We start from the raw sequence: 57671 nt of genomic DNA, 5'->3' as shown, positions 1-57671 counted from the left end.
TATTTTTACCTTGTGCTATGGGTATGATCATATATATTGGAATCATGATGATAACAGGTGGAATAACGCGAGAAGATGTATCTAAAATTCCCTATTTTAATCGCTTTGCACATTACTTAAACTAAAAAATGGTAAACATCTATAGATGTTTACCATTTTTCATTACTTAATATATCCTAAAATTGTACAAAATGCATCATACGGGCTATATACAATCGGCTCTTTAGAAAGCCCCTGTAAATATTCTTTTGATACATATTTTTTATCAATAATAATTTCATATACATACTCCGTAAACCATTCATCGGACATAGAAAAAATACCTTTTTTACCATTTCCCTCTCCCCACGAATTTTCTACCTTCCACTGAAATGGTTTACCCTCTTTAACCTTGACACCTGTAATATTCATCGCATGTGTAGCTACAGATTGTCTTGAATCTAACCGATCGGCTTTAGAAAAATCACCTACCGGCGTAAGTGTTTCTTCGTAATTAAATATACGCGGATCTAATATTCCCGCTTTACGATCACTCATTTTCCCTACATCACAAGCAAACCATGCCGTTTTCCCATCTTGCAAAGACCGTTGCATCGCTTGTTTCATCTCTTCAATAGGTACATTTAATCCCCGCAAACCATCCATTTCCACAATATTTTTAATTTCCTGATTCACAAACACCCGTCCATACGGATTACGTTCGCGCGGATCATGAATCAGTCGGATGGTCTGATCGTAAAAGCCTGCCAAATATTTTTGATAAAATGATTGCGGCGTCATATCCCGTTCTACATGATATTTTTTATCCTTATCAATATATTCAAAATCAAAGGAAGTAACTGGGTTTCCTATACATTTCACAAAAATACTATATACCTTTTCCAAGCATGCTTCTTGTAACGCATCCATCTCTACATCAGATACACTTCGACGAATATCCATCGCATATTTTTTGATAATCTCTTCAACCCGTTCGAACATATCTTTAGAATTTTCCGTATTAAAGCTTTCTCCCATGACACTTTTCGGTACAATGCCATATTTTTCAATCAATGCTTTAAAGTATTCAAAATAACCGCCATCTTCCGTTTTAAACGTAAGTGCATGTATCACTTCTCGACTATTAATATCCAAGTTTTTTGTTTGCCGAATCATATTTAAAAATACATTCGTTTTTTCCATATTATCAAAAAAATAAAGATATGATTGTGATAATTCAAAAGATTCTAACTTCAATTCTTTTATCAATTTAGGTCGTGCCATATTCAATGCGGCAAATAACCAGCAACGACCCGATTGCTTTTGATCGGTAATATTTTTATGTTCAATCTCTTCACTAAATATAAAGTTATGTTGCTGAATCATGCGTTTATTTTTACTAGCCTCTACTATACCTACATTAGAAATAGCACTTTCTATCAATTTATTACGTCCATCTTGCTCATATGCATCATGCCATTTTTGATATAATTCATTCGTTAATGTTTTCATATGTACTCCTTATTCTAATTTTCTTTATTCACAACTATTATACATATATGACGATAATACATTTTGCTCTTTCTTAACATAAAAAAACGGTGAACAAAATAGCTCCCCATGACATATCAACACCATATATATACTATTGTTAATTTATTATACTACGGTATCTTCATATCATTCAACGCCTTTTGATAGATATTTTTAATATAAATAAAAAGGTATATGCTAGCATACGTAAAGCAATAAAAACACCTGTATTTCTCTCATTCCCTAACACCAAACTTACCAAGCCAGCACTAAAAAAGCACGGAATGCAACCTGCAATTCCGTGCGTTAACACTACTATCCCCTATTTATTTATAACATACCAATCACATGTTGTACAATCAAACTTACACTTGCTACACCAAACCAACAAAGTAAACCCAATACAATAGGACGCAATCCATTCCTAATGAGTCCCAATAAATGCGTATGTAACCCAATAGCTGTCATCGCTACAACGATGAAAAACTTTCCCGCTTCGCCTAGAAAATGCAACAAACTATGGGGAATTACCGTATTCCCTACCGTACTAATGATAGATGCAATAATAAAGTATAAAATAAAATTAGGAAATACTTTACGTAAAGAAAAAGCATTGTCCCCTTTTTGGCGCTTGGCCATGATAGTTGCAATAATAATGCATACAGGTACGATCATTAATGCTCGTGTTAATTTTGTAATTGTAGCCAATCCACCCGCAACTGCACTATACGAGTAACCCGCAGCAACAACAGAAGACGTATCATTAATTGCAGTACCTGCCCACATCCCAAAACCGCTATCTGACATATGCATCATATGCCCCAAAAAGGGAAATAAAAAGACAGCAATAATGTTAAATAAGAAAATCGTTGAAATAGAATAAGCTACATCCTTTTCATTCGCTTTAATAATAGGTGCTACAGCAGCAATTGCAGAACCACCACAAATAGCGGTGCCTACACCAACTAATGTAGTTGTGTTAAATGGTAATTTCAACAATTTACCAAATACAAACGCCACAATAAAAGCCGTAGCCAAAGTAAATACCATGACTGAAAAAGAACGAGCTCCCGTGTGAACAACATGCATTAAATTCATTTCAAAACCTAGCAAAACAATAGAATATTGCAATATTTGTTTTCCTGTATACGTAATTCCTGGTTCAAATGTAGGTGGTCGTTTTATCCCCGCAAAAATCATTCCTAATAAAATACCAAATACAGGACCACCAATAAGCGGAAATTTCCACCCTAATAATGCAGCTGGAATAGCAAAAATTAAGGTAAAGAGCATCCCTTTAATATGTATCCTAGACATTTCCCCAACAACTCCTCATTATAGAACTATATGCTATTCATATACATATAAAATATGTATATCTTGTTAGCAACTGTAAAACAGTGTATCATATAAAAAAGCATATGTAAAATTATATTATTTTATATATTTAATAGGTAGGAGGCTATATGAAGAAATCTATTACATTACGACACTTTTTCATATTTATTTGTGTTTGTGAAGAAAATAATATGACCCGTGCCGCAAAGCGCTTACACATGACCCAGCCATCAGTCAGCCAAGCAATCCAAGAAATAGAAACTCGCTATGATACAAAACTATTTGAACGACTAAACAAACATTTATACATCACCTCCGCAGGAAAGTGTTTATTACAATATGCTTATCAAATTTTTTCCCTTACCAAACAAATCGACACCTCCATGACATCATTTCAGAAAACAAATCCCCTCCGCATTGGTGCTAGTGTAACGATTGGCGAACTTTGTTTAATTGAATATATTCATTATCTAAAACAAACACATCATATCAAAATTGTTTCAGAAATTCATAATACAACCGAACTAGAAGCCATGTTGTTATCTGATAAACTAGATTTTGCCCTAGTTGAAGGAAATATCCATTCAGAATATTTATTAGCTCAACCATTTATGTCGGATGAACTAGTTGTCGCCCTTCCCCTTACCCATCCCTTACTCACCAAACAACACATCGACCTAATTGATTTACAAGACATCTCTCTATTCTTACGCGAAGAAGGTAGTGGTACACGAGATATGTTTATTCATCTAATGAAAGAACAGCATGTTGCTTTTAGCATCGATGGTAGTTATAATAACACAGAATCTTTAAAAAAAGCGGTCATAGCCGGTTTAGGTGGTACTATTCTTTCGTATCATTTAGTAGAAAAAGAAGTACGTGCTGGACTACTAGGCATTTGTTATGTAAAGAATAATATATTTAAACGAAATTTCAAAATAACTTATCATAAAAACAAATTTTTATTCCCCGAATTAAAAAAAGCCTTTTCCCTTTGTTATGACTATACTAAATGGTTTCCCTCCCCACACATTAATTCCCTACCCTAATATGGCTTGACCATCTATTCATATTTATGCTATGTTACTATAAATGAACCAACAAGGAGAATAACTCATGAAAACCCATAACGATAACAATTTTTTTATCGGAAAAAATACATCCATTGAACAAAACAGCAAACTTAGCAAAAAATCACGCCAAAGTATTTATATTGCCCGAGCTGAACATACTATCACAGCATATCGATCCGATTGGAATGATTTTTGTGATTGGTGCTCCTATCACCACGTCAGCTCTTTTCCAGCTGAACCAGAAACCATCGTAAATTATATGAATGATTTAGCAGACCATGCTAAGGCCAATACAGTGGCTCGCCGCATTAGTGCATTAACCGAAAATTTCGATGCCGCTGGATTACTAGAAAATCCTTGTCGAATGCCCTTAGTAAAAAACGCCTTACGCGGTATTAAACGCATGAAAGGAACAATTCAACAGGGGAAATTACCTATTCTATTTGATGACATTAAAGAAATGCTCACTTATATAGAAGGGAATCCTTTGCAACGAGCACGCGATAAAGCAATTCTACTTACGGGATTTTATGGAGCCATGCGACGTTCTGAAATCACAAATTTAGATGTCGAAGACATTCGCTTTACTCGACTTGGTATGCTTATTACCTTACGCAAATCAAAAACAGATCCTTTTGATAAAGGGCAAATGATTGCCATCCCCTACGTTCAAGATAGTCAAATATGTGCAGTATGTGCAGTAAAAAACTGGCTCTCCCTAAGTAACATCACAACTGGTCCTGTTTTTCGCGGATTCACAAAGGGACACAAAATTCGTTCAACACGTATTTCTGATAAAACAATTGCTCTCTTAGTTAAACATTATGTAGGTTTAATGGGTATGGATCCAAAAGACTATGGTGCACACAGTCTACGGCATGGTTTTGCCACCTCAGCGGCACAACACCATGTAGAAGAACGACAAATTATGCGCCAAACGCGACATAAATCACAATCTGTTGTACGGAGATATATCGATGAAGCCGATCGATTAATCGATAATCCTATCTTCAAAATTACCAATTCCAAAGAATAACCTTATTTCTTATAATTAAAAATCCCGTATATGTATACAAACATATACGGATTTTTTTCTAACTAATGCTAATTTACTATAATGACTTTTTTATCTTACCGTAAAATTTTACAAAGTTTTTATAGCTACTTTTATCAAAAAAACTAGAGGTTCAACATTGAACTTCTAGTTTTTTATATAATAGTCCATCAATTTATCTGCCCATCATTGTAATACAGCTCCCGTATTAGCAGATGTTACCAAACGAGCATACCGGGATAAGTATCCCGTTTTAACCTTCGGCTCAGGTTGTTTCCATGCTGCTTTTCGACGTGCTAACTCTTCATCGTCAACTTGCAGAACTAACTTACGTTGTGGTATGTCTACTACAATAACATCCCCATCTTCTATTAAGGCAATCGGTCCTCCTTCCATCGCTTCTGGTGATATATGACCAACGCAAGCTCCACGACTAGCCCCACTAAATCTCCCATCCGTTAACAAGGCGACTTTTAGTCCCATGCCCGTAATCACGGCGGTAGGATTCAACATTTCTCGCATACCTGGACCACCTTTTGGGCCTTCATAGCGAATAACGACTACATGCCCTTCCTTAATTTCTCCGCCTAAGATAGCTTTTATCGCTGCTTCTTCCGAATCATAACACTTCGCTGTCCCTGTATATGTTAATAAAGCTGGTTCTACTGCACTTTCCTTAATGACCGATCCTAAGGGAGCTAAATTACCTTTTAAAATAGCAATCCCTCCTTTATGCATATACGCATTTTCTATATGATGTAATACTTCCGGTCTTTCATTTACAGCATGTGCAATCCGATCTTTAATAGTGCCTGTTACTGTTTGAGCATCTGTATGAATCAAATTTAATGCAGTTAACTCTTTCATTACTGCATTCATGCCCCCAGCTTCGTTTAAATCTTGCATATGGTACGTACCACCTGGACTCATTTTACAAATATAGACTGCTTTGCGACTAATTTCATCAAAAACATCCAACGGCAATTCTACCCCTGCTTCATGTGCAATAGCGGGTAAATGCAACACCGTATTCGTTGAACCACCAATAGCCATATCTACGGCAATAGCATTTTCAAAAGCTTCTCGTGTCATGATATCCCGTGGCTTTATATCTTTCCTCACTAAATCCATAATCACATGCCCTGCCTGTTTTGCCAACATACGTCTTGCACCAGTATAAGCAGCAGGAATAGTGCCATTCCCAGGTAATCCCATACCTAATACTTCCGTCATACAATTCATCGTATTCGCCGTAAATAATCCCGAACAAGATCCACACCCGGGACATGCTTGCGATTCCATTTCTTGTAACTCTTCCTTCGTCATATGACCACTTTCTACCTTTCCAGCCGCTTCAAACATAGTACTCACACTAATATCTTTAACCTTGTGTCTTCCTGCTAGCATTGGTCCGCCACTAACTACCACGGCTGGTATATTTAATCGTCCTGCTGCCATTAACATCCCTGGAACAATTTTATCGCAATTAGGGATAAGCACCAACCCATCAAAAGCATGCCCATTAGCAACCGCTTCAATAGAATCACAAATAAGTTCTCGACTCGCTAATGGATACTTCATTCCTGCATGTCCCATAGCAATACCATCACAAATACCAATAGCTGGAAATTCAATCGGCGTTCCACCCGCAGCGGCTATCCCCAATTTCACGGCCTGTGCAATATCTCGTAAATGAATATGTCCTGGAATAATTTCATTAAATGCATTTACGACACCAATTAACGGTTTCTGCAATTCCTCATCTGTATATCCCATAGCATGAAATAACGTTCTATGAGCGGTTCTTGTAATTCCTTTTTTTACTACATCACTACGCATATTAGTCACACTTCTTTCTTTACATATTTTTTACGGGTACATCACCTCGAGATAATGAAATTTGACCCGTGCGAGCAATCTCTAATATTTCATATTCATTTAACATACGCAACAATGCCTCAATTCGATCTTCCTTGCCTGCGACTTGCAAAATAAGTGAATTTAACTGTACATCTACTACTTTTGCATGAAATAATGCCGCCATATTTGCCAGCTCTTCTCGTTGAGATGTATGCGTATACTTAACTTTAATCATCGCCAATTCACACCCAATAAAAGGCCGATCGTCTAAATTTATTACCTTTATCACATCAATCAATCGAGCTAACTGATTAACCGCTTGATCTAATGCTTCACGATTTTCGACAGTTACAATAATATTAATACGTGTCACGTCTGGTTCTTCTGTATATCCTGCATTGATACATTCTATATTAATTGCTCTTCGACTAATAAGTCCTGCTACATGGGTCAAAACACCAGGTTTATTATCGGTTAAAATAGCTAAATGTTGTCTCATTATACCGTTTTTCCCTCCCACACCATTTGATCTAATCGCTTACCCCCAGGCACCATAGGGTATACATTTTCATCTTCTGGAATCCGTACGTTTAAGACTCCAGATCCTTCCGCTATCAAAAATTCCTCTAAAGTAGGGATCAATTCTTCCGGTTCACTCACCTTCCATCCTGATACGCCCATAGATGCAGAAACCTTGGTTATATCTGGATTATCCGCTAATATTGAGGCCGAATAATGCCCCTTATAAAACATTCGTTGCCACTGATTGACCATACCAAGAACATTATTATGTAAAACAATAACTTTTATATCAATACCATATTTTGTCAAGGTCATAAATTCTTGACAATTCATCATGATACTACCATCACCCGTAAAAAGTACAACCATTTGGCGAGGACAACCAATTTTCGCTCCCATGGCGGCTGGCAAGCCATACCCCATGGTTCCCAATCCGCCCGATGATAAAAACGTGCGTGGAATAGACAAATTAAAAAATTGGGCAGTCCACATTTGATGTTGTCCCACATCAGTAACAGCAATCGTATCGTCTGGAACCCTTTTACGCACTTCTTCAAATAATTTTTGTGGTGATATCGTATGAGGTACTTGTCGAGTTTGAAATGGATGTTGAATATGTCGCTGTGTTACATGCTCTCGCCATGTTGCAAACTGATTGACAAAAGGAACTGCTGACGCCGTAATTTTTTTCAACAACAAAGGTAATGACCATCGCAAATCTCCATTTACACTAATATGTGCATGTATAATTTTATTAATTTCTACCTTATCTATATCTAAATGAATAATCTGTGCTTGCGGAGCAAAATTCGCAACAACCCCTGTCACGCGATCATCAAATCGCGCCCCCAAAGCTACCAATAAATCACATTCCGTAACAGCCATATTCGCAGCGTACGATCCATGCATGCCTACCATACCTAAATGATACGGATACAAGTCATCGACAGCACCTTTTCCCATTAATGTCGTAATAACTGGCACTTGTAACACATCAACAATCTGCCGTAGCAACGGAGATACATTAGCAGCAATGACCCCACCACCTGTTAAAAAAAGAGGACGCCGTGCTTCTTCTAGTGCGGCAACAGCTTTATCCAAATCAAAAACCTGTCCTTCATAATGCCCTGTATATCCACGCAATTGAACCTCTTCTGGATACGTATAAAAAAATTCTGTATCAAATACATCTTTGGCAATATCCACTAATACTGGTCCAGGACGTCCCGTCTTAGCTATAAAGAATGCTTCTTTTAACACGCGGGGCAATTCTTTGACATCTTTTATTAAATAATTGTGTTTTGTAATAGGCGTAGTAATACCAGAAATATCAGCTTCTTGAAATGAATCTCTACCAATAAGTGCAGTAGCAACTTGCCCACTAATAATGACTAAGGGAATCGAATCCATATTTGCCGTAGCAATACCTGTAACCATATTACATACACCCGGTCCAGACGTAGCAAAACAGACACCAACTTTTCCCGTTGCACGTGCATATCCATCAGCCGCATGTACAGCACCTTGCTCATGTCCTGTTAAAATATGGGGAAACTTAGCTTTATACAATTCATCATATAATGTTAATACAGCCCCTCCCGGATAGCCAAAAACAACATCCACATGTTCTCTTTTCAGACATTCAAGCAGGGCTTGTGCTCCGGTCATTTTCATTATCTTCACCTCATACTATTTAAAAAACGGGCATCTTTCTATATCCATATAAAAAAGATGTCCGTTCTTTTTTTGATAGTTTACCAACCCTTAATCTTTTTTATCATCATTATGCAGCCATGGCATCATTTTACGCAGTGTTTCCCCAACAACCTCTACTGGATGTTCAGCATGTTGCCGTCGCATAGCTAAGAAATGAGCTCGTCCACCTGCATTATTTTCCAATAACCACTCTTTAGCAAAGGTACCGTCTTGAATATCTGCCAACACCTGTTTCATCGCTTTTTTCGTTTCTTCTGTAACCACTTTTTTACCAGCCGTATAATCACCATATTCAGCAGTATCACTGATAGATTGACGCATTTTTGCCATTCCGCCTTCATACATCAAATCAACGATCAACTTCATTTCATGAAATGTTTCAAAATATGCAATTTCCGGTTGATATCCAGCTTCACATAATGTTTCAAATCCATTAGTGATAAGTTGGCAAATACCACCACAAAGCACGGCCTGTTCACCAAACAAATCAGTTTCTGTTTCTTCTCTAAATGTAGTTTGCAATACTCCTGCCCGAGTTCCGCCAATACCACCAGCATAAGCTAATGCTAAATCAAAACAATTTCCTGTCGCATCTTGTTCCACCGCAAAAACATCAGGAACACCGCCACCTTCTACAAAGGTTCGCCGCACTAAATGTCCTGGTCCCTTAGGTGCAACCATAAAAACATCCACATTTTCTGGCGGTACAATCTGTTTAAAATGTATATTAAACCCATGAGCAAATGCCAACGCACTATATGGTTTTAAATTAGGAGCAATTTCTTTTTTATATACGGTCGCTTGTTTTTCATCTGGAATTAAAACCATCGTTACATCTGCTTCTGCCACCGCTTGTGCTACCGGTTTTACCTCTAATCCCGCCGCTTTAGCTCGTGCTACCGACTTACTTCCCTCATATAAACCAACTACAACGTCTACACCACTTTCTTTTAAGTTCAAAGCATGTGCATGTCCTTGACTACCATACCCAATAACGGCCACCTTCTTATTCTTCAACACATCCCAATTTACATCTTTGTCATAATACACTTTTGCCATACTACATCTCTCCTCCATTAGGTAATAAATTATTCCTGTTGGAATGTAGAGAACGTCAGTGCCGTTTGCGATATAAAAAAACTCCGTCCCTCTTCTGAGGGACGGAGTATATTCCGCGTTACCACCCTGATTCCCGTTACATTACTGTTATTACGGGCTCTCTACAACGTACCAACATACGCGTTTCCTATAACGTGGAAAAATCGTGAGTGCTTAATAATATATTCAGCACTTCTCTTCAGGGATGATTTTCCTTTATCTTCCATTACCGATTCACACCACCCATCGGCTCTCTGAAAATTTCACTATAAAGTACTCTTTCCCGTCATCAGATTTTTACAATATTCTGCTTCAAGAACATCTTGTCCGTAAGCATGTATTTATTGTACAAAAGGAAAATATCTTTGTCAATATGTTTTTATAATTTTTTTAATATTTTTCCATTTTATCATTATACATATTAGTGTAATCTCTTTTGAATTAAAATTCGCAAAAAGATATTTTACTTGTATTTCTTATTTTTTATTGCTTTTACGCCAAATTCCTTGAACTTCAGCAGATTGAATCAATTCCTCTCGAAAATCAGGATGAGCAATAGAAATTAACGCTTCAGCTCGTTGCCATGTAGTCAATCCAGATAAATGAGCTACACCATATTCTGTAACCAAATAAGGTGCCTGTGTACGTGGAGTAGTGATAATATCCCCAGCGGTAAACCGGGGTACAACATGAGAATGCTTACACCCATGTTTATCAACATGCATAGACGCCATAGTTAAAAAAGCCTTCCCTTCCGTTGCCATATATGCGCCTGTAACAAAATCTAATTGACCACCCGTTCCACTGATATGTCGTATTCCCGATGATTCCGAGGAAACTTGTCCATACAAATCAACCGCAATACAACCATTTATAGAGACAAAATTATCCAATTGGCGAATAACTTCCGGATTATTCACATAACTCATCGGTGCCGATAAAATATCTTGATTGTAATGCAAAAATTTATATAATTCAGTAGACCCTAAACAAATAGAAAATACGCCCTTATGTCGTTGTAAATTCTTACGTTTATTCGTGATTTTCCCAGCTTTATATAACTCCAAATAACCATCACTCATCAACTCTGTATGCATGCCCAAATCTTTCAAATCCGATGCCGCGATCAATTCACCTAATGCATTGGGAATACCACCAATACCTAGTTGTAAATTCATCCCATCATATAAATAGGGAAAAATATTTTCTGCAATCTTACGATCTAACTCAGTCGCTGATCTTCCTGGTGCCGTGCATAAAGAAACATTGCTCTCTACCACATACTCAACATCGGAGATATGAATATGATCATTTGCCATTCCATAAATAACGGGCATATTAGGATTTACTTCTAAAATAATATGATCTGCTGCATCAAGTACTTCTTGTTGGCAACAATTCGTTAAACCATACGAAAAATTACCTTGCTTATCCATGGATGCCACCGTTATCATAGCTACATTAACAGGTGCCATTCCCCGACTATAATAGGAACCACAATTTCTAAACGCCATAGGCGAATGAAAAGCACGATTTGTATCTAAATAAACTCGATCTAATGAAGAGCAATGCCATAAATTATAGGTAAAAGACTGTTGTGCGTTATCTTGTTCTACCACTTGCACGGGACAGCAAGAAATAGCATTACGAATTTTTACATCCTCTAACTCTCCACCGCGTTCTGCTAAGGCGCGATCAAGTGCTTGAGGAAACGAACAGACCTGACTATAGTCAATCCAATCTCCATTTTTTACGATGCGTACCGCTTCTTGTGGCATACGCAACTTTTGCTTATATAGTTCCTGTACATTCATATCATCACCAAACCTTTTTTCATACTTTTTTATATACATCTTACCACAACGATATAATTGGAGAAATAAGTAATATAAGGCCCATAAAAATAACCGGAATCAACTTCCAGTCTTTATATTTTTTTAAATAATCTAACTTCCATACCAAACAAGCTGGTAAGAAACAAGCAATAATACCAATAAGACAGCCTAATATCGGTGTAAATTTCAAAATCGGTGCATTGACTAAAATGATTCCCCAGCATAACAAAACACAAAATACACTAATGCCATACTTTAATACCCGACGATTTAAATTTTCTTCCGATGTAATCCGCTTAAGCACGTTCATCACAATACCCGTACAGGCATCTCTAAAGCTCAAGAACATAGCAAAATAAGCCGTAACCACCGCAAAAATATTTAAAATCAAATTCAATTCTATGAACATCAATTTAAAAAAACTACATCAAGATATGGATACCCTTCTCATTCAAGATCTACTTCAACAAGGATTTACAAAAACGCAAATAGCCAGTATATTAAATATTAGCAGACAAACTTTATTTAACAAAGAACAAAAAAAATAATAATTTTTCCACTTTATTTTTAAGATTACGTAACAACTTATCAATCTATACTTTTTGCATTATTGTTCCAATCCACGCACCCATAAAGGGTAAACTAAATTAACCAATCATCTTATATAAATAATTAAGTAGCAATAAAAAAAAGAAAGGACCGTAGTTTTTTTCTACTGTCCTTTCTTTTTTATCATCTCTACATATAGATCGTATTAATTATTCTATGTTCTGAGGAAATTCAATTCCCATCGCATCTGCTTCTTGTGCTGCTAAATCATAAAAATTAATAGATTTCAGTTTCATTGCCAAATCACGTTGAATATCTGCAAATGCAGTATAAATAGAACACATGCCACTACATGCACGCGTACAGGATCCAAGATCTTGTAGACATCGTTGTAATTCCGTTTGTCCTTCTACCGCTTCGATTACATCAAACAACGTAATCTCTTTCGCACTTCTGTTTAATGCAAAGCCACCCTCTACTCCTCGATATGATTTCATAATCCCTGCCGCAGTTAAACTACGCATTATTTTTAATAAAAAGCGTTCTGGAATATTTTGCTTCTCTGCTAACGATGCACCGGTTATTTTAGCACCTTCTGGAAGTGATGCTAAATATAGAACCATTCGAAAAGCATAATCCGTTGCCTGATTTAATTTCATGCAGTTTCAGCTCCTCTCTATATAATAAATTATACAATAAGATACAATAAAAGTATAGTTTTCATGATTTTTCTTTTTGTTATTTTTAATTTATTATTTTTTATTTTTATAACATTCACTGAATTACTACCTTCTTTATCTGTCCCTCCTGATACACTGCAATAGCTAAAATAGGCAGCAATCATTTTAATTGCTGCCTATTTATATCAAATAAGTGAAAGAAGCCAATAAATACCTGCCGATATAGCTGCACTAATAGGAATAGTTACAACCCATGCAATTAACATACTACGAGCAACACCCCAATGCACAGCACGCACTCGTTTGGCTGATCCTACACCCATAATAGACCCTGACACAACATGAGTCGTACTAACGGGCAAATGTAAAAAAGTAGCACCAAAAATAACTAATGCTGAATTAAGGTCTGCTGCGAAGCCATTAATCGATTCCATTTTAAAAATTTTGGTTCCCATCGTAGAAATAATCCGCCAACCACCAACGGAAGTTCCCAATGCCATTGATGTAGCACAAGCCAGTTTTACCCAAATAGGAATTTCCATAGCCTCTAAATAACCACCCGTAACTAAAGCTAAAGCAATGATTCCCATAGCTTTTTGTGCATCGTTGGCACCATGCGAAAAAGCCATTAAGCTGGCTGATAATAACTGCATTTTACGAAATTGCCGATTCAACAGTAATGGTGAACGATTGCGAACAATCCACAAAATAGCAATCATTACTAAGTAACCAATTGCCAATGCTATCACTGGTGATAACACTAACGATAAAATAATTTTACCAATACCATCACTATCGAGTGCTGCTGGTCCTACGCTAATGCATACAGCACCAATTACACCGCCGATAAGAGAATGGGAAGAACTACTAGGAATGCAAAAATACCATGTCGCAATATTCCAAACGATCGCTCCGATTAACGCCGCTACAATAACTTCTAAGCTGATTTCAGATGGTTGTGATACTAAATCCCCACCAATGGTTTTAGCTACACCCGTACTAACCATTGCTCCCGTAAAATTCAATATCGCCGCCATAAAAATAGCATTTCTGGGTGATATAGCTCGTGTCGATACACTCGTTGCAATCGCATTGGCCGTATCATGAAATCCATTAATATAATCAAACAATATTGCTAATAATACGATTAACCAAATCAACCAATGTTCAGGCATATTTTAAAACAACCTTTCTAAATGTAATAACTAAATCTTCACAATCATCGGTAACATCTTCAATCGACTGCAATATTTCTTTCCATTTAATGATTTCAATAGGATCCTTGCATTCTGTAAATAGATATGCCATTTCTTGATGATATAAATCATCACATTGTTGTTCTAATTTTAATACTTTTTTACTTCTCGCTTCTACTTTTAAATAGTTTTTTTTCAAATCTTTCATATATCCCATGGACTTTCTGATTTCTTTCATTGCTTTCGAAGTGATAAGTGTCATTCGTTTAGCACCTTCCGTAGCCGTCCCTACATTATAAATACACATTTTATCCATGATATCGCTAATACTATCAATGGCCATATCCAATTGATCGATCAACTGTTGAATATCTTCACGATCCATAGGCGTGATAAATGTTTTTTGTAACCGCTTCATCGTTTCCATAACTAAAATATCTGCTTCTTTTTCTAATGCTTCAATTTTCTTTAGTGCTACATCTTTCGCGATCTCTTCATGCATGGCTTGACACAATAAATCTGCAGCCTCATAACCTAATGTTGCATGCTGATCTAATAAGGAAAAAAACTTTTCTTCTTTCGGCTTTAAATGAAATGCCATCGTATTCGCGTCTCCTCACAAAAATATAATCACAATATTAATCATTAAGATTATATCATACACCACTTTATTATTCTATATTACCGCCGAATAAAACACAAAAACTAAACTACGAAAAATAAATTACCTTACGCAAACATTTTCAATAACTTATGGTACTTGTTTAATAATAGCTAAAAAATCTTCAGCACGTAAACTTGCCCCCCCAATCAAACCCCCATCAATGTCAGGTTGCTTGAGAAGTTGTGAAACATTAGTAGCATTCATACTACCTCCATATAAAATAGAAACTTCTTCAGACTGTTCCTTTGTATACATTGCTACGATTAATGAGCGAATAAATGCACACACTTCCTGTGCTTGTTCAGGTGTAGCTGTTTTTCCAGTACCAATTGCCCAAACTGGTTCATACGCAATAACACATTGTTTTATTTCGTTTTCCCTAACACCCGACAAAGCACACTGTATTTGTGTCGATATTACAGACTCCATCTGTCCCTTTTCTCGCTCTTCTAGCGTTTCACCACAACAAATAATAGGGGTCAATTGATGTGCAAGTGCAGCTTGTACTTTTTTATGTACCGTTTCATTCGTTTCATTACTATACATACGCCGTTCTGAATGCCCTAAAATAACATGAGTAACATTCACATCAGCTAGCATCGTCGGCGACACTTCACCTGTAAAAGCACCTTTTTCTTCCCAATGCATCGTTTGTGCCGCAATATGAATCGGCGATTCTTTAGTAAGCTGAATTGCCTGCGTAATATATAAAAATGAAGGAGCAACAATAATCTCTGCCTGTACCGCTGGCAACTGTTGTAGTAACGATTGTAATTCCGCATGTACCATAGAACTGGTTTGATTCATTTTCCAATTGCCAGCTAATATTGTTTTTCTCATATCCTCGTTCCTTTCTTTACTCAATCTTGCAAAGCGATAATCCCGGGCAAAGCTTTTCCTTCTAAATATTCCAATGAAGCCCCACCACCTGTTGAAATATGAGTAATCGCATCAGCTAGTCCCATTTGATTAATAGCAGCCAAAGAATCGCCGCCGCCGACAATAGAAACCGCAGATGCATCTGCTACTGCCTTAGCTACCGCTTGTGTTCCTAAAGCAAAATGAGGCATTTCAAAAACACCCATAGGACCATTCCAAATAATAGTCTTCATATCTTTCAAAGCTTCTGCAAAAATAGCCTGCGAACGTGTCCCAATATCTAAAATCATACCCGTTTGAGGAATATCGTTAAGATTTGTCACCACATACTCACTGTCATTAGCAAAATTAAACGCAACGGTCACATCTACAGGGAGTAAAAAATGAACATTCTTTTGTTTGGCTTTTTGTAAAAGTTTTTTTGCCAATTCAATCTTATCCATTTCAACCAATGATTTTCCCACAGCATAGCCTTGTGCAAGTAAAAATGTATTTGCCATGCCACCACCAATAATCATGACGTCTACTTTATCTAATAAATGATCGATAACATTTATTTTATCTGAAATTTTTGCACCACCAATAATTGCTGCAAAGGGATGTTCTGGATTAGTTACGGTTTCTCCCAAAAATTGAATTTCCTTTGCTAATAACAGCCCCGCTACCATCGGTAAAAAAGCCGCTATACCCGAAACCGATGCATGTGCCCGATGACAACAGCCAAACGCATCATTTACTCCTATATCTCCTAGTGCCGCTAATTGTTTTGCAAAATCCGGATCATTTTTCTCTTCTTCCGCATGAAAACGCAAATTTTCTAACAAAACAATGTCGCCTGGTTTCATTTTACTAACCAGTTCCTTTGTCGCCTCACCAATACAATCAGGTGCCATGGTAACCGGCTGTTGTAATAATTCAGATAACCGTTCTGCAACAGGTTGTAAAGAAAATTCTTTCAGCCGTTTTCCTTTGGGACGTCCTAAATGACTAGCTAAAATAACAGCCCCCCCTTGTTCTAATACATATCGAATCGTAGGTAATGTTTTTTGTATTCTCGTATCATCGATAATATGCCTTTGTTCATCCAAAGGTACATTAAAATCGACCCGCATAAACACTTTTTTATTAACAACAGATAGTTGCCGAATTGTTTTTTTCATACCATTCTCCTTTGTATCGAGATTACGTAAAACTCATAATCCCTTTTTGACGATAAATTCAATCAAATCAATTACACGGCGAGCATAACCCCATTCATTATCATACCATGCAATAATCTTTACCAATCCCGAATCCATGACCATATTCAACGGTAAATCAATCGTAGTTGTATTTTCATTTCCGCGATAGTCAACAGAAACCAATTCATCTTGATTTGTCCCAATAATTCCCTTATATTTTCCTTGCGATGCTTGTACGAAAGTTTCATTTAATTCATCAAGAGTAATATTGTTTTTCTGCAATTCAAGAACAATATCAATTATCGAAACATCAGGTGTTGGTACGCGTACGGCATGACAAGTTAGCTTGCCTTGAAAACGAGGCAAAACTTTCGTAATAGCTTCAGCTGCACCAGTAGTAGTAGGAATAATCGACATACCTGCAGCACGTGCACGACGTAAATCTCGATGGGAAACATCTAAAATTTTTTGATCCGTTGTATACGAATGAACAGACGTAGTCATACCCCGTTTTACACCAAATGTTTCATCCATTAAATGTAAAATTGCCGCTAACCCGCATGTAGTACACGAAGCACCGGAAATAATATGATGTCGCTGTGGCTGATATGCTTCTTCATTTGCACCTAACACAATAGTTATATCATCAATTGTCGAAGGAGATGTAATGATAACTTTTTTTACCGTTCCGCCTAAAGGCAACCGTTCTTGCGAAGATGGCTGAACTCGACCTGAATATTGCCCTGAAGATTCAATAAGTATATCTACTCCTAGGGCTTGCCAATCCACGTTCTTACAATCCTTTTCTTGAAATAAAGGATACGCTTCATCATCTACTATAATATGCCGATCATCATAGGTTACGTTATGTGGAAAAACCCCATAAATGCTATCATATTTTAATAAATGTGCCATTTGTTTCGCTGTACCTATATCATTAATTGCCACAATCGTAATCGTATCTCTGTATCGTTGTGCCAATTTAAACACACTTCGTCCAATACGCCCAAAACCATTAATGCCTATTTTTATCATCTTTTCCATCCTTTCCACTCATTACTTTCCATATCTGCATAGCCGCTCCTTCATCTGTAACAAAAATACCCGTACGGCACGCACTTAATACAGCCATAATCGCCGCACTTTTTTGCGTACCGCCCGCAACGGCAATAATATAAGCATGTTTTTTTATATTAAGTAATGAAACGCCAAATTTATTATTAGCTACTATAATACGACCTGTTTGTGTACAATATGTGCCTAATGCTTCGCCGCACGCCCGCTGTTGCTGCAACCACTGCTGTTTTTCCTTAGAAAGCCCTCTTTTTTTTGCCATCAAATCGGCCCGTCCAATTCCAAAAATAACGGCTTGTGCAGACTGTGCTAAAGTAACATTTTGCTGTAATTGCACATCTTCTTTTAACATTAACTGCAAAGCGGCTTCACTAATTTCTTCTGGTAAATGAATCATACGATAAGACCCTTGTATTTTTTTAGCAATACCAGCAGCAATCGTATTTGCTTGTAACTCAACTATATTGCCCATACTACCTCTGGCTGGCAATATCATCGTATGACTACGACTCAATGGTAAACAATCTGCTACTAACGCCATCGTAGATCCACCACTAACAACCGCACACTTTACTTTACCCAAGATATCGCTCACCAAGATAGCTGCTTGTCGAGCCATTTCTTCTTTTACCAGCGGATTTATATCACTATCACCAGGAACAATAATTACCTCTTTTAAGCCAAAATATTGACAAATCGCTTGTCGCATTTCAACTAAACGATAATCTTGCAAAAAATAGTTAACTATATCAGGAAGAATACGTTTTCCCTGTACTTCCATCATAATCCCTCGGGTCGTACAATGAACCATACCACTACGCCGTAAGACATCCACATGAGCTCGCACAACTCGTTCTGACAATCCAGACATAGTTGCTAACGCACGCCTACCTATAGGTTCAGATTCGGAAATATATCGCAAAAGCATGTAACGTTCTCGTATAATTCCCATTACATCAGGCACTATTTTTTCCAGCATATACACGGTATCCATCTTGTCCTCACGGAGTAACATCTTTATGCAAGACCACGCGACGCGATATACGATGCTAAATCATTTACCCGCAATGAATATCCCCATTCGTTATCATACCATGCGACCACTTTAACCATCGTCCCTTCTACCACATCCGTATCCAATGCATCGACAATAGCACTATGAGAATCACTAATATAATCTGAAGAAACGGTAGGATCCATCGTATAAGCTAAAATTCCTTGTAACGGCCCTTCTGCCCATTTTTTTAGCACTCCATTGACTTCTTCAACGGTAACTGGACGCTCTAAAATAGCCACTAAATCGGTCATAGAAACATTAGGTGTAGGAACACGCATTGCCATGCCGCTGAACTTACCTTTTAATTCGGGCAATACTAATGCAACCGCTTTAGCCGCACCTGTTGATGTAGGAATAATTGATTGAGTTGCACAACGAGCACGTCGCAAATCTTTATGTACACCATCTACTAAGTGTTGATCGTTCGTATAAGAATGAACCGTCGTCATCATTCCTCGAACAATACCAAATTCACGAGATAAGACCTTCGCAATAGGTGCCAGGCAATTAGTAGTACACGAGGCATTAGAAATAACATGATGTGTTGCCGGATCATACATTTCTTCATTAACTCCCATGACTAATGTCGCATCTACATTTTTTCCAGGTGCCGTAATAATGACTTTTTTTGCACCACCTTGTAGATGTTTTCCCGCCATTTCTTTATCTCTAAATTTACCAGTGGACTCTACAACAACCTCTACCCCATGATCTTGCCATGGAATATTTGCTGGGTCCGTAGCATTGGTAACGGGAATATATCGTCCATCAACGACTAATGCTTGTTTTTCTCCGTCAAATGATACATCATGATCCCATGTGCCATGTACTGTATCAAATTTCAATAAATCGGCCATAATAGGTCCAATAGAACGATTATTCACTGCAACTATTTCTACTTCTGGATGTAATAAAGAAGTACGAAAGGTGCATCTCCCAATACGACCAAAACCACTAATACCAATTTTTACTGCCATTATACATCCTCCTTATACGAGAAAAAAGTTTTTCTCCTTATTTTTCTCGTCCTTATAAGTAATATAGTAAAACCTATATCACTTAAATATGATTACATGATACTATAATAGATATCTCTATCATACACTGTTTATGTATACAAAATCAATGATATATACGCTATACTATTTCTTGAAAATAAATATATGTAAGTTTAACAAAACAAAATAACTACGTATAAAAAAAGAGATTTCCCTTGAGAAAATCTCTTTTTTTATCACACCCATCATTCATTTCACAATTACACATAATAACAAAATATGATGCATAGATTATATTGTTAACTCTTTTAAAATAGGCCTTGCTATTCCTACAGCAAGTAAACATTTTACAATATCCAACGGAATAAAAGGCAATACACCAATGTACAAAACATGGCGCCATGGCATATGTGTTATTACTTGCAGTTGTATCGCTCCACACACATAAATAACAGGAATCCCCACAAGAATGCTAACTAAGGCAAATCTTTTCCACTGATAAGTATTTCCTTTCAAGATAGAAATAATAGTTGCTGCAAGTAAAAATCCCCAAATATATCCACCCGTAGGACCAAACATTTTTCCAAAACCAGACATACCGCCTGTAAAAACAGGTGCTCCTGCTAAACCCAATAAAATATATACCCCCATTACAATAAAAGCTTGCTTTGGTCGTAATAAAAAGCCTACTATATTGACAACTAATGTTTGTAGTGCCAATGGTGATTCCGTAAAAGGCAACGGAATAATTAAATATGCTGAAATACAATTCAGGGCCACCAATAAAGCCATACAAGTCAATTCCCGCACACGCAATGAAGACTTGCCCATCAAAACACCCCCTATATAAAATATATCATATTGCGGTTAAATTATATCAAACCTTATACTTTTTAACAACATATCATTTTATTTTTTGTTGACAATGAAAAATACATTGATCACTCCATATTGCTAACCTTTACTATACAAAAAAAAGGATGACCTAAAAGTCATCCTTTTTTTATAGGAGAAAATCGCTTATGCAATACCTTTATGTTTCTTTACAGCCGCTGTAATCAACGGTAATACTTCATGCGCATCTCCGATGATACCAAGATCGCATACCTTGAAAATAGGAGCATCTTCATCTTTATTAATAGCGATAATGCAATCCGATCCAAGAATACCTGCTAAATGCTGAATAGCACCAGAAATGCCTGCAGCAACGTATAATTTTGGGCTAACCGTTTTACCAGTTTGTCCAATTTGGAACAACGGATTAATCCATCCTTGGTCCGTTACTGCACGAGAAGCTGCTACGGCTCCACCTAAAACAGCTGCTAATTCAGTTAAGCAACCACCTTCTTTGAAGTCTTCTTCTTTCATGCCACGACCACCAGCAACAACAAAATCTGCTTCTTCTACTTTGATGCCATCGCCACCAACGCGAATTAATTCAACAAATTTTGTTAAGAAATCTTTATCTGTTAATTCAGCTTTTTCGGAAATAACTTCGCCAGTTGCATTTTCGTTTGGTTCCGGCTTTTTAAATACATTCGGACGAACCGTACCCATCTGAGGACGACGATCAGGGCAAATAATTTCAGCCATGATATTGCCACCTAAAGCTGGACGAGTCCAAATAATTGTTTTTGCATCTTTATCTACACCAAGTTCTGTGCAATCTGCAGTTAAACCAGTTTTTAATTCATTAGCAACACGAGGACCTAAATCGCGACCCGTATTTGTTGCACCAATCAAGAAAACATTTGGTTTATGCTTTTCTGTAAAATCTTGGAGAACCTTTGTATAAGCAGTAGTATTGTAATCTTTTAATGATTCATCATCATAAACGAATACTTTTTTTGCTCCATACTTAATCAGTTCTTGGGCCAATGGAGTTACTCCATAGCCAATCAAAACAGCGCCAACTTCTTCGCCAAGACCTTCAGCTAATCTTGTAGCTTGTCCCAACAGTTCGAAGGAAACGTTACGTAATGTACCTTCAAATTGTTCAGCTATTACATATACGCCTTTGAATTCTGCTAAATCCATCTTCACTATACCTCCTCAATTAAATAACTTTCTGTGCAATTAATTTTTCCATCAACTGATCCACATTAGCCTGTGCATCTTCTGCTGAAAAGATTTCGCCTTGTGTTCTTTGAGGCGGAGTGAAAATTTTATGAACCTTTGTCGGTGAACCGCTTAACCCAATACGCACTTCATCAATACCAATATCCGCTGCACTCAGCGTTGGAATTTCACGACGTTTCGCTTTCATCGTACCACGAATAGTCGGGAAACGAGGTTCATTTAAATCTTTTGAAGCGGTAATTAAAACAGGGAATGCTGCTGCAGTTACAATATAACCTTCTTCATGCTGTTGTTCAACACGAACGGATGTACCACCTTCAATGGTTAATTTAGCTGCTTTCGTAATTTGTGCAATACCTAATTCACTAGCAATCTGAGGACCAACTTGTGCTGTATCCCCATCAATAGCCTGTTGTCCGCATAAAATCAAATCGAACATATCAATACCTTTATCCGCAGCTAATTTTTTAATAGCCGTAGCCAAGGCATAGCCTGTTGCTAATGTATCAGAACCACCTAATTTGCGATCTGAAACCAAAAATGCATCATCAGCTCCCATTGCCAAGCCTTCACGTAATACGTCTTTAGCTTGTTCTGGTCCCATTGACAATACAGTAATTTTTACGCTATCATCAGCATCTTTTAATTGCAATGCTGCTTCTAACGCATTTTGGTCAAAGGGATTGAAAATGTTCGGTACACCGGCACGAATGACCGTATGTTTTTCTGGATCAATTTTTACTTCTGCTGTATCCGGAACTTGTTTCACACACACCAATATTTCCATTTACGTTTTCCTCCTAAAATAACTTTATTTCAATGGGCATAATTTTATCCCAAAACTATGCCCATTTGATCCGTTATTACCGTAATAATGCTCCTGAAGTTACCATCAACATAACTTCATTGGTACCTTCATAAATTTGTGTAATCTTCGCATCACGCAAATGACGAGCTGCTGGATATTCTTCACTATAACCATATCCACCAAAGATTTGAACAGCTTCTACAGCAACTTCCATTGCCACATCTGATGCAAACCGTTTTGCAATTGCTGCATCTACGGTAAAAGATTGTTCTTCGTGTTTTTTGAAAGCTGCTTTATATACCAAATTGCGTGCCGCTTCTATTTTCATCTTCATGTCGGCTAATTTAAATGCAATAGATTGGAATTTGCAAAGCGGTTTACCAAATTGAACACGCTGTTTCGAATATTCTACTGCATCCTGTAATGCTGATTCAGCAATACCAAGAGCTTGTGCAGCAACTCCAATACGACCACCATCTAACGTCATCATTGCAATTTTAAATCCTTCGCCTTCTTTACCTAAGAGGTTTTCTGCAGGAATTCTTGCATCTTGGAATACTAACTCCATAGTTTGCGATGTATGAATACCCATTTTGTGTTCTAATTTACCAAAGGTAAAGCCTTCTGTTCCTTTTTCAACAATAAATGCACTAATCCCCTTCGTGCCTTTTGTTTTATCCGTCATGGCAAATACGATATAAATATCAGCAAATCCAGCATTAGTAATAAACACTTTCGAGCCATTTAAAATATACGAATCGCCATCTTTCACAGCAATTGTTTGTTGTCCTGATGCATCCGTACCTGCATTCGGTTCCGTTAAACCAAAAGCGCCCAATTTTTCCCCTTCAACGAGAGGTGTTAAAAATTTTTCTTTCTGTGCTTCTGTACCAAATTGCCAAATCGGATTAGCACATAAAGACACCGTAGCCGACAAGGTAATGGACATTCCTGCATCATATTTAGCTAATTCTTCTACCGCTAAAATATAACTAAGTACGTCACATTCTGCACCGCCATATTTTTCTTCAAAATATGCACCAGTCAATCCTAAAGCAAGCATTTCTCGTACTAGCTCTTCATTGAATTCCCCTTTGTGATCACGTTCCATAATAGTTGGTAATAATTTTTTTTCACCAAAATCTTTTGCCAATTTTTGAAAATCTTGTTGCACGTCTGTTAAGTTGAAATTCATGATGGTCACTCTCCTTAATATCATCAATATATGGTATTAGTAGTAAACTAAATTTACATTCAGCCAGTTCCGGATTCTGACACACTTGACTTTAGCCATGACTTACGTTAAATGATTGCATTTTTTTCTGTTTAGACATAGCCAAAATACTTATACATGAATTGTACAACTTTTCACATTGTAAATCAATAGCACAAGAATAAAATCATCATACTTATTATTCTCTTTTTTCATACTTATAAAAGTTGTAGACCTTTAAGGTCTAGCTAACCATCACAATAGTTATTTTCAATATTAGTTTTCATCCTTCCTGCCAGCCTTTCCTCTAGACATCACCCTTTTATTGAATTTATACATTCATCTGTCCAGTAACGCCTAGAAAACATTACGTAAACCGAATTATAGTGATTGCAAATATTAAGGTTAGCTTACTATGTAATTATAGCACGACTCACCATAAAGTTGTCAAGAATATAAGCCGTTATTCCCCATATTTTATATTCTTTATATGTAAAAATCTTCACATAATACGATGTTCGCGGCTGCCATTCATCAGGCAACTGTAATATCTCCTGTGCCTGTTGATCCGGTTTTCCTTGCAAATAAAAAGTCGCTACTTGAGGTGGATTTTGCATAAGTACTGATATAGGAACCACTAGAATTTCTTCTACTTCTTCCTTATTAGGTTGCCATACCAAGGTATCCACATGTGCTACAAATGGATATACCGTAACCCCTATAGGTGATTCCACATAGTCTAAAGGTCTCTCAATATGTATATGCTCTAATGATATCCCTAATTCCTCTGAAGTTTCTCGTACTGCGGCCGCTTCTGGAGATGTATCCAGCGATTCAATCTTTCCTCCAGGAAAGCAAATATCGTGAGGTTGCCAAGTCAATTGCTTACTACGTACTTCTAATAAAATACATTCTTCCCCATCTTTCCAAACAAGCGGCACTAATACGGCACACGGAATAGTTTGCAAAATAGAGATAGAACATACCGGTCTATTCTTCCCAGATGTATTACGTTTCATACGTCCTCCTAAAAACAGCAGGAGATAACTCTCCTGCTGTTTTTTATTTAATGACAATATTAATAATCTTTTTAGGTATAATAATACATTTCACTATCTTTTTATCACCAATCAGCTCTTGCACATGTGCTTGCTGCATAACCATCTCTTGAATATTTTCTACTGTGCTATCAACAGATACGGTAATACGATCGCGAACTTTACCATTAATCTGAATAGGAAGTTCCATTTCTTCTACCCGTAACGCTTCTTTATCAACAATCGGCCATGACTGCTGATGTACACTGCCCTCAAATCCAGCTTGATGCCACAATTCTTCGGCAATATGAGGTGTAAATGGTGCTAATAACTTAAGTAAATTACTCATAGCTTCGCTTGCCACTGCTTGATGTATCTTATTTTCTTTTCCTGCATAAGCATACAAAGCATTTACGTATTCCATAATAGCACTAATAGCAGTATTAAATCCATACCGACCATCTTTTCCCTGGATATCGTTACCAACCTTATCTATGGTCATAAATTCTTGATAACGCAATTCTTTTTCCGCTTCACTATACAACGCTTCACTTGATTCATCCTTAGGCAATTGTAAATACTGTTCAACAATACGCCATACACGATTCAAGAAACGATAAGATCCTTCAACTCCTTGTTCCGACCATTCCAAATCTCGTTCAGGCGGAGCGGCAAACAAAATAAATAGCCTTCCTGTATCTGCACCATATTGTTCAATTATATCTTCTGGTGACACCACATTTCCCTTTGATTTCGACATCTTGCTGCCATCCATCAATACCATACCTTGTGTCAATAGCCGTTTAAACGGTTCTCTTTCTGACACTAATCCAGCATCATGGAAAACTTTCATACAAAAACGAGAGTACATCAAATGCAAAATAGCATGTTCAATTCCCCCGATGTATTGATCAACGCCTAACCAATGATCCGCTTTTTCTTTATCCCATGCGGCCGTTTTATTTCGTGCATCTGTGTACCGCAAATAATACCAAGAAGAACATACAAACGTATCCATCGTATCGGTTTCTCGCATAGCTGGTCCCCCACAAGTTGGGCAAGTACAATGTAAGAAATCATCACTTGTTGCCAACGGCGAAACCGCACCTGCTATAAAATTCACATCCTCAGGCAACCGTACTGGTAGATCTGATGTTGGCACTAATTGTTCGCCACAGGTAGGACAATATATAATAGGAATGGGTGCACCCCAATAGCGTTGTCGCGAAATTAACCAATCTCGTAATTTATAATTAACTGTGCCATGACCTAATTTTCGTTCTTCCAACCATGCTGTAATCGCCTTACGAGCTTCCTTATCTTGTAATCCATCAAATGTTCCTGATTGAACTAGCACCCCCGCATCAGTATACGGTTCACTCATAGTATCGACAGTAAGCGTTTTCCCTTCATTTTGTATCACAATATGGATAGGCAAATCAAATTTATGTGCAAATTCCCAATCGCGCTGATCATGGGCTGGAACACCCATTACCGCACCAGTGCCATAATCAGGCAAAACATAATTAGCTATCCAAATAGGTACTTCCTGTCTCGTACAAGGATTAACGGCATAAGAACCTGTAAACATCCCTTCTTTTTCGGCTTCTGTCGATGTACGTTCTATGTCACTCATATTTCTCATACGATCAATAAAAGAACGCAACGCAGCTTCTTCTGCTTTGCCTCTAATAAGCGATTCCACTAACGGATGTTCCGGTGCTAACACAATATACGAAACACCAAATATGGTATCAGGACGCGTTGTAAATAGATTTACACTTTTCTGTATAGTAGGAATAGCAAAGGTGATTTCCGTCCCCTCACTACGTCCAATCCAGTTTTTCTGCATCGTTTTAACGCGTTCAGGCCAACCTGATAATAATTCCAAATCATCCAATAAAACTTCTGCATAATCAGTAATTTTAAAGAACCACTGTTTTAAATTCTTTTTTACAACAGGCTGATCACAACGCCAACACGTTCCGTCAATAACCTGTTCATTTGCAAGCACGGTATGACAGTTTTCACACCAATTTACCTTTGCTTCTTTACGATATACCAATCCTTTTTTATAAAATAATTCAAAAATCCACTGTGTCCATTTATAATAGTCTTCATGACACGTGGCAACTTCTCTATCCCAATCATAAGATAATCCCAACGCCTGTTGCTGACGCGTCATATTTTGAATATTTTTAAATGTCCATTCCGATGGCGGAATGTGATTCTGTATAGCCGCATTTTCCGCAGGCATACCAAAGGCATCATATCCCATAGGATGTAATACATTATATCCTAACATTCGTCGATACCGTGCAATTACATCACCAATAGTGTAATTGCGTACATGACCCATATGTAAGTTTCCCGAAGGATAAGGAAACATCTCTAATACATAATATGGAGGTTTTTGCGAATCCCCTTCACAACGATCGCATTTTTCGTCTAACCATTTTTTTTGCCACTTTTTTTCAATATCTTTGGGTATATATTTTTCCAATAGTATGACCTCCTTCATATAGCTAAATTCTGCTTATTAAATCAATATATATGTTAATTATTATAGTGTTCTCCTTCTTTGAAGTCAATTAAAGAACATTAAAATTTTTAAAAAATTCTGTTGGTTCAAATCCACTTCGCCAAAACGCACCTGCACTTAACTGATATTTTTTAATTAATCCCATTTTAGCTTGCAACGATTTCTCTTCTTCAAACCAAATTTGTACTCGACCAGTCTGTAAAGGCAAATCCATATAATACAATTGATGTATTTTATCCCAATGAATATATTCCTTATATTTTTGACGAATTACAAAACTATCCGCTAAGCTCAACGTGTGCACAAACAATTTTTTACTTCCAGGCTGTGTATTTTGGGTCGTATTACTATCCATATCTGAAAGTTCTTTCAATAAAAGCGTAACCGTTTCGGAAAAACCGGCTGCTAGTCCATTATTCATAGGATTATCTGTTTTTTCAACGAATGCAGCTCTTTCAATTGGCGGCCATTCTTCTACTTTTTTAGGTAAATCCCTGCCATCGTATGAACTATACCATATACGCATGTATAAAGGCATACCCAAAATAACTTTCTCTGCAGGAACTTCTTTAAGTAACGCCTGAATTGCTTTTTCTACCCATGGATAAGTCGCAACAGGACCAGGTTTTGAGCTATTTTTTCCCACCTGATCATATCCCATAAGAACCACATAATCCACTACATTACCTAATGCTTTCCTATCATATACTTTCGACCACCGTAAACTCGGCGAATGCGGAGTGATATCCATAGAAATGACAATGCCATAAGCATGACACCGTGCGACTAACTGTGAAACAAATGCGGTCAATCGCTCTTTATCACTATAATTAATATTTTCAAAATCTAAATTATACCCACGAAAATGATACACCAAGGCATAACCAATCAATTGTTCTATAATTTTTTCTTGTACTTCTGAGGAATGCAAAATTGCACTAGTAACTTGAGGTGAAAAGCCATTATCAACAAGAGGCCACATAGTATATCCTTTTTTTTCATATTGCTCTGCCAATTGATCCAAATTAGAATTACGTAAACTAAGTCCCTTCGCAGTTACTCGAAAAGCCGTAGGCGATACTATTACCTTTCCATTAACGGGCGATAACTTTTCCCCTAGAAACAAAGGGTCCCACAGTAGTACACTCCCTTTAATAGAAACTGGTGGTCCTGGTGGAAAAATAGTTAAAGAAGCTGGTTTCTTCATCCCAATATGAGTGCTAAAAAGAACTTGTTCTTTTCCACTATTTCTCATATACATCCCCAATACTGGAGCCGCTCTTTTAACATTAATCCACCATTTTCCTTGTACTTTATGACGTGGCAAAGTAATATCTGCGAATGTATATGGAGGTTCCCCACTATGTAAGGCAATCCAAGGTATACGAAAACGATATGTAGGACTACCGCCGATAGAATATATCCCAAGCTGGGACAAGGCCTCAGGAGAAACTAACCATTGCCCCTTATATTCATAGACTTTTACAGGCGATGTTATCCCTAGATCTTCTACCTGATGAACTAAAGGCCGTGCTAATTTATCAGCCGGTGCCGTAGCCCCTACGGAAAAAAGACTGGCCCAACAATACATAGCAATACATATGGAATATACTTTCATGACAATACCTCCTACGCAAGACTAGAAATTGTCTTCTTATGCGGTATAATAAAGACACAAATAGTTATCCTAATTATATCATATTCAAGGAGGTATTATCTTGCATCAGTATTTATTCTTTATCGGTTCATTCCCTATTCGGTCATACGGACTACTTTTTTTATTAGGGATTATTTGTGCAGCCCTTGTGGGCTATGCGTTAACCAAAAAAGAAGGGCATGGCTGGCATATACACATATTTGATTTTGCCACATGTTGTGGTCTCGCTGGAATTATTGGTGGTCGCCTTTGGGATGTCTTTTTCTTTGATTGGGCATACTATCAACATCATTTACTAGAAATCCCCTTTATCTGGCAAGGCGGAATGGCTATTCAAGGCGGCATTATAGCTGGAACATTAGCTGGTATTTGGTACACAAAAAAACATCATATCCCTACCTGGGCCTTTGCCGATACGCTAGCTCCTGCTATTATTTTAGGACAAGCAGTAGGACGCATGGCAAATTTGATGAATGGCGATGCCTTTGGTCATCCCACTGGTGGTTCTTTTGGCATATTGTATCCAGAAACCACTTTAGCCTACCAAACGTATGGTCATCAACCCCTTTGGCCTGCTGAAATATGGGAAAGTCAGTGTGATGTGCTGCTTTTTGTCATCCTGTTATTTTATAGTTCTTTTCCCCATAAAAGAGGGCAAGTATTTTGTTTGTATGTTTTTTTGTATTGTATCGAACGATTTTTCTTGGAATTTCTGCGAGGAGATTATTTTACCATTGTGAGCGGATTAAAATCAGCTCAACTGACCGCTCTTATTGCAGGTATAATAGCAATTATCATTTTTTTCATCTTGCAATATAAGGGTATGCCTTCTTTCCAAAATAAATAACTATCTACTTACTTTCCTTATATCTACTTTATACTGTATATGTATATCAAATTTATAGCAAAAATTCATGTATATTATTCAATTAAAATATATTTTAATTGAATATGTATTGACTAAATCACTCTTATTTATTATAATAATTATCAGTAAGGAGTATTTCTTTTTTGATCATCTCCTACACAGTATAGAAAATTTATATATGTAGTATGACATATGTCTTTATAAAAAGGAGGTTGTAACCAATGAAATTAACCGATGAAATGAAAGATTTAATCAAAGTACAATTAGCTTACATCGCTACTGTTGACGAACAAGGAAATCCTAATATTGGACCAAAACGGACCATGCGAGTTTTAGATGACACCCATTTGATTTTTTGTGAAAACACAAATGGACAACATCATGCCAATATCAAGGCAAACGGTAAAATTTCTGTAGCATTTGTAGATCGCGAAGCTAATAAAGGATTCCGTTTTACCGGTAAAGCAACCAGTTATACCGATCAAGCAAAAATGGATTTAGCAAAAGAATTAGTCGGTACTGCACCTAAAGCGGCTGCTGTTATTATTGATATCGAAAAAATGTATACCTTAGATTCTGGCCCGCTAGCTGGTAAATTAATTGAAGAATAAGAATAACTTTATTGTATTCTCTAGAGCATTATAAAAAAGCGTACTCTCTAAAATTTCGAGTACGCTTTTTTGGTATACTTTTTTATATACTTTTCTCTACACCAATTTATTTTTCTGTAAGAAAAATAAATACCTTACCTAAAAAGCATTTACACCCTTCCTTACACTATATATTACCATAATACGCACAAAAAAATCGACATAATCCGTATCCCTGCGGCTTATGTCGATAATTATATATCCTATAAAACATATTTTATCTACTTCTTTGACGAAAATAATTTCTTACTTTTTCTTCATCTTGTTTCATACAAGCAACTAATTCTTCTACCGAATGAAATCGTTCTTCTCCGCGCAACCGCTTTAAAAAATGTAATTCCATATCCTGTCCATATATATCACCATGCCAATCTAAAATATACGTTTCAATACGTCTATATTGGTTAGCAAAAGTTGGGTTTTCACCTACATTCGTCATCGCTGGTAGCAAAATTCCCTGATGTTTTACTTCAGAAACATATACCCCATCAGCTGGTACAGCCATATTTTTTTCAATATGCATATTAGCCGTAGGAAAACCAATTGTCCGTCCACGCTTATCGCCCGTTACTACTGTACCAACAATAGAAAAAGGTCTCCCTAATAAATGCGTTGTTTCTTCTAATTTTCCATCTTGAATTAACTGGCGAATGATGGTACTGCTAACAGGCATATTATTTTTATCAAATGAAACTAACGGCAAAACATATACAGGCACCTGTACTAATTCCATGAATGCTCGTAACGTATCCGTATTACCATCTGCACCAGCACCATATGTAAAATTGGTTCCTACCACAATAGCAGATGGAAGAAAAGTCTTATACAATTGTTGACAAAATGACTGAGGCGTTTCATTCAGTAACGTCCAACTAAGGGGAAGTATAACCAAAACATCTATCCCTACATCTTGAATATACTGAATTTTTTGTGCCATCGTAGCTAAACGAACCGGTTCCTTATCTGGCTGAAGGACAGATAAAGGATGTCCAGAAAATGTAACAACTACCGATTTATATCCTTTCATGTCAGCTTCTTCAATTGCCTTTTGCATCACTTTTTGATGCCCCATGTGAACCCCATCAAACGTTCCTAAGGCCACCACTGCATGCTGACACCCTTTTACTTCTTGAAATGAATGAAATATTTCCATATACCTTACCTCGTCATACTTGTATAAACATTTTATGTGGTCTTATCAACTGATATGCTTGATCAAATGTTCCAATTCCCATTAATCGTTTGGTTGGATCGTATATCCGTATTACCATATTCTGTGTCAACTCGTTCCCCTCAAAGGATACGGCTCGACCACATACAAGGTCTTTACATTGAGCTGCGGATAAATCCAATCTGTATAAATGCTGAATTGCCGTGTCTAAAGGCAATACATATTTCTCTGGCTGCATAGACAATGCTTCCAACGTAATCGCATCCTCAATATGAAATACCCCCGCTTCCGTACGAACTAAATAAGTCATACATGCACAAGTTCCTAGTGCCTTACCTAAATCACGAATTAAGGATCGGATATACGTTCCTTTTGAACAACGCACAATCATTCGTCCTCTCTGATTGCAATAAGTCAACATTTGTATATCATAAATCTGAATCGGCCGAGAAGAGAGAATAAAATCTTGTTGTTGCCGAGCTAATTTATAAGCTTTAACGCCATTTACATGTATTGATGAATACCGTGATGGTTGCTGCATACATTGGCCTAAAAAAGTATTGCATGCATATTGAATCTCATCCATCGTTAACAAGGGAACTTCTTTTTGTTCAACAATCTGACCCGTTCCATCTTCTGTATCCGTTGCAATTCCTAAAATAAATTCTGCATGATATGTCTTGATATCACTATCGCCATATTCAATTAAACGTGTCGCATTGCCTAGATAAATAGGTAAAACGCCTGCCGCCAGTGGATCTAACGTTCCCGCATGGCCCACTTTTTTAATCCCATATATACGCCGTAACTGACTGACAACATCATGACTAGACATTCCCGTAGGCTTTATAACATTTACTATTCCCTGTATCATAATACTTTTGCAATTTCCTTTAATAATTCTAATTTTGTATTTTCTAAAGAGAATTTAGCCGTAGCACCAGCCGCTCTTATATGACCACCGCCACCAAAAACAGCCGCTATTTTATTAACATCTACATTTTTAGAACGCAAACTAATACGCGTTTCTTCAGGTGCCACATATTTTATAGTAAAAGCAATCTCAACGCCTTGAATAATCCGTACATAATCAATATACTCACCCGTATGCTCACCTGTATGAGCTAATAATTCTGGTGTAAACATAAGTCCCGCAACACGACCTTCTTGATATACTTCAATCTGTTGTAACACCTCCGCAAGTACTTTTATTTTCTCAATGCATTTTGCATCCAACGCCACCGAAATAATATTGGGCTGTGCTCCTGCATCTACTAACTGTGCAGCCATGTTCAACGTATGTCCCGTCGTATTACCAAACTTAAAAAATCCACAATCCGTAGCAATCGCCATATATAAAGCATTGGCCATTTCTTGTGTAATTTCTGTGTGCCAATGTATAAATAATTCAGTTAATACTTCGCCAGCCGCAGCATATGTAGGTACTACGTATTCCCAATCTGCTAAATGCCGATTGGATATATGATGATCAATATTTAATACCTTACCATGCATCAATTCTTCTACAGTCCCTGTACGCATAGGATCAGTTGCATCTAAAATAACCGTAAGCCACGTGCTATCAGTAACTACATCAGCGGGTTTTCTAATTGCTTTTACAGATGGTAAAAAATCATATCGTTCATCAATATCATCATCAATTACCATCACCGTATTTTTTCCCCATTGACGCAAACAACCATATAAGCCAATCATACTACCAATGGCATCTCCATCAGGACTAACATGAGCTGTTAATAAAATATGTTCATATTGCTGCAAAATATCTTTTATTTCTTCTGGAGTTACCTTCATGAGCTCACTCCTTCTTATCAACATCACGAAGCAACTGATCTATCTTCATGCCATAATCCAATGATGTGTCTTCTGCAAATGTAATCGACGGAGTATAACGAATACCTAAACGCTTACCTACTTCACTACGAAAGTATCCCGCTGAACGCTGTAACACTTGTAATGTTTCTTTTTTTTGCGTTTCCTTGCCAAATAAACTAACATATATTGTCGCTTCCCGTAAATCACCGGTAATCTTCGCGTCCGTTACCGTAACAAATCCCAAACGCGGATCTTTTATGTCATGTAAAATTATATCCGATACTTCTTGCTTTATAAATTCTTGAACTTTCCTGATGCGTAATTCTCCCATCGTATACACCTCCTTTATTCCGGAGCGATTTCTACCATTTCATACGCTTCAATTTCATCGCCTTCTTTGATATCGCGATATTTATCCAATGTAATGCCGCATTCATATCCTGCCGCAACTTCCTTTACATCATCTTTAAATCGACGCAAACCATCGATTTCCCCTTCATATGCTACGATGCCATTCCGTATTAAGCGAACCTTTGATGAATTGGTAATTTTTCCTTCTTTTACATAAGAACCACCAACAATAACTTTCGGTGTAGAAATAACTTTTCTTACTTCTGCCCGTCCCACAATATGTTCTTCATATTTCTTTTCAAGCATCCCTTTAATAGCTGATTCAACATCATTTAACGCATCATAAATGACACGATACATCCGCATATCTACATTTTCATGTTCTGCTGCCTTCCGAGCTGCTGCATCAGGACGCACATTAAAGCCAATTACTAAAGCGTTAGATGCGGATGCTAACATAATATCAGATTCAGAAATAGCACCCACTCCTGCATGTACAATAGCAATACGTACTTCATCACTCTTAATCCCTAATAACGACTGACTAAGTGCTTCCACCGATCCTTGTACATCGCCTTTAATAATAATAGGCAATTCCTTTAATTCCCCTTGCTGAATTTGATTGAATAAATCATCTAAAGTCACTTTGGCATTCGCCCGCAATGCAGAGGTGCGTTTCTTTTCCATTCGTTTTTCTGCAACCGAACGTGCTGTTTTTTCATCCGTTACATTTAAAATATCGCCTGCTTCAGGCACATCATTCAAGCCTAATATTTCAACAGGAATAGATGGCTCCGCTTTTTTTACACGTTCTCCACGTTCACTATTCATCGCCCGAACCTTACCAAAACAAGGTCCTACAATAATCGTATCCCCTACATGTAACGTCCCTTTTTGTACTAAAACAGATGCAACTGGACCTCTGCCTTTATCTAACTTCGCTTCAATAACGACACCCTGTGCTGGACGATTCGGATTAGCCTTTAATTCAGATACTTCCGCTAAAACAAGAATATTTTCTAATAATTCATCTAACCCCATCTTTTTATGTGCCGATACGGGTACCATAATCGTATCGCCACCCCAAGCTTCACTAACTAACCCATATTCCGTCAATTGCTGCATAACATGGTCGGGATTAGCCCCTTCTTTATCCATTTTATTAATGGCAACAATAATAGGCACACCAGCAGATTTAGCATGATTGATTGATTCAATTGTTTGTGGCATAACACCATCATCCGCTGCAACAACTAAAACTGCAATATCCGTTACTTGGGCTCCCCGTGCACGCATAGCGGTAAACGCTTCATGCCCCGGTGTATCCATAAAAACAATTTTTTTACCATTATACCGCACCTGATAAGCCCCTATATGCTGCGTAATCCCACCGGCTTCATGACTAGTTACATTCGATTGTCTAATCGCATCTAACAAACTGGTCTTACCATGGTCAACATGTCCCATTATCGTAACAACAGGCGGTCTAATCTGTAATGTTTCTGGAGCATCTTCAATTTCTTCAATTTCAGTAGGATCAGCTGGTGCTTCTTCCGCAGTAACCGTAACGCCAAATTCATCCGCAATAAGCGATGCCGTTTCAAAATCAATTTCTTGATTAATCGTGGCCATAATACCACCTAACAATAATTTTTTAATAACTTCTCCGACATCCCGCCCTAACCGTTCGGCAAAATCTTTAACAATAATTGTTTCCGGAATAGCAATTTCCGTCGGATAATTTTTTTTCTGCTGAGTCGCATTATTACCTTCCTGTGTCATATGAAATGTCTTTTGATTTTTATTATTCTTATGCTTTCCCTTATTCAATACATTAGAAAGTAGCGTATGCGGACGTGCTCCCCCCTGTCCATTACGCCCATTGGGGTTCTTCTTCTTTTTATTATCATTTTTTCCCAACATATCCTGTGGTTTTGCAAAAATCTTTGTTCGCTTATTTTCGCCTTTTCCATGAGTCCCATTCATTTTACTATGTCTATCGTTTGGTTTATCCGATACATGCACCTTATCAGAAACTCCTTTGCTCTGTTTTTTTAAATGCTCTTTCTCCGAAGCTTGTCTATGATCCGAATGATGTGTCTTTTCTTGTTTCACACCCTGCCCTTGATGTAACGTCACAAACGTATTCTTTTCTTTCGTTTCAACCGCTTTTGTAAATCCGTGATTTTTATTATCTTGATGATGCATATTTCCACTTGTATTATGCTGTGTTCCCTCTACTTTTATATGGTCATCTTTTGGGGTTGACCTTACTTCATGAGCAAATGTTCGAGCAATAATTTGCTCCATTTGTTCATCTACACCGGAAAAATTCGTAACTTTAATATTTTGTTTAGACAATAAGTCAATTACTTCTTTGATCGATCTATTATACTCTTTAGCTACTTCATACACCCGTTTTTTACTCATCAACGTACCCCCTTTATTTCATTTCTTTCAACACCTTCAAAATCGCTGCCGCAAAACCTTCATCAAGAAGTGCCACAACAATATGTTCTTTTTTCCCTACAGCACTACCTAGTTCCATCTTTGTATACATATCAATCACTGGTACATGCTGTTGTTCACAAATATAACGATACTTATCTTGTTTATCCCTGTTTCCATCAGCTGCAATAAATACTAATCTTGGTCTTTGATTTTGTAAACTCTGTAAAACTGGTTTATCCCCACTAATAATTTTACGAGCTCGACAAGCTAATCCCAATAAATTTAAAATCCGATTCTGCAACATCACACTAAATCCTGTAATAAACGCTCATAAATTTCATCGGATACGTTAGCCTTCAATGAACGCTCTAAACGATGTTCTTTACGAGCTTTTACCAAACATTGCGCATCATGACAAAGATATACCCCTCTACCTGCTTTACGTCCTGTCGAATCTACCATTACTTCCCCTTCTGCCGTTCGTACAATCCGAATCATATCTTTTTTTAACTTTTGTTCTTGGCATCCTGCACAAACACGTACAGGCATTTTTTTTTGTTTCATCCGTACCTCCTATTCTACTTCAGAAACCTCCGAAAGATTAGCTATTTCATGTAAAATATCCGAACATTCCGACTGTTCTAATTCTACTGTTTTCGTTTCCTCACCTTGTGCTTGACTTTCACTTTTTATATCTATCTTCCAATTTGTAAGTTTTGCTGCTAATCTTGCATTCTGCCCGGCCTTACCAATAGCCAGTGATAATTGAAAATCTGGTACGATAACATTTGCCATCTTATTTTCTTCATCCACTGTAACTGAAAACACCTGTGCTGGCGAAAGAGCATTTGCAATATATACAGCTGAATCTTCATCCCACTTTACGATATCTATTTTTTCATTCTGTAATTCCGTCACGATATTTTGCACACGCACGCCTTTAGGTCCTACACAAGCCCCCACAGAATCTACCTTATCATCCCGTGAAAAAACAGCAATTTTGGATCGTTTTCCTGGTTCTCGTGCTACTGATTTTAACTCTACTACACCTTCATATATTTCTGGAACTTCTAATTCAAACAAACGTTTTAACAATCCTGGATGGGTGCGAGAAATTAAAATTTGTGCTCCCTTCGTCGTTTTTCGTACTTCTACAACATAACACTTAATACGACGCCCAATATAATAAGTTTCGCTCGGTATTTGTTCCGTTGGTGGTAATATGGCTTCCGCTTTACCCAAATCAACATATACATTTTTATTTTCAATACGCTGTACTAAGCCTGTAACAACATCATCAGTCCGATTATAAAATTCATCATACACCATACTACGTTCTGCCTCACGCAACCGTTGAATCATTACTTGCTTAGCCGCCTGTGCAGCAATGCGGCCAAAATTATTAGGTGTAACATCCACATGAATCATATCCCCAATTTCATATGACGAATGAATCTGCTGTGCGTCCTCTAAAGAAATCTCTTCATTCATATTTGTTACCGTTTCCACCACATTTTTCGCCGCAACAATACGATAATCACCTGTTTCTCGATTGAATTCCACATCTGCAATCGGATTTGCCTCAGGTTCTTTTTTATATGCTGTAAGCAATACCGCTTCTAACGAGTCATAAATAACATCAGGTGCCACTCCTTTTTCTTTTGCTAAAAACGCAATGGCATTAAGTAATTCCTTATTCACGTGTCCAACCTCCATTAAAAATCAATATGTAAACGAACTTGTGCAATCTGTTTCATTTCCAATATACATTCTTCTTCATCTATTAAAATATACAGCTTATCTTCTTTTTTTTGCATCAATTTTCCCACTAGGGCTTTTGTCCCTGAAAGAGGTGCAAACAGATGAATATCCACCATACGACCAGCATAGCGAATAAAATCTTTTTCTTTTTTCAAAATTCGATCTAATCCTGGTGATGATACTTCTAACAAATAAGAATCACCAATGGGATCATCTTGATCAAGAAGTTTGCTTAATTGTTCACTTATGCTTCGACAATCTTCTAAGTCAACGCCGCCTTCTTTATCAATAAACACGCGTAAATACCAGTCTTTTTCCCGAACATACTCCACATCAACTAACTCTAACGCAGTGTTTGTTAACATGGCTTCAACTTTGTCTGCCACATATTGTTCAATTGTTTCTCTTTTCATAATACCCCACCTTATAAAAAATACAGATGTAAAAGATAAGAGTGGGAAGCCCCACTCTACAATAACCATAAGCCTGTTGCCTATCACATGTTCTGTTCATCTCGTGTCATTTGTTCTGCCTGAACTGCCTGTTCCAGTTCATCTAATACACCTATCAATCGTGATTGCACTGCCCGTTGTACATCTTGTATAGTAGAACTATCAAAATCATGTACTAAATTAGGGAAATTGTATACTCGTTGTTCTGCAAAAAAATCATCGCGCAACAAATTATACATCAATGATAAGCCACTTCTTGTTATTACATCATAATAAGACAATATCATATAAGATCCATTAATGATTTGCACTGCATTTGTAGGACTTATATCTCGCCGAAATGACTTATATTGAGTGGGTAAAAACGACTCCCAATTTACTTGGGTAATCCCCTTTTCACGTACGATCGACATCACGTTTTTTTCTCGATGCACATAATGTCCATCAATTACAGAAACTAACCGAGATGCAACCATTTGCTGAAAATATTCCCATTTATCTGTAATAAATTCAATAAGAGAAAATTCTAGCATCCCAATATTTACACGAACAGAAAATTCATGCGAAGATAAATTAAAACTGGCTTTCACAAACCAACCATTATCACGATTTAAGTAACGAAACAAACAAAATTCTTTTTCTACACCCTGTTCACTCACCACATCGAACACTTCTAACAATTGAAAAGCTCCCACGGAGAGTGGGAGAACAGAAGTGATATTCCACTGTTTGAATGTTTCAATCAATGTCTTATCCATAATTCACACTGGTGCGGTTGGTGGGATTTGAACCCACACGATCGTTGATCACTGCCGCCTGAAGACAGCGCGTCTGCCGTTCCGCCACAACCGCGTAAAAGAACTAAAAATCATATAAAAGCTTGTACTGCTGTTCATTCAGCAATACTATTTTAACATATTCACGTGTTTCTGCAAAGGGTATCTTATCAATTTCTGAAAAATCTGTGGTCCAACCATAGTTTTGAATCCATAAATCGACATATCCTCTCCCCGCATTATAAGCAGCCAATGCCAACACCTTGTTACCCTTATAGACCCGCATAAGGTATGATAAATACCATGTACCCATGCGAATATTTATTCGAGCATCCCCTAATTGGGCTGGATGAAAAGATCGTACACCCATTTTTTTAGCTATCCATTCCCCTGTATCCGGCATAATCTGCATCAGTCCTTGTGCCCCTCGATGAGATGCCGCTTCTTTATCAAACTTACTTTCCACTAAAATAACCGATGCTACCAATGCTGGTTCTACTCCTTCTTGTGCAGCATAATGACGAACCAAATATTCGTACTGCAAAGGGTATACAAATTGACGCATAACCACATTTTTCCATGAATAAAAATAGGTCGCACATATACAAATCGCCATAATAGCGACTATCAATTTTAGACGAAAATGTGTTGCCTTTTTTTTTCTCAAACTAACCTCCTAAACAACGAATCACAACTACACTATTTCCCGTTGCAACCGTACCCATTGCTGTTTTATCTGTTTTTTCGTATCTTCTAAACTTCCTTGATTATCAATAATCACAGAAGCCAACTTTATTTTTTTATCCATCGTCCACTGCGAATGAATACGCGCTTCTGCCTCTTTTTGCTCATAGCCATTACGCAGCATAAGACGATGCAATTGGATATCGCGTGGGACATAAACAACCCAAACTTCATCTACCTGCGTTTGATAATTCACTTCAAATAATAAGGGCATGTCCAAAAAAACAAGTTTACAATTCAACCTTGCCAATTCTTGCATTTTTGCTTGTAAAGACGAAAAAATCAACGGAAATAAAATACGTTCCAACCGTTCTTTATTAACTTCATTTCCAAAAACCAGTTTTCCTAACCTATCTCGATTCAACGACTTATCTTCCCGTAACACATGCTCGCCAAAGGCATTGACTACTTGTTGTAATCCCACCGTTCCGGGAGCCACTACTTCTCTTGCCAAAATATCACAATCAACTACACATGCCCCTTCCTGTCGTAGCATATCTACAACCGTACTTTTACCTGAGGCAATGCCTCCCGTTAAACCAATTTTATACATAGTATTATCTTCCCTTTCGCCTTTGACATAAAGGACAAAAATGTGTCCCCCGTCCTCCCAGTTTTATATACTGTATCGTATGACCACACCGTGGACAGGGACTGCCCTCTTTCCCATAAACTTGCAAAAAATGCTGATGGGATCCCTCTTTACCTATTCCATTTACATAATCCCGAATCGTCGTTCCCCCATGGGAAATTCCCTGAGTTAACACCTGATTTATTGCTTCATGTAGGACTTTACAAGCATGTAACGAAAGAACATTAGCCTTTTCATCAGGACGAATTTTAGCTAAGAATAGTGCTTCATCAACATATATATTACCTAATCCTGCTACTACTTTTTGATCAAGTAGCACTGCCTTAATCGTACTTTTTCTTTTTTGCACCAACCAATATAAATAAGTGGCTGTAAACTTAGGACTATTTCCGTCCGGTCCCAACGAATCATATCCATCAATACCAGTCATCCCCGTTATTGGTACCAACCAAAAGCCACCAAATGTACGTACATCATGATACACCAAAAACCCTTTATTTAGTCGAAAATAAATATGTATATGATCCGTCATTGCAGGTAACCTATCCATATATAACAGCCTACCTGTCATGCGTAAATGAATCATCACATGTACTGAACCAGAAAGAAGCAGCGTTAAATATTTTCCCCGTCGACGAATACCCAAAATCGTGCAACCTTGTGTTTTCTGCTGAAACGTTAAAACAGATACATTCTTTACTAAGCGTGGTAAACCGACAGTTACCCGTTCTATGTTTTTCCCGACTATATATGATTCTAGAGCAGTACGAATTGTTTCGACTTCTGGTAACTCCGGCATATATACCCTCCTATTTTGCTTCTTCCCAATTACTTCCATAATGAAGATCTACTACCAATGGCACGGATAATGATACAATCCCTTCCATCGTAGTTTTTAACAGATGTTGTACTATATCTAATTCTTCTTTAGGTACTTCTAAAACTAATTCATCATGGACTTGTACTAACAATTGACTGCGTAACTGTGCTTTTTCTAATTCCACTTGCACCGCATTCATAGCCAGTTTAATAATATCAGCTGCACTTCCCTGAATGGGTGTATTCATAGCCATCCGTTCTGCCATCGAACGGCGAGCAAAATTTTTACTATGAATATCGCCTAAACTACGCAATCGACCAAACATCGTTCGTGTAATACCTGTTGTTCGTGCATCTTCAATAAGTTTTTCCATATACACTTGAATCGTACTATATCTCGCAAAATAAGATTCAATATATACTTTAGCTTGTTGAATTGAAATACCAATATTGCGCGATAAACCAAAATCGCTAATCCCATAGATAATACCAAAATTAACTGCCTTAGCATGTGCCCGCTCTTCTGCCGTAACTTTTTCCATCGGAATGCCAAACACTTCCGATGCCGTCCGACGATGAATATCTTGATTTTTTTTAAAGCCATCAATCATCGTAGGATCTTGCGATAGATGAGCCAATATGCGCAATTCAATTTGCGAATAATCCCCCGAAACAATATAGTCAAATCCCTTGCCAGGAACAAACAAAGAGCGAATTTTTTTCCCTTGTTCTGTACGAATAGGAATATTTTGTAAATTCGGATCAGAACTACTTAATCTCCCCGTCGCCGTTACCATTTGATTAAACGAAGTATATACCCGTCCTGTCTGCTCAAATACCAATGGTTTTAATCCTTCTAAATAAGTCGAAATTAATTTTTTCAAGGTACGAAAACGAATAATTTTATCGATAATAGGATGCTTATACAATAATGCTTCTAGCACCTCAATATTCGTTGAATAGCCCGTCTTCGTTTTTTTCATTACGGGTAATCGCAAAACTTCAAAAAGAATATGGCCTAATTGTTTAGGTGAATTAATATTAAAGCTTTCTCCCGCCACATCATAAATAGTATTTTCTAACTGTTCTGCCTGGCGCACTAGTTCTTTTTTCATGACCTCTAAACGAGTCATATTCACAGTAAAACCATTGCTTTCCATAATTCCCAACGTATACAACAATGGTTTTTCTATGTTGTCATACAGATTCATTAACCCCGCCGTCTGTAAAGCCTCTTTTTCTTGCTCCCACACAGCGGAAATCCCCCATGTGTCATATAATAGATCTCGTTTTTCTCGACGTAACGCATCCACATCAAACCGCTCTGCTAAATAAGCAATATCATATGAAGAACGAGTCGGATCTAATAAGTATGCTGCTAAGACAACATCTCCTACGGGAATTCTTTGTGCATTAATCATATGCATCGCCTTATATAGCAATTTCCCATCTAAGGTAATAATTTGCTTTGCTGTACCAAATTCCTTAATAAATGAACTGATCTTTGTGTTAGGTACAATCATTCCCTTATTCTCTATGACAATTACCATCTTATCTATACATGGAACTGGCTTTTCATCATTACACTGTATACCTACTGCTACTACTTTTCCCGCCATATCTGTTGGCAAAAATTGAACTTCTTCGATACTCTCCATAAAAATCTGTTTTTCACTTTTACCTAAATTAGAAAAACAATCAAACCCAGCAAACCGATATAATAAACTTTGTAATCCTAATTGTCTAAATAATGTGCCTGCTTCCCCTTCATTTGGTTTTGGCACAAACATATCTAATGTGTAAGATATCGGTACATCACAATGAATAGTAGCTAACTTTTTAGAAAGCCGAGCCATCTCTTCATTACTTTTTAGTTTTTCTTTTAATTTATTACCAGTCACATTGTCTACATTTGCATAAATACCATCAATACTGCCAAATTCATCAATTAATTTTCGTGCTGTTTTTTCTCCCACACCTGGTACCCCTGGAATATTATCAGCCGTATCCCCCATTAACGATTTCATATCCACTACCTGTTCAGGTGTATATCCATATTCTTTAACCATAACATCTGGGGTTACCGCTAGCATAGTAGTAATCCCTTTTTTAGTTAAATAAACTGTAATCTGATCATTAACTAATTGTAAGGCATCCCGATCACCTGTCACAATGGCAATATCCAAATTATGCTCTACTGAATGAGTTGCAATTGTTCCTAAAATATCATCACCTTCATACCCATCCATCTCTACAACTGCAATTCCTAAACTAGCTAATACTTCTCTTATCAAAGCAAATTGAGGTCGTAATTCATCTGGGGCCGGTTTTCTCGTTGCCTTATATCCATCATACATATCATTACGAAACGTATGCTTATCTTTATCAAATGCTACAGCAACATAATTAGGCTGTAATTCTTCATATAATTTAAGGAGCATGTTTAAAAATCCATATACAGCATTCGTATAATTGCCGCGACTATCTGTTAACATAGGAATTGCATAAAACGCTCTATATAACAGACTACTCCCATCAATGATAACTAATTTTTCTTTCATCGCCTACGCCTCAATTCTCTTTATCGAAATAATGCTTTGACAAGAGTATATACAATATATACTCCTAATAATACCAACAATACAGGAATTAATTGCACGATCAAACCAATAACACCAATAATAATAGCTGCCATGCAAAAAACAAGAAATCCCAAGGCAAGTTTTACACGCCAAGAGGCATTTTTAATACCGAATTTAATATATCCATGAGATGCTTTTTTTTCCGGATGTATCTTTTGGGTTTCTTCATAAATCGTCCCGTCTTCATTAATCGTTTGCCCCGAAAAATTTATTCGTTCAGAGTCAGACATCACACGTGCTCCTTGTGCTTCTTTATGGTGTTCACATTGTTCACATAATCCATCCGTATATACGGCATCATTATCACAATTGCGGCATTTCATCCATCATTCCTCCTCTACCTATGAAGCTATTATTTTATTATAACACACTTATGCCCCCCTACCTATAACTATATAATTCCACAACAATATAAAAAATCTACATAAAAAGAGATGTGAAAAAACAAACTTTCACATCTCTTTACATGCTCACAATACACATTCAGCTGTTATTTTTTATTTAATGCAGCTTGCAAAGTATGCCATGCCAATACAGCACATTTTACTCGTGCTGGCATATTCGATATGTTCTTTAAAGCAATAGCATCTTCTAATTCTTCTAATACATCCTCATCGGTCACTTCACGCTTAATCATATCTAAAAACAACTTCACTAGTTGTAACGCCTCTGACACAGACTTTCCCTTAATAAGATCGATCATAATATCTGCTGAGGCCTGGCTAATCGCACAACCTTGACCCGTATATGCAGCATCTTTAATTATATCTCCATCAAATTTTAATTGTAATGTAATATCATCACCACAACTTGGATTATGCCCATGTTCATGAATATCCGCTTCTGCAAGAGAACGTTTATTTTCTAGACATTGATTATGTTCTAAAATGATATCCGAATACAATTCATTCATATTTTCCATGGCTGTAAAACTCCTTACTCTTTATATCCCATTTGTTTTCTAACTAAAGGCAACTTGTCCAAAAAGTAATCGATCTCTTCAGGTGTATTATAAATATAAAAACTTGCTCTATTAGACGCTTCGATGCCCAAATGAGCCCCTAAAGGTTGTGCACAATGATGCCCCGATCGAATCGCAATTCCAAAACTATCAAGAATCGTTGCCGCATCGTGTGGATGTACCCCTTCTATGGTAAAAGAAATAACACCATTTTTTTCCTTCGGATCAAGCGAACCAATAATATGAATATGGGGAATTTTTTTCATTCCTTCCAAACACCGCGTGGTTAATTCTTGTTCGTGTGCTTCAATTTCATCCATACCCAATGCTTCTAAATATTCTATGGCTGCTTTTAAAGCAACCGCACCTTCTACATTTTGCGATCCCGCTTCAAATTTATATGGCAATACATTATATGTCGTATGTTGTTCTTGCACATATTCAATCATGTCGCCGCCTAACAAAAACGGCTCCATATCTTCTAAGAGTGCTTTTTTACCATATACCACTCCTGTACCAGCCGATCCACACATCTTATGCCCTGAAAAAACATAAAAATCACAATCAAGATCTTGTACATCTGTCTTTATATGTGGTGTCGATTGTGCTCCATCAACAATAGCAATTGCACCTACTGCATGTGCTTTTGCTACAATTTCTTTTACTGGACGTTTCATACCATAAACATTACTAATAGCAGCAAAAGAAACTATCTTAGTATGCTGATCTATTTTAGCTAAATCTTCTGGTGTAAAATGACCTTCTTTATCTAAATACATATATACTAATTCAGCACCTGTTTTTTGACATACCCGTTGCCACGTAACCAAATTAGAATGATGTTCTGAAATAGGTAAAACAATCGTATCACCTTTTTTTAGATGAGTTTCACCATAGCTTCTCGCAATTAAATTTAACCCTTCTGTTGTATTCCGCACAAAAATAATTTCATCAACCGATGGAGCATGTATAAAACGCCGCACCGCTAACCGTGCTTGGTCATACAACTCACCTGCTTCAACGGAAAGAATATGCGCACCTCGATGAGGATTGCCATTATGATACTCTAACAAATCAACAATGGCATCAATAACCTTCCGAGGTTTTTGTGTCGTCGCAGCATTATCAAAATATACTAACGGATGTCCATTATGAACTTTTTTTAAAATCGGGAAGTCATCACGTACATTACGCATATTATTCACCTTTCTCATAACAAATTTTCATCTTATCCCGCACGGCTTGTAATGCCTTTTCTTCCATATCAGCATCACCTAATTTATCAATGATGGGACGAACATTAGATTCCACTAAAATTAATTGAGCACCGGCTTCATCAAAACCACGACTCATCAAATAAAACAACATGTCCTTATCCACTTGTCCAGCACTAGATGCGTGATTCCCTACAACATCATCTTCCTTACATAACAGCAACGGAATAGAAACAGAATGCACAGTCGGACTCAATAGTAAGCAACTGTCTGATTCTGAACCAAACGCTTTTTTGCATCCACGTAAGAAATCAATGGTTCCGCGGAAAGACTTTTTTGCCGTTTCCATTAAAGCACCTGTATTAATAATATCGGTCTTTGTTTTTTCTCCCTTCATCGGAACTTCACAAGAAAAATCAAAAACTTGTGCCCCTGCACCGATATATGTGCTATAAAAATTATACTCACCTTCGGCTTTAGATAAATCACCTTTATAATAAATTAACACTTCTTTGCCACCTAATTCAGCACCTACAAACTCTACACATGCCGATTCATGAATACGTGTTAACCGATGATCAATATGCCGAACATGATCGCCATGTAATTGCAACTTACTTACTCGTACCCGTGCACCCGCTGCCGCTTGTACATATTGAAATAAATTCACTTCTCCCTCTGGTGCATCACCATCAAAAGTAATAAATACCTTTACATCACTATCAGCTGCGGCCTTGATATATAATTGACCAATAATTTGTGGTGCTTCTTTCGTAACGGTATAGTGTAACCATACTGCGCCTTGGCCTGCAACGGGAACAGTAATCTGGCAACCCGTATTATGTTGATGTAAAGCCAAATCTCTTACCCGGGGATTAGCTCCTTCAAAATCATGAAATTCGGGAATTCTATCATCCATATAAAATTCAACTTGCACATCTCCCTCATGCCGTTCTAACGCGTCAACATGTTTCGTCGCCAACGGGGTCAACTGAGGTAGTTCCAAATAATTTACCTTCATCCAACGAAAAGTTGGCCGTGGGAGTTGGTTATATTGTTCTTTTACTGTCATGTCTATCCTCCTCCCTTACATAGAACCTTTTAACTCTAAATTAATCAAATTGTTCATTTCTACAGCATATTCTAACGGCAATGCCTTCGATACAGGTTCCACAAAACCACGTACAAGCATAGCCCGTGCATCATCTTCACTCAAACCACGACTCATCAAGTAAAAAATAGCTTCATCGGAAATACGCCCAATTTTAGCTTCATGTCCCAAATCAATATTATCTGTATCTACGACAATAGCAGGAATCGTATCAGATTGCGATTCTTCATCTAACATCAAAGATTCGCAACTGACTGTTGCCTTCGATCCTTCGGCATTCTTTTTAACAATAACACTACCTCGATAAATACATGCTCCACCATCTTTAGAAATAGATTTAGAATTTATATTACTTGTTGTACGCGGTGCATTATGAATAACCTTTGAGCCTGTATCCAAAAATTGACCTTTTCCAGCAAAAGTAACCCCTGTAAATTCACAATGAGCACCTTCACCATTCAAAATACTCATCGGATATAAACAAGATGTATGCGACCCGAAAGAACCGGTAACCCAATTAATCGTGCCATTTTTCCCTACAATAGCACGTTTCGTGTTTAAATTGTACATATTCTTGGACCAGTTTTCAATGGTCGAATACGTCAAGGTCGCATCATCGCCGATAAACAATTCCACACAGCCGGCATGCAAATTGGCAACGTTATATTTCGGGGCACTGCAGCCTTCAATAAAATGTACTTTCGCACCCTTTTCCACAATAATCAGCGTATGTTCAAATTGACCCGCTCCCGGAGCATTGAGGCGAAAATAACTTTGCAACGGAATTTCCACATCTACCCCTTCCGGCACATACACATAAGAACCGCCTGACCATACAGCCCCATGCAAAGCGGCAAATTTGTGATCCGTTGGCGGCACAAGTTTCATAAAATGGCGCCGCACACTGTCTTCATACTGCTTTAACGCCGTATCAAAATCGGTATAAATAACCCCTTGCTTAACTAAATCTTCTTGAATACTGTGGTACACGACTTCCGAATCATACTGTGCACCTACACCGGCTAAAGACGTTTTTTCTGCTTCAGGAATACCCAGACGATCAAAAGTATCTTTAATATCTTCTGGCACATCATTCCAATTCGCCTTCATATTAGCATCTGGTCGCACATATGTAACTATATTATCCATATCAAGTTCACTAATATCAGGTCCCCAATTAGGATAATCAATTTTATAAAAAAGCTCTAATGATTTAAGCCGAAAATTCAACATCCATTCGGGTTCATCTTTTTTTCGAGAAATTTCACGAACAATATCCGGTGTAAGACCGGCATCTGTTTTATAAGAATATTTAAAATCTTTGCGGAAATTATACATATTCCCCATATCAGATAAGGATTGCAGTTTTTCACGTTCCGCTTCCAATTCCAATTGCTTATCGTCAGCCATCGTTTTCTGCCTCCTATTTTACTTGTGCTTTATATGCATCATACCCATTTTTTTCGATTTCTTTAATAAGTGATGCATCACCAGTTTTAACAATACGTCCATCAATAAGAATATGAACAAAATCAGGTTGTAATTTTTGCAATATTTCACTGTGATGGGTAATAACCATAATCGAATTGTTTTTGTCATGATATTGTTCTACCGTTTGTGATACGATACGTACAGCATCAACATCCAAACCAGAATCAATTTCATCGAGCATTGTCAATTTCGGTTCTAACATACACATTTGTAAAATTTCTGTTTTTTTACGTTCACCACCAGAAAATCCGTCATTAATATATCGTTTTGCATAAGAACGATCCATATGTAATGAATCCATTTGCTTATGTAACTTTTTACGAAATGGCATAATTCGTTGCGTTTCGCCCGTAATGGTTCCTTTCGCATTACGAATAAAATTTTCTACGGAAATACCCTGCACGGCAATAGGTGATTGAAAAGCCATGAAAATGCCTGCTTTCGCACGTTCATTAACCGGTTCATCCGTAATATCTTTCCCTTCAAAAAAAATACGACCTGCCGTCACTTCATATGTGGGATTTCCCATAACGGCATTAAATAAGGTCGACTTACCTGCGCCATTAGATCCCATAATCACGTGAATTTCTCCAGTTCGAATAGTTAAATCTAATCCCTTTAGGATTTCTTTGCCTTCAATAGCAATTTTTAACCCTTCCACTCTTAATAACTCACTCATATCTATTCACTCCTACATCTGTATTCAATTTATCAAAACAATCTATACCTTTTAACTACACTTAGCGTACTCCATGTTGGTCATAAAGTCAACCAAATTACTAGCATTTATTTTTATTTTTTTCATTTTCTTTATCTCTGATAATCCTCTTCATTATCACAAAAAAGCGGCATTCGCATGATAATATTTCTCAATTTTAAAGCGAATGCCGACTATTTCTACTTTTTTAACTTCTCCGTAGAGCTAACTATTTCTTTTTTTCTCAATTTTCGATAAGAAGAACGCCCTTTCCATTCTTCCATACCGAATAATAACATAGCAAGGACCAACAATAACACGGTAAAACTACGTATTCCTTCTACATATAAAGAATAGACTAAATAAAAAATAACAACCGCCCATAATACGCGTACTAGCTTTTTCATACGGTCTTCCTTTCTTTTTCTTGTTGTTTTAACGCTAATATAGCTTGAATATACATAGCACACTCAATACGTTTTTTCTGTATCTTACAACTCAATTCAAACGGTGTTTGTATGGTCCCACCATATTTAATATTATTTGCATGACAACCACCACTACAAAAGAACTTGGCCCAGCAAGCACAGCAGCGATCCTTATTCAATACATGCATATCTCTAAAAATAGGTGGCAATACCTCATCCGTAATACCATCATAAACATTCCCCAATACATATTCATCTTGTCCTACAAATTGATGACACGGGTATATATTTCCATCGGGAGTAACACACATATATTCATGTCCAGCACCACATCCTCGCAACCGTTTAGCGATGCATGGTCCTCGATATAAATCCATAATAAAATGATAGTAAATAATCGGATGTCCACTAAAATATCGCTCCAAATAAAAATCAGCTAATCGATCATATTCTTCAAAAATACGTGGCAAGTCCTCTTCCGTAATAGCATAAGTGGCTTCATCACCTACTACGGGTTCCATCGATAATCCATCAAATCCCAAATCAGCCATGTGGGCAACATCCTTAGTAAAATCTAAATTATATTTTGTAAATGTTCCACGCACATAATATTCTTCACCATTCCGATGTTGTACCGCATATTTTAACCGTTCTGCACAAACATCATAAGAACCACCGCCACCTGCACAGGGACGCATCCTATCATGAACTTCTCGTCTACCATCTAAACTTAAAATAAGACTAATATGATTATCCGTTAAAAACTTAACCTTATCTGGCGTTAACAGCATACCATTTGTCGTTAATGACAATTTAAATACCTTATCATGCCTTTTTTCTTGTTCTCGAACATACTCAATCGTCTGTTTGACAACATCAAAATTCATTAATGGCTCGCCACCAAAAAAGTCAATTTCACAATGCTGCCTTTTGCCCTCCGTACTTTGAATTAACAAATCTACGGCACGTTTTGCCACATCAAAACTCATCAATTCTCGCTTATGCGTATCATAATCTCCCTGTGAAGCGAAACAATATTGGCATCGCAAATTACAATCATGAGCAATATTTAAACACAACGATTTAACAATCGGTTTTTCTTTTGCAACGACCTCAAATGATTCACACATAGGTGCAAATAACAATTGCTCTTTTATCAATTCATCTAGCTCTTCTAATGTTTCAGTTAATTCTTTTTTTGTATACCGTAAAGCAAACGTATCATATACTTGTGCCTTGTTCGTTCCATCGTAGACATCTAATACATCGTATGTAATTTTATCTATAACATTGATAATACCACTATTCACGTCTAATAACATATACGTGCCTTTATGATAATATTTATGAATCATCGGTTTTATCTTACTCGCCATTGTTCCTCCTAAAAAAGAATACCCTTTACCGCAAGGTAAAGGGCGTCCCTTCAATAAACACTTATTTATTGCAAACCTGATTGCCTACGGTACAAGACGTTTTGCAAGCAGACTGGCATGATGTTTGACATTCACTACAGCCCGCATGCTGCGTGGTCTTTTGAATAGATTCCGTGTTAATCGTGATAATATGTTTTGCCATCGTTTTATTCACCTCACTGTCAATACTTTTTTATTTTACCATACCTATTTAAAATCTACAACTATAATAACTGCACCCCTTCTAATACATAGTTTCTACCCACATGAATAACAATCGATCGTTCTCTAAACAAAGATCTCCCATCAAAAAACACGTCAAATCCTTTTTCATACGTTGAATGTACAGAAGTAATGCTTTCAAAACACCGCATAACATCAGCAGAAGAAACTTCCCCTTCTTCCTCAGCTCGCCATTTTTTATTTTTAAAAGCAGCAATACGAGAAGCTTTTTTGGCAAACTCATGGCTATGTGTAACAATCCAATGCCAAATCATTTCCCCATACTGTTGTGCTTTTATCTTCTCTTCTTTGCCTAATCCTTCAAGAACAAATAACACTGGGTGTCCGTTCCATAAAAGTTCATCTACATAGGTTCCCTTCATATAGTTCAACTCCATCGGACGACCAACCTCCCCATTGCATATTTTAAGTATGTTACTTTTTTATCGTATGTTATCGTTTCTTATTTGTCAATGAATATATGTAAAAAAAATATATCAAATCACTTCGCCTTTTTCCTTATGCTTTTCCATATGGACAGAGATCTTCTTGAAAACATTGGTTGCACAGTGGTTTTCTCGCTTTACAAATCTTTCGGCCATGCCATATTAGCCAATGATGAGCACGACTCCACCACATCTTAGGAATTGCTTTTTTCAATCCACGTTCTACTTCTAAAGGTGTTTTTCCTACGGCCAGCTGCAACCGATTAGCTACTCGAAATACATGTGTATCAACAGCAATAGCCGGCACATTAAATAACACACTAACTAATACATTCGCTGTTTTTCTGCCGACACCAGGTAATTTTACTAATTCATCAAAAGTACAGGGCACTTCACCATGATATTGTTCACATAAGATAGCACACGTAGCCAAAATATTTTTAGCTTTACTTCGATATAGTCCGCAAGTATGTATTTTTTCTTCTAATCCCATAAGCCCTAACGATAATATTTTTTCTGGTCCACTATACATAGGAAATAAACCCGCCGTAACAATATTGACACGTTCATCTGTACATTGGGCCGATAAAACAACCGCCACCAATAATTCAAACGGCGTATTATAATGTAATGCCGGTTTTAAAATACCATATTGCTGTTGAAATCTTTCTAACATTTCTAATTTTATTTTCTTTGTTACCATATCTCTTCCTCTTTATACATAAACACGATATAATCTTACTATTTTTATTATACACGCTCTCTCCTATTTTGTCTTTTTTTTATATTTTCACCGTTTTTTTGACTTTTTGACTTTTTTGTTTTTTTTCTATTGACTTTTCGACTTTTGCGATTATAATAAAAAATGTAATAAGAATTCAACAATGATATATATCCAATATATTGGATAAGGAGGTCATATATATGGATAATGAAAAATATACACAAAAAGCCTTAACAGCATTACAAAATGCTCAACAAAATGCGGCGTTACGTTATCATCAAGAAATAACGTCAGCCCATTTATTATTATCCCTCATTACCACCCCAGAAGGTATATTAACTAGCATATATCAAGATTGTCATACGGATCTTCCCATGCTACAAGCTCGCCTTGAAAAATACTTAAACGCAATACCTGCCGTTCAAGGACAAAGCCGCCTCTCCATGGCAACCGAAATGATAAGAGTTTTAGGTCGTGCCAAACAACTCGCCGATTCGCTTAAAGATGATTATATAAGTACGGAACATCTTTTAGCGGGGATTGTTCAGGACGGTGATGAAGAAATCAAATCCATTTGTCGTACCTTTGGTTTAACCAAAGATAGTGTACTAACCTCATTAAAACAACATCGCAAAGGAAGAATTGGCAGCGATAATCCAGAAGACAGTTATAACGCCTTACAAAAATACGGTACCAATTTAACCGAAGCGGCACAAAAAAACAAATTAGATCCCGTAATCGGAAGAGACGATGAAATTCGCCGTACCATTGAAATTTTATCCCGTCGCACCAAAAATAACCCTGTATTAATCGGAGAACCTGGTGTAGGCAAGACGGCTATCGCCGAAGGTCTTGCTCGGCGTATTGTCAGTGGTGATGTACCAGAATCATTAAAAAACAAAACCCTATATTCACTAGATATGGGTTCCTTGATTGCCGGAGCAAAATACCGGGGCGAATTTGAAGAACGCCTAAAATCTGTACTAAATGAAATCGCACAATCGGATGGACAAATTTTATTATTCATTGATGAAATACATACAGTAGTTGGGGCTGGTGCCTCAGAAGGCTCTATGGATGCTGGCAATATTTTAAAACCGATGTTAGCCCGAGGCGAACTTCGTTGTATCGGGGCAACAACCTTAAACGAATATCAAAAATATATTGAAAAAGATGCTGCCTTAGAACGGCGTTTTCAACCCGTTATGGTAAATCAGCCTAATGTTGAAGATACAATCACTATCTTACGGGGATTGAAAGATCGCTATGAAGTTCATCATGGTGTACGTATTCGTGACAACGCTTTAGTTGCTGCAGCCGTACTCTCAGACCGTTATATTTCAGATCGGTTTCTTCCCGATAAGGCCATCGATTTGGTCGATGAAGCAGCCGCTAAATTACGTACAGAAATTGAATCTATGCCAGCTCCGTTAGATGAGTTACGTCACAAAGTAATGCAACTAGAAATCGAAGAACAATCATTGAACAAAGAAACCGATGACGCATCAAAAGAACGACTATCTAAAATCCAAAAGAAAAAAGTAGAATTACAGGAAGAAGAAAAATCGTTAAATGAAAAATGGGATACAGAAAAACAAGCAATTTTACGTACCCAAGCGATAAAAAAAGAAATTGATGCCGTAAAAGGAGAAATGACAAAGGCCGAACGAGAATATAATTTAGAAAAGGCATCGGAATTAAAATATGGGAAATTACCAGAACTAGAAAAAAAATTGAAGGAACAAGAAACCTATCTCTCTAATCACCAAGATGCCCAATTACTAAAAGAAGAAGTAAGTGAAGAAGATATTGCACAAGTCGTAAGTCGTTGGACCGGTATTCCTGTTGCCAAAATGCTAACGGGAGAACGAGAAAAATTACTACACCTTGAAGAAACATTACACCAACGATTAATTGGACAAGATGAAGCAGTACAAATTGTAAGTGATGCAATCTTGCGTGCTCGGGCAGGTATAAAAGATCCGCAACGCCCCATTGGCTCCTTTATTTTTTTAGGACCTACGGGTGTCGGCAAAACAGAATTAGCTAAAGCCTTGGCAGAAGTACTCTTTAATGATGAACGCAATATTGTTCGCATTGATATGTCCGAATATATGGAAAAGCACACCGTATCTCGGCTTATTGGAGCACCTCCCGGATATGTCGGCTATGATGAAGGCGGCCAACTTACGGAGGCCGTAAGGCGTCATCCCTACAGCGTAATTTTATTAGATGAAATTGAAAAAGCTCATCCTGACATTTTTAATGTTCTTTTACAAATATTGGATGACGGTCGTTTAACCGATGGTAAAGGTCGCATGGTAAACTTTAAAAATACCATTATAATTATGACTAGTAACTTAGGTTCTCATGAAATCTTAAATGCAAAAGATAATCAAACAGCCGAAGCATCTGTACACCAGTTATTAAAACAATATTTTCGTCCAGAATTTTTAAATCGCGTAGACGATTGTATTATATTCAAAGGACTCCAAAAAGAACAAGTATTACATATTGCAGACATGTTGTTACGCCGTCTTAGCCAACGCCTTGAAAAACAAATTAATATCCGGTTACAATGTTCTGATGCAGCCTTAAAACAATTGGCTGAACAAGGATTTGATCCACAATTTGGTGCTAGACCTTTACGCCGTGTAATTGCTCGTACGATAGAAACTGCCCTGAGTCGAGATATTATCGCGGGTACTATAAAAGAAGGTAATACTGTTCGCATTGATTATACTAATTCAGCATTTACCTTCACTCCCCTAACACCTGAAGGACCCCAAAATTAAAGAGTTATGCTGTAAAAGCAAAAGAGTTGTGATATATAATCACAACTCTTTTTTTATCTACATATGAATTTTTTATCTTTATTCATGCATATTATTTCTTATTTGTATTTCTTTTTTATCTCTTCATTTCTGTATTTTAAGCGAATTTATTCTATCCTACTACGTAAAATATATGCTTATTTTTTGCGTATCTTTTTTTGTGTGCTAGCCTTTTTTATCTTTTATCAAGACTTCACTTTGCTTCTAAAAATACGTTTACAAAAAAGCTGAAAAAGTATATAATAAGTTGTAAACATAGTACGGGTGGGATTTATGAAAAACACATTAGGTAAACATTTGATCATCGATTTTTACAACTGTAAGGTCAATTTAACCACTCCTGATGATTTAAAGCCTTTGGCTCAACGTGCATTGGAAGTCGTTCAATTACCCTTATTAAGTTGGCAATCTTATCCTTGTAATGGCGATCTAGTAGGTATCGCTATCTCGGAAAATGCACACATATGTATTCATTTTTATACGATTTTATCCTATGCAGCTATCGACATTTATAGCTTTAATACAGACTTATCTATCAACCATATGATGGGATCCTTAAAGTTACTTCTCCATTCAGATAGTATTAAAGCCACCAGTATTCGTCGTGGAGATTTTGGCATCATTCGTGATATGAAGCCCAAAAGAAGAACTAAAATAACCCCTATTCGACGCATGAAAACAACGGGATCAAAAATTCGAAAAACAAGTGTAACCATGTTTCACATGTTACGACATCCACACCAATCTCACCGCAAAAAAAGAAAATAGTTTTATGTCATCATTACAGAAAGGGTCTGTGTTATGTATATGCTATCATTAAATCAGTATGCTGGAATCGCCAAAGAAGAACTAACTTCATTGGAAACAATTACAGCCGAACTGTTAAAATTCATTCAATTAAAAAATCAACGCTTATATATGCACAGCCTACAAGTAGCTAATTACAGTGTCAGTATAGCAACTAAATTAGCCTTGCCCAAACGTGAAATAGACCAAATAAAACATGCCGCCTTATTACATGATATTGGTTTATTATTTCTATCTAATCAATTGTTATCCAAATATCCCTATTTAAATCGAACGGAAAAATCACTTTACAAGCGTCACGCAGTAGCCGGTAGCAATATGATAGAAAACATCCCTTGTTGTCAGGATATTATTCCTTACATTCGTTCACATCATGAACGGTGGGATGGTTCTGGATTTCCTCGTCATTTATGCGGTTCTAATATTCCTTTTGGTGCCCGTATCATTGCCGTGGCAGATTATTATGACACCATCATTAATCCTGCCGCTCAATTTTGGGCAAAAACCAAACAACAAGCGATTAAAGAATTATTTAGTGCCTCTGGATTATTATTTGATCCAGAAGTAGTAAAAGCGTTTATTGAAA

General features: G+C 37.1%; 57 protein-coding genes, 1 tRNA gene and 1 other annotated feature (2 of these 59 only partly in view). Of the genes, 9 read left to right on the top strand and 49 right to left on the bottom strand.

Annotation, left to right across the window (positions count from 1 at the left end; translation table 11 throughout):
- Positions 1-125 carry the 3' end of a putative polysaccharide biosynthesis protein gene (locus HMPREF3182_RS04695; RefSeq protein WP_062485759.1) on the top strand. The gene continues 1441 nt to the left of window position 1, outside the view, so 125 of the gene's 1566 nt are visible here — the last part of the coding sequence; the start codon falls outside the window, past its left edge; the stop codon is at positions 123-125.
- 37 nt (positions 126-162) lie between these two features.
- Here the strand turns inward: HMPREF3182_RS04695 and HMPREF3182_RS04690 are convergent, their stop codons facing one another.
- Positions 163-1491 (bottom strand): C1 family peptidase, encoded by a 1329-nt coding sequence (locus HMPREF3182_RS04690; RefSeq protein WP_007393015.1) that lies wholly within the window; start codon positions 1489-1491, stop codon positions 163-165.
- 351 nt (positions 1492-1842) lie between these two features.
- Entirely contained in the window at positions 1843-2829 is a 987-nt protein-coding gene (locus HMPREF3182_RS04685; protein WP_007393021.1) for a YeiH family protein, read from the bottom strand.
- A gap of 149 nt (positions 2830-2978) precedes the next feature.
- Here HMPREF3182_RS04685 and HMPREF3182_RS04680 point away from each other — a divergent pair, with 149 nt between their 5' ends.
- Positions 2979-3899 (top strand): LysR family transcriptional regulator, encoded by a 921-nt coding sequence (locus HMPREF3182_RS04680; protein ID WP_062485756.1) that lies wholly within the window; start codon positions 2979-2981, stop codon positions 3897-3899.
- Positions 3900-3966: 67 nt separating this feature from the next.
- Positions 3967-4959 carry a site-specific integrase gene (locus HMPREF3182_RS04675; protein WP_007393028.1) on the top strand — a complete coding sequence of 331 codons (993 nt, stop codon included), beginning with the start codon at positions 3967-3969 and terminating at the stop codon, positions 4957-4959.
- 204 nt (positions 4960-5163) lie between these two features.
- Here HMPREF3182_RS04675 and ilvD read toward each other — a convergent pair whose 3' ends face one another.
- The 6 genes from ilvD to HMPREF3182_RS04645 form a co-directional block, all read right to left on the bottom strand.
- Positions 5164-6816: a dihydroxy-acid dehydratase gene (gene ilvD / locus HMPREF3182_RS04670; protein ID WP_007393004.1), complete on the bottom strand. Its 1653-nt coding sequence runs from the start codon at positions 6814-6816 to the stop codon at positions 5164-5166.
- Positions 6817-6835: 19 nt separating this feature from the next.
- Positions 6836-7336: an acetolactate synthase small subunit gene (gene ilvN / locus HMPREF3182_RS04665; RefSeq protein ID WP_007393024.1), complete on the bottom strand. Its 501-nt coding sequence runs from the start codon at positions 7334-7336 to the stop codon at positions 6836-6838.
- Positions 7336-9033: a biosynthetic-type acetolactate synthase large subunit gene (gene ilvB, locus HMPREF3182_RS04660; protein ID WP_007392993.1), complete on the bottom strand. Its 1698-nt coding sequence runs from the start codon at positions 9031-9033 to the stop codon at positions 7336-7338. Before ilvB ends, ilvN begins: the two co-directional genes overlap by 1 nt.
- 90 nt (positions 9034-9123) lie before the next feature.
- Positions 9124-10134, bottom strand: a complete 1011-nt coding sequence (gene ilvC, locus HMPREF3182_RS04655) for a ketol-acid reductoisomerase (RefSeq protein WP_062485753.1) — start codon at positions 10132-10134, stop codon at positions 9124-9126.
- A gap of 94 nt (positions 10135-10228) precedes the next feature.
- Positions 10229-10472 (bottom strand) — a binding site (T-box leader).
- A gap of 177 nt (positions 10473-10649) precedes the next feature.
- A complete protein-coding gene (locus HMPREF3182_RS04650) occupies positions 10650-11987 on the bottom strand; it encodes an acetyl-CoA hydrolase/transferase family protein (protein ID WP_062486078.1) in 1338 nt (445 codons plus the stop codon).
- 40 nt (positions 11988-12027) lie between these two features.
- Positions 12028-12417: an amino acid permease gene (locus tag HMPREF3182_RS04645; protein ID WP_062485750.1), complete on the bottom strand. Its 390-nt coding sequence runs from the start codon at positions 12415-12417 to the stop codon at positions 12028-12030.
- Between HMPREF3182_RS04645 and HMPREF3182_RS07475 the strand changes: the two genes are divergently transcribed.
- Entirely contained in the window at positions 12410-12556 is a 147-nt protein-coding gene (locus HMPREF3182_RS07475; RefSeq protein ID WP_328587212.1) for a helix-turn-helix domain-containing protein, read from the top strand. The two genes, HMPREF3182_RS04645 and HMPREF3182_RS07475, sit on opposite strands and share 8 nt — an antisense overlap.
- A 210-nt stretch (positions 12557-12766) precedes the next feature.
- Here HMPREF3182_RS07475 and HMPREF3182_RS04640 read toward each other — a convergent pair whose 3' ends face one another.
- The 15 genes from HMPREF3182_RS04640 to HMPREF3182_RS04570 form a co-directional block, all read right to left on the bottom strand.
- Positions 12767-13216, bottom strand: a complete 450-nt coding sequence (locus HMPREF3182_RS04640) for an RrF2 family transcriptional regulator (RefSeq protein WP_007391960.1) — start codon at positions 13214-13216, stop codon at positions 12767-12769.
- Between the two features lie 206 nt (positions 13217-13422).
- Positions 13423-14412 carry an inorganic phosphate transporter gene (locus HMPREF3182_RS04635; RefSeq protein ID WP_062485747.1) on the bottom strand — a complete coding sequence of 330 codons (990 nt, stop codon included), beginning with the start codon at positions 14410-14412 and terminating at the stop codon, positions 13423-13425.
- Positions 14405-15034, bottom strand: a complete 630-nt coding sequence (locus HMPREF3182_RS04630; protein ID WP_062485744.1) for a DUF47 domain-containing protein — start codon at positions 15032-15034, stop codon at positions 14405-14407. Before HMPREF3182_RS04630 ends, HMPREF3182_RS04635 begins: the two co-directional genes overlap by 8 nt.
- 150 nt (positions 15035-15184) lie before the next feature.
- A complete protein-coding gene (tpiA, locus tag HMPREF3182_RS04625; protein WP_062485741.1) occupies positions 15185-15937 on the bottom strand; it encodes a triose-phosphate isomerase in 753 nt (250 codons plus the stop codon).
- A gap of 20 nt (positions 15938-15957) precedes the next feature.
- Positions 15958-17136, bottom strand: coding sequence for a phosphoglycerate kinase (locus tag HMPREF3182_RS04620; protein WP_062485738.1), 1179 nt, complete (start codon positions 17134-17136; stop codon positions 15958-15960).
- Positions 17137-17169: 33 nt separating this feature from the next.
- The gene (locus HMPREF3182_RS04615) at positions 17170-18192 is read right to left on the bottom strand and encodes a type I glyceraldehyde-3-phosphate dehydrogenase (RefSeq protein WP_007391893.1); all 1023 of its coding nucleotides are present in this window, start codon (positions 18190-18192) and stop codon (positions 17170-17172) included.
- Positions 18173-19225, bottom strand: a complete 1053-nt coding sequence (locus tag HMPREF3182_RS04610; RefSeq protein ID WP_235808650.1) for a sugar-binding transcriptional regulator — start codon at positions 19223-19225, stop codon at positions 18173-18175. Before HMPREF3182_RS04610 ends, HMPREF3182_RS04615 begins: the two co-directional genes overlap by 20 nt.
- 23 nt (positions 19226-19248) lie before the next feature.
- Positions 19249-20265: a type I glyceraldehyde-3-phosphate dehydrogenase gene (gene gap / locus HMPREF3182_RS04605; protein WP_062485733.1), complete on the bottom strand. Its 1017-nt coding sequence runs from the start codon at positions 20263-20265 to the stop codon at positions 19249-19251.
- 312 nt (positions 20266-20577) lie between these two features.
- Complete coding sequence (locus HMPREF3182_RS04600) at positions 20578-21117, bottom strand: biotin transporter BioY (protein ID WP_062485730.1); 540 nt, start codon at positions 21115-21117, stop codon at positions 20578-20580.
- A 189-nt stretch (positions 21118-21306) separates the two neighbouring features.
- Positions 21307-22323 (bottom strand): electron transfer flavoprotein subunit alpha/FixB family protein, encoded by a 1017-nt coding sequence (locus HMPREF3182_RS04595; RefSeq protein WP_007391940.1) that lies wholly within the window; start codon positions 22321-22323, stop codon positions 21307-21309.
- A gap of 19 nt (positions 22324-22342) precedes the next feature.
- A complete protein-coding gene (locus HMPREF3182_RS04590) occupies positions 22343-23152 on the bottom strand; it encodes an electron transfer flavoprotein subunit beta/FixA family protein (protein ID WP_007391945.1) in 810 nt (269 codons plus the stop codon).
- 76 nt (positions 23153-23228) lie between these two features.
- Entirely contained in the window at positions 23229-24368 is a 1140-nt protein-coding gene (locus tag HMPREF3182_RS04585; protein ID WP_007391949.1) for an acyl-CoA dehydrogenase, read from the bottom strand.
- Between the two features lie 431 nt (positions 24369-24799).
- Positions 24800-25405 (bottom strand): NUDIX hydrolase, encoded by a 606-nt coding sequence (locus HMPREF3182_RS04580; RefSeq protein WP_007391952.1) that lies wholly within the window; start codon positions 25403-25405, stop codon positions 24800-24802.
- A 43-nt stretch (positions 25406-25448) separates the two neighbouring features.
- Positions 25449-27944: a leucine--tRNA ligase gene (gene leuS / locus HMPREF3182_RS04575; RefSeq protein ID WP_206445551.1), complete on the bottom strand. Its 2496-nt coding sequence runs from the start codon at positions 27942-27944 to the stop codon at positions 25449-25451.
- 70 nt (positions 27945-28014) lie between these two features.
- Positions 28015-29583 carry a glycosyl hydrolase family 18 protein gene (locus HMPREF3182_RS04570; protein ID WP_062485724.1) on the bottom strand — a complete coding sequence of 523 codons (1569 nt, stop codon included), beginning with the start codon at positions 29581-29583 and terminating at the stop codon, positions 28015-28017.
- A 100-nt stretch (positions 29584-29683) separates the two neighbouring features.
- On the opposite strand from HMPREF3182_RS04570, the gene lgt reads away from it, so the two are divergent.
- Both lgt and HMPREF3182_RS04560 read left to right on the top strand, forming a co-directional pair.
- Positions 29684-30469: a prolipoprotein diacylglyceryl transferase gene (gene lgt, locus HMPREF3182_RS04565; RefSeq protein WP_062485721.1), complete on the top strand. Its 786-nt coding sequence runs from the start codon at positions 29684-29686 to the stop codon at positions 30467-30469.
- A 242-nt stretch (positions 30470-30711) separates the two neighbouring features.
- Positions 30712-31101: a pyridoxamine 5'-phosphate oxidase family protein gene (locus tag HMPREF3182_RS04560; RefSeq protein WP_062485718.1), complete on the top strand. Its 390-nt coding sequence runs from the start codon at positions 30712-30714 to the stop codon at positions 31099-31101.
- A 256-nt stretch (positions 31102-31357) separates the two neighbouring features.
- Here HMPREF3182_RS04560 and HMPREF3182_RS04555 read toward each other — a convergent pair whose 3' ends face one another.
- From HMPREF3182_RS04555 to nth, 26 genes are all read right to left on the bottom strand, one after another.
- Positions 31358-32293 carry a bifunctional riboflavin kinase/FAD synthetase gene (locus tag HMPREF3182_RS04555; protein ID WP_062485715.1) on the bottom strand — a complete coding sequence of 312 codons (936 nt, stop codon included), beginning with the start codon at positions 32291-32293 and terminating at the stop codon, positions 31358-31360.
- Positions 32294-32306: 13 nt separating this feature from the next.
- On the bottom strand, positions 32307-33185 hold the full coding sequence (truB, locus tag HMPREF3182_RS04550) for a tRNA pseudouridine(55) synthase TruB (protein WP_062485713.1): 879 nt from the start codon (positions 33183-33185) through the stop codon (positions 32307-32309).
- Positions 33182-34126, bottom strand: a complete 945-nt coding sequence (locus HMPREF3182_RS04545; RefSeq protein ID WP_062485711.1) for a DHH family phosphoesterase — start codon at positions 34124-34126, stop codon at positions 33182-33184. Before HMPREF3182_RS04545 ends, truB begins: the two co-directional genes overlap by 4 nt.
- 4 nt (positions 34127-34130) lie before the next feature.
- Positions 34131-34478, bottom strand: coding sequence for a 30S ribosome-binding factor RbfA (rbfA, locus tag HMPREF3182_RS04540; RefSeq protein WP_062485709.1), 348 nt, complete (start codon positions 34476-34478; stop codon positions 34131-34133).
- Between the two features lie 14 nt (positions 34479-34492).
- Positions 34493-36928, bottom strand: coding sequence for a translation initiation factor IF-2 (infB, locus tag HMPREF3182_RS04535; protein WP_062485707.1), 2436 nt, complete (start codon positions 36926-36928; stop codon positions 34493-34495).
- Positions 36929-36941: 13 nt separating this feature from the next.
- Positions 36942-37253, bottom strand: a complete 312-nt coding sequence (locus tag HMPREF3182_RS04530; RefSeq protein ID WP_062485705.1) for a L7Ae/L30e/S12e/Gadd45 family ribosomal protein — start codon at positions 37251-37253, stop codon at positions 36942-36944.
- Positions 37253-37513, bottom strand: a complete 261-nt coding sequence (gene rnpM / locus HMPREF3182_RS04525) for an RNase P modulator RnpM (RefSeq protein ID WP_062485703.1) — start codon at positions 37511-37513, stop codon at positions 37253-37255. The genes HMPREF3182_RS04530 and rnpM overlap by 1 nt, the downstream gene beginning before the upstream one ends.
- Positions 37514-37522: 9 nt before the next feature.
- Positions 37523-38650, bottom strand: a complete 1128-nt coding sequence (gene nusA / locus HMPREF3182_RS04520) for a transcription termination factor NusA (RefSeq protein WP_007391932.1) — start codon at positions 38648-38650, stop codon at positions 37523-37525.
- 14 nt (positions 38651-38664) lie between these two features.
- On the bottom strand, positions 38665-39123 hold the full coding sequence (locus HMPREF3182_RS04515; protein ID WP_007391906.1) for a ribosome maturation factor RimP: 459 nt from the start codon (positions 39121-39123) through the stop codon (positions 38665-38667).
- An 83-nt stretch (positions 39124-39206) separates the two neighbouring features.
- The gene (locus tag HMPREF3182_RS04510; protein ID WP_156439312.1) at positions 39207-39920 is read right to left on the bottom strand and encodes a hypothetical protein; all 714 of its coding nucleotides are present in this window, start codon (positions 39918-39920) and stop codon (positions 39207-39209) included.
- Between the two features lie 9 nt (positions 39921-39929).
- Positions 39930-40014, bottom strand: a tRNA-Leu gene (locus HMPREF3182_RS04505).
- Positions 40015-40023: 9 nt separating this feature from the next.
- Complete coding sequence (locus tag HMPREF3182_RS04500; RefSeq protein WP_007391915.1) at positions 40024-40605, bottom strand: lytic transglycosylase domain-containing protein; 582 nt, start codon at positions 40603-40605, stop codon at positions 40024-40026.
- A 27-nt stretch (positions 40606-40632) separates the two neighbouring features.
- A complete protein-coding gene (gene coaE, locus HMPREF3182_RS04495; RefSeq protein WP_062485702.1) occupies positions 40633-41235 on the bottom strand; it encodes a dephospho-CoA kinase in 603 nt (200 codons plus the stop codon).
- A 4-nt stretch (positions 41236-41239) separates the two neighbouring features.
- On the bottom strand, positions 41240-42073 hold the full coding sequence (gene mutM / locus HMPREF3182_RS04490) for a DNA-formamidopyrimidine glycosylase (protein ID WP_062485700.1): 834 nt from the start codon (positions 42071-42073) through the stop codon (positions 41240-41242).
- Positions 42074-42083: 10 nt separating this feature from the next.
- Entirely contained in the window at positions 42084-44654 is a 2571-nt protein-coding gene (polA, locus tag HMPREF3182_RS04485) for a DNA polymerase I (protein ID WP_062485699.1), read from the bottom strand.
- 20 nt (positions 44655-44674) lie between these two features.
- On the bottom strand, positions 44675-45058 hold the full coding sequence (locus HMPREF3182_RS04480; RefSeq protein ID WP_062485697.1) for a hypothetical protein: 384 nt from the start codon (positions 45056-45058) through the stop codon (positions 44675-44677).
- A 167-nt stretch (positions 45059-45225) separates the two neighbouring features.
- Positions 45226-45657 (bottom strand): Fe-S cluster assembly sulfur transfer protein SufU, encoded by a 432-nt coding sequence (sufU, locus tag HMPREF3182_RS04475; protein ID WP_007391917.1) that lies wholly within the window; start codon positions 45655-45657, stop codon positions 45226-45228.
- A gap of 14 nt (positions 45658-45671) precedes the next feature.
- On the bottom strand, positions 45672-46892 hold the full coding sequence (locus tag HMPREF3182_RS04470) for an aminotransferase class V-fold PLP-dependent enzyme (RefSeq protein WP_062485695.1): 1221 nt from the start codon (positions 46890-46892) through the stop codon (positions 45672-45674).
- 1 nt (position 46893) lies between these two features.
- Positions 46894-47982 carry a SufB/SufD family protein gene (locus tag HMPREF3182_RS04465; RefSeq protein ID WP_062485693.1) on the bottom strand — a complete coding sequence of 363 codons (1089 nt, stop codon included), beginning with the start codon at positions 47980-47982 and terminating at the stop codon, positions 46894-46896.
- A gap of 15 nt (positions 47983-47997) precedes the next feature.
- Positions 47998-49368, bottom strand: a complete 1371-nt coding sequence (sufB, locus tag HMPREF3182_RS04460; RefSeq protein ID WP_407942955.1) for a Fe-S cluster assembly protein SufB — start codon at positions 49366-49368, stop codon at positions 47998-48000.
- Positions 49369-49444: 76 nt separating this feature from the next.
- On the bottom strand, positions 49445-50191 hold the full coding sequence (gene sufC, locus HMPREF3182_RS04455; RefSeq protein ID WP_007391923.1) for a Fe-S cluster assembly ATPase SufC: 747 nt from the start codon (positions 50189-50191) through the stop codon (positions 49445-49447).
- 218 nt (positions 50192-50409) lie between these two features.
- Complete coding sequence (locus HMPREF3182_RS04450; protein ID WP_007391894.1) at positions 50410-50616, bottom strand: hypothetical protein; 207 nt, start codon at positions 50614-50616, stop codon at positions 50410-50412.
- Positions 50613-52013 carry a thioether cross-link-forming SCIFF peptide maturase gene (gene scfB / locus HMPREF3182_RS04445; protein ID WP_062485691.1) on the bottom strand — a complete coding sequence of 467 codons (1401 nt, stop codon included), beginning with the start codon at positions 52011-52013 and terminating at the stop codon, positions 50613-50615. The genes HMPREF3182_RS04450 and scfB overlap by 4 nt, the downstream gene beginning before the upstream one ends.
- A 61-nt stretch (positions 52014-52074) precedes the next feature.
- On the bottom strand, positions 52075-52215 hold the full coding sequence (gene scfA / locus HMPREF3182_RS04440; RefSeq protein ID WP_007391939.1) for a six-cysteine ranthipeptide SCIFF: 141 nt from the start codon (positions 52213-52215) through the stop codon (positions 52075-52077).
- Between the two features lie 61 nt (positions 52216-52276).
- Positions 52277-52672 (bottom strand): hypothetical protein, encoded by a 396-nt coding sequence (locus HMPREF3182_RS04435; protein WP_007391889.1) that lies wholly within the window; start codon positions 52670-52672, stop codon positions 52277-52279.
- A gap of 121 nt (positions 52673-52793) precedes the next feature.
- Positions 52794-53423, bottom strand: a complete 630-nt coding sequence (gene nth / locus HMPREF3182_RS04430; protein WP_062485689.1) for an endonuclease III — start codon at positions 53421-53423, stop codon at positions 52794-52796.
- Between the two features lie 221 nt (positions 53424-53644).
- On the opposite strand from nth, the gene clpB reads away from it, so the two are divergent.
- The 3 genes from clpB to HMPREF3182_RS04415 form a co-directional block, all read left to right on the top strand.
- On the top strand, positions 53645-56239 hold the full coding sequence (gene clpB, locus HMPREF3182_RS04425; protein ID WP_062485687.1) for an ATP-dependent chaperone ClpB: 2595 nt from the start codon (positions 53645-53647) through the stop codon (positions 56237-56239).
- Positions 56240-56551: 312 nt separating this feature from the next.
- Entirely contained in the window at positions 56552-57046 is a 495-nt protein-coding gene (locus HMPREF3182_RS04420; RefSeq protein ID WP_007391897.1) for an S-adenosylmethionine decarboxylase family protein, read from the top strand.
- A gap of 33 nt (positions 57047-57079) precedes the next feature.
- A protein-coding gene (locus HMPREF3182_RS04415) for an HD-GYP domain-containing protein (protein ID WP_007391914.1) crosses the window boundary here: on the top strand, positions 57080-57671 show its 5' portion. The gene runs 14 nt beyond the window's last position; 592 of the gene's 606 nt are visible here — the first part of the coding sequence; its start codon is at positions 57080-57082; the stop codon falls past the right edge of the window.

It is taken from the genome of Megasphaera hutchinsoni, from assembly GCF_001553405.1.
In the GTDB taxonomy this organism is placed as follows: domain Bacteria; phylum Bacillota; class Negativicutes; order Veillonellales; family Megasphaeraceae; genus Megasphaera; species Megasphaera hutchinsoni.
This window is presented reverse-complemented; position numbering and strand designations above follow the sequence as displayed.

Excerpts from the sequence above, each read along its gene's own strand:
- gap (WP_062485733.1), bottom strand. The coding sequence starts at position 20,265 with ATGGCAGTAAAAATTGGTATTAGTGGTTTTGGTCGTATTGGGAGATGC.
- ilvC (WP_062485753.1), bottom strand. The coding sequence starts at position 10,134 with ATGGCAAAAGTGTATTATGACAAAGATGTAAATTGGGATGTGTTGAAG.
- HMPREF3182_RS04555 (WP_062485715.1), bottom strand. The coding sequence starts at position 32,293 with ATGGAAATATTTCATTCATTTCAAGAAGTAAAAGGGTGTCAGCATGCA.
- tpiA (WP_062485741.1), bottom strand. The coding sequence starts at position 15,937 with ATGAGAAAAACAATATTAGCTGGCAATTGGAAAATGAATCAAACCAGT.
- scfA (WP_007391939.1), bottom strand. The coding sequence starts at position 52,215 with ATGGCAAAACATATTATCACGATTAACACGGAATCTATTCAAAAGACC.
- HMPREF3182_RS04515 (WP_007391906.1), bottom strand. The coding sequence starts at position 39,123 with ATGAAAAGAGAAACAATTGAACAATATGTGGCAGACAAAGTTGAAGCC.
- HMPREF3182_RS04570 (WP_062485724.1), bottom strand. The coding sequence starts at position 29,583 with ATGAAAGTATATTCCATATGTATTGCTATGTATTGTTGGGCCAGTCTT.
- HMPREF3182_RS04600 (WP_062485730.1), bottom strand. The coding sequence starts at position 21,117 with ATGGGCAAGTCTTCATTGCGTGTGCGGGAATTGACTTGTATGGCTTTA.
- HMPREF3182_RS04585 (WP_007391949.1), bottom strand. The coding sequence starts at position 24,368 with ATGAATTTCAACTTAACAGACGTGCAACAAGATTTTCAAAAATTGGCA.
- HMPREF3182_RS04595 (WP_007391940.1), bottom strand. The coding sequence starts at position 22,323 with ATGGATTTAGCAGAATTCAAAGGCGTATATGTAATAGCTGAACAATTT.
- mutM (WP_062485700.1), bottom strand. The coding sequence starts at position 42,073 with ATGCCGGAGTTACCAGAAGTCGAAACAATTCGTACTGCTCTAGAATCA.
- truB (WP_062485713.1), bottom strand. The coding sequence starts at position 33,185 with ATGATACAGGGAATAGTAAATGTTATAAAGCCTACGGGAATGTCTAGT.
- clpB (WP_062485687.1), top strand. The coding sequence starts at position 53,645 with ATGGATAATGAAAAATATACACAAAAAGCCTTAACAGCATTACAAAAT.
- HMPREF3182_RS04640 (WP_007391960.1), bottom strand. The coding sequence starts at position 13,216 with ATGAAATTAAATCAGGCAACGGATTATGCTTTTCGAATGGTTCTATAT.
- HMPREF3182_RS04680 (WP_062485756.1), top strand. The coding sequence starts at position 2,979 with ATGAAGAAATCTATTACATTACGACACTTTTTCATATTTATTTGTGTT.
- HMPREF3182_RS04615 (WP_007391893.1), bottom strand. The coding sequence starts at position 18,192 with ATGATAAAAATAGGCATTAATGGTTTTGGGCGTATTGGACGAAGTGTG.
- HMPREF3182_RS04510 (WP_156439312.1), bottom strand. The coding sequence starts at position 39,920 with ATGGATAAGACATTGATTGAAACATTCAAACAGTGGAATATCACTTCT.
- HMPREF3182_RS04465 (WP_062485693.1), bottom strand. The coding sequence starts at position 47,982 with ATGACAGTAAAAGAACAATATAACCAACTCCCACGGCCAACTTTTCGT.
- polA (WP_062485699.1), bottom strand. The coding sequence starts at position 44,654 with ATGAAAGAAAAATTAGTTATCATTGATGGGAGTAGTCTGTTATATAGA.
- HMPREF3182_RS04645 (WP_062485750.1), bottom strand. The coding sequence starts at position 12,417 with ATGTTCATAGAATTGAATTTGATTTTAAATATTTTTGCGGTGGTTACG.
- HMPREF3182_RS04620 (WP_062485738.1), bottom strand. The coding sequence starts at position 17,136 with ATGAAAAAAACAATTCGGCAACTATCTGTTGTTAATAAAAAAGTGTTT.
- rbfA (WP_062485709.1), bottom strand. The coding sequence starts at position 34,478 with ATGGGAGAATTACGCATCAGGAAAGTTCAAGAATTTATAAAGCAAGAA.
- HMPREF3182_RS04690 (WP_007393015.1), bottom strand. The coding sequence starts at position 1,491 with ATGAAAACATTAACGAATGAATTATATCAAAAATGGCATGATGCATAT.
- HMPREF3182_RS04420 (WP_007391897.1), top strand. The coding sequence starts at position 56,552 with ATGAAAAACACATTAGGTAAACATTTGATCATCGATTTTTACAACTGT.
- ilvN (WP_007393024.1), bottom strand. The coding sequence starts at position 7,336 with ATGAGACAACATTTAGCTATTTTAACCGATAATAAACCTGGTGTTTTG.
- scfB (WP_062485691.1), bottom strand. The coding sequence starts at position 52,013 with ATGGCGAGTAAGATAAAACCGATGATTCATAAATATTATCATAAAGGC.
- coaE (WP_062485702.1), bottom strand. The coding sequence starts at position 41,235 with ATGTATAAAATTGGTTTAACGGGAGGCATTGCCTCAGGTAAAAGTACG.
- HMPREF3182_RS04650 (WP_062486078.1), bottom strand. The coding sequence starts at position 11,987 with ATGAATGTACAGGAACTATATAAGCAAAAGTTGCGTATGCCACAAGAA.
- HMPREF3182_RS04470 (WP_062485695.1), bottom strand. The coding sequence starts at position 46,892 with ATGCGTAATGTACGTGATGACTTCCCGATTTTAAAAAAAGTTCATAAT.
- HMPREF3182_RS04435 (WP_007391889.1), bottom strand. The coding sequence starts at position 52,672 with ATGGAGTTGAACTATATGAAGGGAACCTATGTAGATGAACTTTTATGG.
- ilvD (WP_007393004.1), bottom strand. The coding sequence starts at position 6,816 with ATGCGTAGTGATGTAGTAAAAAAAGGAATTACAAGAACCGCTCATAGA.
- sufC (WP_007391923.1), bottom strand. The coding sequence starts at position 50,191 with ATGAGTGAGTTATTAAGAGTGGAAGGGTTAAAAATTGCTATTGAAGGC.
- sufU (WP_007391917.1), bottom strand. The coding sequence starts at position 45,657 with ATGGAAAATATGAATGAATTGTATTCGGATATCATTTTAGAACATAAT.
- sufB (WP_407942955.1), bottom strand. The coding sequence starts at position 49,368 with ATGGGGAATATGTATAATTTCCGCAAAGATTTTAAATATTCTTATAAA.
- HMPREF3182_RS04590 (WP_007391945.1), bottom strand. The coding sequence starts at position 23,152 with ATGGAAATATTGGTGTGTGTGAAACAAGTTCCGGATACAGCAGAAGTA.
- rnpM (WP_062485703.1), bottom strand. The coding sequence starts at position 37,513 with ATGAAACAAAAAAAAATGCCTGTACGTGTTTGTGCAGGATGCCAAGAA.
- HMPREF3182_RS04610 (WP_235808650.1), bottom strand. The coding sequence starts at position 19,225 with ATGGATACCGTGTATATGCTGGAAAAAATAGTGCCTGATGTAATGGGA.
- infB (WP_062485707.1), bottom strand. The coding sequence starts at position 36,928 with ATGAGTAAAAAACGGGTGTATGAAGTAGCTAAAGAGTATAATAGATCG.
- HMPREF3182_RS04560 (WP_062485718.1), top strand. The coding sequence starts at position 30,712 with ATGAAATTAACCGATGAAATGAAAGATTTAATCAAAGTACAATTAGCT.
- HMPREF3182_RS04545 (WP_062485711.1), bottom strand. The coding sequence starts at position 34,126 with ATGAAGGTAACTCCAGAAGAAATAAAAGATATTTTGCAGCAATATGAA.
- leuS (WP_206445551.1), bottom strand. The coding sequence starts at position 27,944 with ATGAAGGAGGTCATACTATTGGAAAAATATATACCCAAAGATATTGAA.
- HMPREF3182_RS04450 (WP_007391894.1), bottom strand. The coding sequence starts at position 50,616 with ATGAAAAAGCTAGTACGCGTATTATGGGCGGTTGTTATTTTTTATTTA.
- ilvB (WP_007392993.1), bottom strand. The coding sequence starts at position 9,033 with ATGAAAATGACCGGAGCACAAGCCCTGCTTGAATGTCTGAAAAGAGAA.
- HMPREF3182_RS04685 (WP_007393021.1), bottom strand. The coding sequence starts at position 2,829 with ATGTCTAGGATACATATTAAAGGGATGCTCTTTACCTTAATTTTTGCT.
- HMPREF3182_RS04480 (WP_062485697.1), bottom strand. The coding sequence starts at position 45,058 with ATGAAATGCCGCAATTGTGATAATGATGCCGTATATACGGATGGATTA.
- HMPREF3182_RS04530 (WP_062485705.1), bottom strand. The coding sequence starts at position 37,253 with ATGTTGCAGAATCGGATTTTAAATTTATTGGGATTAGCTTGTCGAGCT.
- nth (WP_062485689.1), bottom strand. The coding sequence starts at position 53,423 with ATGGTAACAAAGAAAATAAAATTAGAAATGTTAGAAAGATTTCAACAG.
- HMPREF3182_RS04635 (WP_062485747.1), bottom strand. The coding sequence starts at position 14,412 with ATGCCTGAACATTGGTTGATTTGGTTAATCGTATTATTAGCAATATTG.
- HMPREF3182_RS04675 (WP_007393028.1), top strand. The coding sequence starts at position 3,967 with ATGAAAACCCATAACGATAACAATTTTTTTATCGGAAAAAATACATCC.
- HMPREF3182_RS04580 (WP_007391952.1), bottom strand. The coding sequence starts at position 25,405 with ATGAAACGTAATACATCTGGGAAGAATAGACCGGTATGTTCTATCTCT.
- HMPREF3182_RS04630 (WP_062485744.1), bottom strand. The coding sequence starts at position 15,034 with ATGGCATTTCATTTAAAGCCGAAAGAAGAAAAGTTTTTTTCCTTATTA.
- HMPREF3182_RS07475 (WP_328587212.1), top strand. The coding sequence starts at position 12,410 with ATGAACATCAATTTAAAAAAACTACATCAAGATATGGATACCCTTCTC.